Raw genomic sequence first — 56013 nt, 5'->3', positions numbered from 1 at the left:
GGCAAGGTGGTCAGCAGGAGCAGCAGTTCCACGACGAGCAGCGTGTAGACCAGCGCCGCCGCCCGCGACAGCACGCCGTGGCCGAACCGGACGGTCTCAGTCATCGGTTCGCCCCGAGGGCTGCGGGGCCGGGCGGCCCAGGCCGAGCAGGCGGTCGTCGTCCCACCAGGGCGGGGTCTCGTCGACGACCGGGGTCAGCTCGACCAGGGTCACCTCGTGCCGGGCCAGGATCAGGTCCAGCTCGACGCAACCGCCGACCCGCGGCAGGCTGCGGTGGCTACGGGCCGGTTCGGCGGCCTCGTGCAGGTCGGCGAGCTGCCGGGAGCCGGGTGAGGCCGGGCGGCCCATCTCGCACCAGGCCGCCCAGGCGTTGCCGGCCTCCTCGCTGACCGAGGAACGGCTCAGGTACACCGACGCCGTGCCGAGCCCGCCGATCGGGATCGACAGGCGCACCGTGTGGCCGTCGACGGGCGGGCCGCCGGTGACGTCGACCGGGGCCCAGGCCAGCACGGTGACCCGGCCGGTGTCGTCGCGGGTCACCAGGTGGTCGCCGCCGCGGCTGAGCACGTGCTCGCCCATCCGGGCCATGAACGCGTACAGGTGGTAGGTGGGTTTGCGGATCTGCCGATGGGTGAGCAGCCCGAAGCCGCCGTGGAACAGCGACGTCGGCACACCTGCCTCCTCGAACATGTCGGAGAACGTCCAGTAGGAGAACGAGTCGACCAGGTCGCCGCCGTTGGCCAGCACCGGCGCGAGGTACGCGGCGTGCAGGGCCGTGTCGTGCACCGGGTTGTCGGGCCGGTAGGAGGAGTTGAACTCGGTGATGTGCACCGGCAGCCCGGCCAGCCCGGTCGCGGCCAGCAGCTCGCGCGGGGTGGCGAACTGCTCCAGCAGCCGCTCCGCCGGGGCCAGGGTCTGGTGCACCCCGAACGGCACGTGCTGGGCGGGCCCCGAGGTGTACGCGTGTTTGCTGACGAAGTCGCAGGGCACCCCGCGCCCGTCGACGAACTCCGCGAACGGGATCAGCCAGTCGTCCGCCCCGGGCGAGATCGCCGGCCCGCCGACCTGCAGTGACGCGTCGACGGCCTTGACCGCGTCGGCGCTGACCTCGTACAGCCGGTGGTAGGCGTCGCGGTCGGCGCCGGCCCAGAACTCCTTGAGGTTGGGCTCGTTCCACACCTCGATCGGCCAGGTCCGCACCTGCTCGATGCCGTAGCGGTCGACCAGGTGCGACACGGTCGCCCGGACCAGGTCTGCCCACTGGTTCCAGGAGCGCGGCGGGGTCACGTTGCCGGCCCACCAGAACACGGTCTGCTCGCCCGACGCCATTGCGGCGGGCATGAAGCCCAGCTCCAGGAACGGGCGGATGCCGAGGTCCAGGTAGGCGTCGACGACCTGGTCGACGTACGTGAACGCGTAGCGGGTACGGGCCGCGCCCTGGTACTCGTACGGCCGGTACACCCCGACGCCGTCGGAGAGCAGGCCGTGGCCGCGGATGTGCCGGAAGCCGATGTCTCGCTGGATCATCGCCAACGAGTCCTGGTAGTCGCGCCGCAGCGCCAGCTCGAACCGGCCGGTGCCGACGCAGAAGCGCCAGGCGTCGGACAGCCGGCCGGAGGCGGTCTCGGGCACGTGGATGCGCATGGCGGTTCCTCCGCGTCGGTGCGAACGGCCCGGCCGCACCCCAGAGCAGGCGCGACCGGGCCGGGACTCGGGTCAGCCCCGCTGCTTGGCGAAGCGGTCGTACGCCTTGTTGACGAGCTCGATGTAGGCGTCCATGTTCTTGGCCTTCAGCTCGCCGACGTAGGCGTCCCATTCGGACAGGTCGCGCTGGCCGAGGATGAACTTCAGCGTCATCTGCGCGACGTGGTCCTTCAGCGGCGTCTCCCACAGGGTGGCCTGCTCGGCCTCGGCGTCCTCGTACGGGTGCGGCGGCGGCACCGGCAGGATCTTCCGGGCGTCCATCGCCTTCTGGTACTCCAGCTCCTCGGCCGAGAACGTCGACTGCAGCAGCGCGGTGGTGCCGCCGTAGGCGAACACGCCGTTGCCGAAGCCGAAGTCCTTCTGCAGGTGCTTGGTGGCGGTGGGGTTGAGCTTGACGTAGTCGACGTCGGGCGCGAGCGTGAACTTGCCCGAGGCGTCCTTGTTGTAGGTGGTGCCGGGCACGCCCCACTTGGCGAACTCCTGGCCCGCGTCGGAGTAGTACAACCAGTCGATGAACTGCATCATCGCGACGAAGTTCTTGCTGTCCCGGGCCTTCTTGGAGATCATGACGCCGTTCTCCAGCCGGCTGCCGGCCTTGACCTCCCCGGCCGGGCCGGTGGGCTGCGGGATCTTGACGATGGTGGCCTTGGGCTGGGTCTGGGCCATCGTCGGCCGGTACTTGTTGACCAGTTCCTGCGCGTTGGCGCTGATCACGAACGACTTGCCGGTGGCGAGCTTCTGGATGGCGGTGTCGTCGTCCTGGGTGAAGCTCTCCGGGTCGAGAAGGCCCTCCTTCACCAGCTTGTTCAGGTAGGTGACCATCTGCTTGTAGCCGTCGGTGGCGCCGGTGAAGACGAACTTCTTGGCGTTGGCGTCCCAGTAGTCGTTGCGGTAGCCCCAGCCGCCGTTGGTGCTGAACGCCTGCGACATGTAGTTGAACAGCGAGCCGCCGGGCGTGGGCTTGCTCCACCGGTCCGACATCGGGTACTGGTTCGGGTAGGCGGCCTTCATCGCCTTGAGCATCGTGTACACCTCGTCCCAGGTCTTGGGCACGGTGAGGTTGAGCTGGGCGAGGATGTCGGTGCGCACGCCGAGCGAGTAGTCGGTCCACACGTTCTCGTGCAGGCCGGGCAGCAGGTAGAACTTGCCGTCGAGCTGGCGCAGCTGGTCGATGTCAGGCTGCAGGTTCCACTTGGCGATCTTGTCCTTGAGGTTCGGCATCAGGTCGAGGTAGTCGCTGACCGGCAGGATCGCCCCCGACGCCACGAACGGCGTCTCCTGGCCCGGGTAGGTCTTCGGGATGATCAGCGGGGCGTCGCCCGCGCCGATGAGCAGGCTGCGCTTCTGCTCGTAGTCCGACAGCGGCACCGCGGTCGGGGTCAGCGTGACGCCGGTGCGCGCGGTCAGCTCGGACCAGAACAGCCACTCGTTCTTGAGCGGGTAGTTCGGGTGGTTGTTGTACAGGATCGAGAAGTTCAGCGCCTCGGTGGCCTTGAACTGCGAGTTCACGCCGTAGTCGGCCATCGCGCCGACCCGGTTGCCGGACAGGTCCTCGGAGGTGGGTTCCTCGCCGGTGCACCCGGCGAGGGACACGGCGAGCAGCGCGGCCGCGAAGGCCGCGACGCGTCTGCGGGAGCGGGTAGCCATCAGAAATCGCCTTTCCGGTCGATGAGTGGAATGTGCTACTTGCATCCGGTTCACCCCTTGACCGCCCCGAGCATCACGCCGGACACGAAATACCTCTGGACGAAGGGGTAGACCAGCAGGATCGGCACGACGGTGAGCACGATCGTCACGGCCTGGATGTTGGCCGCCACTTGCAGATCCGCGTCCGCTGCGCCGACGGAACCGGCACCGGTCGCGCCCGCGATGAGATTGCGCAGGTAGACGGTGACCGGGAACAGCTCCGACTGGTCCATGTAGAGGAAGGCCGAGAACCACGAGTTCCAGAACGCCACCGCGTAGAACAGCACCATCGTCGCGATCATCGCCTTGGACAGCGGCAGCACGATGCGCCACAGGATCCGGTAGGTGTCCAGGCCGTCGACGGCGGCGGCCTCCTCCAGCTCGGTCGGCATGGACTCGAAGAACGCCTTCATGACCAGCAGGTTGAACACGCTGATCGCGTTGGGCAGCGCGATCGCCCACACCGAGTTCTTCAGCCCGAGGCTGGTGACCAGGATGTAGTTCGGGATCAGGCCGCCGGAGAAGAACATGGTGAACACCGCGACGCCGACCAGCGCCGAGCGGCCGCGCAGCTGCTTCTTGGACAGCACGTAGGCGTAGCAGGTGGTCAGGGTGATCGCGACGGCGGTCGCCACGACCGTGTAGAAGACGGTGTTGCGGTAGTTGGCCCAGAACATCTCGTCGGCCATGACCAGCCGGTACGTGTGCAGGTTGAACCCGCGCGGCACCAGGCTGACCTGCCCGGCCCGGATGTACGCCTCCTCGCTGAGCGAACGCGCGACCACGTTGACGAACGGGTACAGCGTCACGATCACCACGAGGGTCAGCACGACCGCGTTGACGGCCTGGAACACCCGGTAGCCCCGGGTGACCCGCATCCGGCGGGGTTTGCCGGTCACCACAGGCTCGTCCCCACCGCGCGGCGGGCGATCAGGTTGGCCGTCAGCACCAGCGTCAGGCCGATGACGGCCTCGAACAGGCCGATCGCGGCGGCATAGCTGAAGCTGTTGGACAGCACCCCCATCCGGAACAGGTACGTGGAGATCACGTCGCCGGTGGGGTAGGTCAGCGGGTTGTACAGCAGCAGGATCTTCTCGAAGCCGACCGCCATGAACGTGCCGATGTTCAGGATCAGCAGCGTGATCATCGTCGGGCGGATGCCGGGCAGGGTCACGTGCCAGGTCTGCCGCCACCGGCTCGCCCCGTCGATGCGGGCCGCCTCGTACAGGTCGGAGTCGATCGTGGTCAGTGCCGCCAGGTAGAGGATGGTGCCCCAGCCGACGGTCTGCCACGCCTCCGAGGACACGTAGATGGCGCGGAACCACTCGGGCTGCTGCAGGAACGGGACCGGGTCGCCGCCGAACGCCCGTACCACCTGGTTGACCGTGCCGTCGACGGACAGCAGCTGCATCACCATCGCGGCGACGATCACGACCGACAGGAAGTGCGGCAGGTAGGACACCGACTGCACGAAACGCTTGAGCCGGCGGCTGGTCAGCTCGTTGAACAGCAGCGCCAGCACGATCGGCAGCGGGAAGCAGACGATCAGGCTCAGCACGCCCAGGATCAGGGTGTTGGTGAAGACGTTCCAGAACGTCGGGTCGTTGAGGAACATCTCGACGTAGCGCAGGCCGACCCAGTACTCCCCGAGCGGGTTGCCGCCCGGGGAGAACTTACGGAACGCGATGACGTTGCCGATCATCGGCAGGTAGCGGAACACCGCGAAGAACAGCAGCGGCAGGACCGCCAGCGAGTACAGCTGCCAGTCCCGGCGCAGCGCCCGCCGCCAGGTCAGCCGCCGGGCGCGAACGGGCGGAGCGGCGGCCGGCGGTTTGCCCGCCTGCGGCGTGGACCGCGGTGGGTCCAGCGTCCCGGGCACGCTCATCCTCAGACCTCCCCTGTTCGCGCCGAAGCATTTTTCGTACGGCCCCGGCACGGTTCCCGACCCGCAGCGGCTGCCGCACTTCGTGTTTCACCGAAAGTTTCGGAAATATTGCGTTACCTGTGCCGGGCAACTTAAGCGTCCCATCGGGGCGTGTCAAGGGCACGGAAGTGCTGACGCAAACGGTTGCAGTGCGTGACCCTCCGGTGAGGACCATCGATCTAGACGATCCCGATCGCCGAGCACTCTGGCCGAAAATGCCGATCGTGATTTAGAGTTCGGTTCCGAAACTTCCGAGGCAGCGGTGAGGCGACACATGACGAAGGCCCGTCCGAGCACCGGCCCCGGCACGGTGACCATCGCTACCATCGCCGACGAGGTCGGCGTCTCCACCGCCACCGTCTCCAAAGTGCTCAACGGCCGCCTCGACGTCTCCGCGCTGACCCGGGCCCGCGTCGAAGCCAGCCTCGAACGCCACCGCTACCGCCGCCGCGCCAAGCGCCAGCCCACCGGCGCGGGCCAGATCGACCTCGTCTTCCACGAGTACGACTCCACCTGGGCCATGGAGATCATCCGCGGCGTCGAGACGGTCACCGTGCCGGCCCGCATCGACCTCGTGCTGTCCCAACTCCAGGGCCGGCACCGCCCACCGCAGGAATGGCTCGACGGCGTCGTGGCCCGCCGCCCCCGCGGGGTGCTGTTCGTTCAGTGCCACCTCACCGAACCCCAGCGCCGCCAACTGCAACGCCGCGCGATCCCGTTCGTCGTCATCGACACCGACAGCGCCACCTCCGCCTCGGTGCCCACCGTCGGCGCGAACAACTGGAGCGGCGGCCTCATCGCCACCCGCCACCTGATCGAACTCGGCCACCGCCGGATCGCCGTCATCTCCGGACCGACCGACGTGCTGTGCAGCCGCGCCCGCACCGCCGGCTTCCGCGCCGCACACGAGGAAGCCGGCATCCCCGTCGACCCCGACCTCGTCCGGCACGGCGCCTTCTACGTCGCCACCGGCCACGAGCACGCCCTGGACCTGCTCTCCCGGCCCGACCGGCCTACCGCGATCTTCGCCCAGTCGGACATGCAGGCCATGGGCGTGCTGCGCGCCGCCCGGCAGCTCGGCCTGCACGTGCCCGACGACCTGTCCGTCATCGGTTACGACAACCTGCCCGTCGCCGCCTGGACCGACCCCGCCCTCACCACCGTCCACCAGCCGCTGCGCGACATGGCCGGCGCGGCCACCCAGATGCTGCTCGACCTCGCCGACAAGACCGAACTCCCGACCAGCCGCATCGACCTGGTCACCGAACTCGTCGTCCGCGAGACGACCGCACCGCCCGCGCACCCGAGCCCGGCCCCGCCGCCCGTCGCGGCCCCCGCGTCGCCGTCCCGCCCGACCCCTCGGTGAGGAGGATTCATGCCTTTGTTCGACCTGCCGCTCGACCGGCTCCGCGACTACAGCCCCGACGTCGCCGAACCCGGCGACTTCGACGAGTTCTGGTCCACCACGCTCAAGGAGGCCGCCGCCCACCCTCTGCTCGGCGACGTCCGGCCCGTGCACACCGACCTGCCCCTGCTCGACACCTGGGACGTCACCTTCGCGGGCTTCGGCGGCGACCCCGTGCGCGCCTGGTACACCCGCCCCGCGGGCGTCGACACCCCACTGCCCGCGGTCGTCGAGTACGTCGGCTACGGCCGCGGGCGCGGCCTGCCCCACGAGCGCCTGACCTGGCCGGCCGCCGGGTACGCGCATCTGCTGATGGACGCGCGGGGGCAGGGCGGCCAGTACGGCAGCGGCGGCGACACCCCCGATCCGCACGGCGGCGCGCTCGGCGGGCCGTGGCCGGCGACCCGGGGCATCCTGGATCCGCACGACTACTACTACCGGCGGCTGATCACCGACGCCGTCCGGGCCGTCGATGCGGCCCGCGCCCTTCCCGGCGTCGACGGCCGGGTCGTCGCCACCGGCAACAGCCAGGGCGGCGGGGTGGCACTGGCCGTGGCGGGACTCGTGCCCGACCTCACCGCGCTGATCACCACCGCGCCGCTGCTGTGCGACCTGCAGCGTGCCATCGAGATCACCGACGCGCCGCCGTACGGCGAGATCGTGAACTTCCTCGCCGTGCACCGGGAGGCCGAGGACGCCGTCCGGCGCACGCTGTCCTATGTCGATGGGGTGTCGTTCGCCCGCCGCGCCGTCGCGCCCGCGCACTTCGGCACCGGGCTGCGCGACAACGTGTGCCCACCGCGCGGGGTCTTCGCCGCCCACAACCACTACGGCGCGGCCAACGGCCGCTCGGAGCCTCCCGTGCGGGAGATCCACGCCTACCCGTTCAACCACCACGAAGGCGGCGAGGCCTACCAGGTCCAGCGGCAGCTGACCTGGCTGTCGGCGCTGCTGCGCGGCGAGACCCCGCCCCCGGGTTCACGCCCCGCGCGGTGACACAGGCCGAGACCCGCCCTGCTGCCGGGCAGCGCGGACGGAGCCTCGTACCACACGGGTTTGTCTGCGGTTTCCGGGAAACTGCAGCCATCGGCCCGGTGATTCGTGCACTTTCCCCGAAACTGCGGGCTGGAGTGGGGTCAGGCGGCGACCATGCCCAGCATCTGCTTGATCTGCTCGGTGCGGGACAGGGTGATGCGGTTGGCGAGGTCCTTGACCTGTTGGTTGGCACCGCCCTCGGTCTCCATGCGGGCCATCTCGACCGCGTTGTGCTGGTGGCCGATCAGCAGGTTCAGGAACGTCGTCTGGAACTGGCTGCCGGTGGCCTGCTTCAGCGCCGCCATCTCGTCCGCACCGGTGATCGGCAGGCCGCCGTGGGAGGCGTGCGCGTTCGGGTGGTGGTCCGCGCTGGTCGATTCGCCCCAGCCGGTCAGCCAGCCCTGCATGACCTCAAGCTCGGTAGTCTGGGTTACCTCGATCGCGCCCGCGAGCATCGCCACCTCCTCACTGGTCCCGCGCGTGCGGGCCAGCTTGACCATCTCCAGGCCCTGCTGGTGGTGGGTGACCATCATCTGCAGGAACATCACGTCGGTCGCGTTGAACGTCGTGTCCGCCTTGGGCGCGGCGGGGACCTGGTAGGCAGCGGGCTCGGGCGCGGCGGTGCCGCAGGCGGCCAGCAGGGTGAGCGCTGCGGCGGCCAGCGCGATCCGGAACTGTCTCATCGTCGGTGTCCTGTTCGGAGACGGCGGGGCACGAGGGGAGGCGAAGTGGTGACCGGCGGGCCGCACGGGGGGGGACGGCCCGCCGGAAGCTCGTCAGATCGGCAGCCAGAGCGCCAGCGTGTAGTACGAGGGCTCCCACGTGACGATCGAGGTGTGCGACTGCCGGCAGCGGTAACGCACGCCCTGGTAGGTGACCTCGTCGCCGGTCCGGTAGGTGGTGCCCGGGGCCCACTGCGCCCCGCCGGGCACGGTGCCCGTCGGGCGGGGCGACGGCGAGACCGCCGGGCTCGACGGCCGCACCGTCGGCCGGGTGCTCGGCCGCGCGGTCGGCGACGCGCTGGGCCGGGCCGTCGGCGACGGGGCGGCGGTCGGCGACGGGGCCGGCCCGCCCCCGCCGATCTGCAGGTCGATGCAGTTGTAGAAGGCCATCGGGGTGTCGCCGATGTTCCAGATCGCCAGCAGCTTCTGCCGGCCGCTGAACCCGGCCAGGCTCACCTGGTGTGAGACGGTCGCGTTGGGCTGGCGGCCGCCGTCCTCGAAGAACGCGATCCGCCTGCCCCCGATGTAGTACTCCCAGCTGCTGGTGGAATGCCGGGCGGTCAGCACCCAGTTGAAGGTCACCGAGGAACCGACCGTCGTCGCCGGCCAGTTGCGGCTGTCGTCGTTCAGCACGGCGAACTGCGCCAGGCCGCCGTGGCAGTTGCGCTGACCCTTCGGGCCCTCGACGCTCTGCGGCTCGTACTGGATCGGCCCGCAGTCGGCGACCCGGCCCGACGCGCACAGCGCCTGGCGGCTCGGCGGCGACGAGACGTACCCGTGGGCGGACGCGGGCGAGGCGATCGCCAGTGACGCGGTCACGAGACCCAGCGCCATCAGCGGGTAGGCGACCAGTCTTCGCATGGGGTGAACTCCGTTCCTGCCGGGGCGCACGCGGCCGGCGACCCGGCTCGCGGGGCGGCGGCGTGCGGCGGTGACCGCGGTGCACGGCCGATGCCCCGAACGCTACGGAGGACTCCCTTGTGGAGACCTTAAACAGCCCCCAAGATCCGCCTAAACCTCGGCGCGGCAGAGTCGTCTTCCCGACGCGGGCGGGTGACATCGGCCGGATCCGGTTTGCGGGCCACCGGAACGGGTAGGGCCACACGATGGGCCGAATGCTGGGCGCCCGGTACCGGGTCGACGAGGAGATCGGGCACGGTGGCATGGCCACCGTCTGGAGCGGTCAGGATATGCGCCTGCGCCGCCCGGTCGCGGTGAAGATCCTGGACCCGGCGCGGTTCGCCGACACCGCGACACGGCAGCGCTTCTGGCGTGAGGCGCAAGCCGTCGCCGCGCTGCCGCACCCGCACATCGTCGCGGTGTACGACGTCGCCGTCGAAGCCGCCGAGGCGTACGTGGTGATGGAGCTGGTCGACGGGCCCAGCGTGCACACCCTGCTGCAGGACGGCCCGCTGCACCGCGACCAGGCCGTCGGCATCGCCGTGCAGACCTGCGCCGCGCTGGCCGCCGCGCACTCGGCCGGCATCGTGCACCGCGACGTGACCGCCGCGAACCTGCTGGTCAACTCGTCGGGCGTGGTGAAGGTCTGCGACTTCGGCATCGCCGCCTGGCAGGAGGCGGCCTACCCGTCACTGGTCGCCGGCACTCGCGGCTACACGGCACCCGAGCAGGCCGCCGGCGGCCCCGTCGACGCCCGCACCGACGTGTTCGGGCTCGGCTGCTCGCTGTACGCGATGCTCACCGGCGCTCCCCCGCCCGCCGGGCACGACGGCGACGTCGTCCGCGACGACCTGCTGCGCGCCGGGGTGCCCGATCAGCTCGCCGAACTCACCGGGCAACTGACCGCGGCCGACCCTCGGCACCGGCCGCGCAGCGCCGAGCAGGTCGCCGCGCAGCTGCTGACGATCGGCGAGGCGATCGTGCCCGACCCGTACACGACGGCCCAGCTGTCGGACACCCTCGTCTCCGCGCCGGTGTCGCCATCCGGGAACGCCTCGCCGCGCGGCACATTGGTCGGAGTCGCGGCCGTGCCACCTCCCGCACCGGCCCGGCCCGAGCGCGTGCGGTCCGACCGCCCCGACCGGCCCGACCGCTGGCTGCGCCCGGTGCTGTGGGGCACGGCGGCCGTGGTCGCCATCGTGGCCGGTCTCATGCTGATCGTGCTCGCCTCGGCGGGTGCACCGACCGGCAACGCCGCCGAGGTGGGGCCGTCGAGCAACGTGGACCCGCCGAACGCGGCGGGTGCGACCCGCCCGGCCGCCCACAAGCCGTCGGCTGCCCGGCCCGCCGACCCGCTCGCGCAGCTGCGACAGGAGATCGACCGGCTGGCGCGGGCGGGCGGGATCGCCGGCAAGGAGGCATCTGAGCTGCGTAAGCAGGTCCAGGAGATCGAGAAGCGGCTACGCCGGGACGGGGACGGCGAGGCCGCCGGCGAGGCCCGCGAGCTGCTCGCAAAGCTGCGCGACATGCGCGGCGACGGCGACCTCTCCGACGGCGCGTACCAGGTGCTCGAGCCGATCGTCGGCCGCCTCACCGCAACCCTCGCCAACAACCCGTAACCCCGCAGCTCCCAGCGCCGCAAGCGAAGGAAGGGCACCTTCTACAACACATAGCGATAAGAAGGTGCCCTTCCTTCGGCACGGCGACTGGGGCTTCCTAGGAGGATGGGGCGGTGTCGTGGGCTCGGGTGGTGAGGGCGGCGGCGACGAGGCGGGCGGCGGGGCTGGGTTCGTGGCGGCCGCGGCGATGCATCAGGTCGAGGCGGCGGGCGCCGACGAGCGGGGTGGTGATGGCGCGTACGGCGGGGTGCTGCTCGGGCAGGGCCAGGGCGGGGACCACGGCGGCGGCCAGGCCGGCGGCGACGACGGCGAGTGCGGCGGGGAATTCGAGGCACTCGTGCCGGCGGTCCAGGGTCAGGCCGTGCTGGGCGCAGACGCGGTCGAGCACGCGGCGCACGGCGGTGTCGGGCGGGCCGTCCACCCAGGGGCGGTCGCGCAGCACGTCGAGGTCGCTGACCGGGCCCCAGCGGCGGGGCACCACGATCCGGTACGGGTCGTCGAACAGCTTCACGGTGCGCAGTCCCGCCGGGTCGCGGGCCAGGGCGGCCGCGTCGGACTCCGTGATCAGCAGGTCCAGTTCGCCGGTACGCAGCGCGGCCCGCCCCGGCTCGGGCTCGTACTGCCGGATGCGCAGTGCCACCGCGGGCGCGCTCTCCCCCAGCTCGGCGGCGACCGGCACGACCAGGTGCCGGATCGCGGTCGGGAACGCGCCGACGGTCACCGGCCCGGCCACCTGCCCGGTGAACGCGGCCAGTTCGTGCTCCGCGGCGGCGAGCACCTGCCCGAGCTTCGCGGCGTGCCCGGCCAGCATGCGCCCGGCCGGGGTGAGCCCGGCGGCGCGCCGCCCGCCGAGCTGCGAGCGGTCGAGCAGGGTCACTCCGGTCTCCGCCTCCAGCCGCGCGATGTGCTGGGACACCGCCGACGGGGTCAGGTGCAGTACGGACGCGGCGGCGAGCACCCCGCCGGCGTCGGCGACGGCGCGCAGCACAGCGAGGCGGCGCGGGTCGATCTGCATTCAGTCAGGCTACATGCCGCATGAAGAGATCGTCGCTTGTGCTGTATGCCGACATCGGCGGATCATGGAGACATGACCGAGTACCGGGCGTCCTTCGACGCGGACGTGACCTTCTCCAACGGCGGCGGCCTGCAGGTCCAGGGCTTCCGGTTGGACGTGCCCGGCCCGGACGTCACCGCCGACGACCTGGCCGGCCTGTTCGTCAGCCACCTCGGCCTGCTGATGGTGGACCAGGTGCGGCTGTCCGGCGTCGAGGTGTTCGCCGAGGCGCACAAGGGGTCGCGGGGCGGCCCGTCCGCTGAGGCTGCCGCGGGCGCGAGCACCCGGCTGGTCGACCTGAGCCACGTCATCGAGGCCGGGATGACCACCTACCCGGGGCTGCCGGGGCCGGAGATCCTGCCACACCTGACCCGCGCCGACTCGCGCGGCGTCTACGCCGAAGGCACCGAGTTCACCATCGACCGGATCAGCATGGTCAGCAACACCGGCACCTACGTGGACAGCCCGTTCCACCGGTACGAAGGCGGCGTGGACCTGGCCGGCCTGCCCCTGGAGTCGCTGGCCGACCTGCCCGTCGTCGTGGTCCGGCTGACCGGCGCGACCGAGCGGGCGATCACCGCGCAGACGCTCGCGCCGTACGACGTGGCCGGCAAGGCGGTGCTGCTGCACACCGGATGGGACCGGCACTGGCGCACCGCCGAGTACGGCGTCGCCGCGCCGTACCTGGCCGAGGAGGGCGCGAACCACCTGGTCGCCGCAGGGGCGAAGCTGGTCGGCATCGACAGCGTCAACATCGACTGCACCGACGGCAAGACCCGGCCCGCGCACTCGATCCTGCTGCACGCGGGCGTCCCGGTCCTGGAGCACCTGACCGGGCTGGGCGAGCTGCCCGTGCACGGGGCCCGGCTGCACGCGGTGCCCGCTCCGGTGCGCGACTTCGGCACGTTCCCGGTGCGGGCGTACGCGGTGGTGCCGCGATGAGCACCGGGGCCCTGCCGTGAGCGGCGAGCTGCTCGTCGAGGTGGTGGGCTGGCTGGGGGCGGCCGCGCTGCTGCTGGCGTACGGGCTGCTGTCCAGTGGGCGGATCGCCGCGGGGACGACGTACCAGCTGCTCAACCTCGCCGGGGCGGTCGCGCTCGCGGTCAACGGCGTCGTGCACCGCGCGCTGCCGTCGGTGGCCGTCAACGTGGTCTGGCTGGTCATCGGCCTGGCCGCGCTGCGCGGCCTGGCCACTCGCCGCCGACACGCCCACACCCGCGCCGAATCGCACGACGATCCTGCTCAGCCCAGCCGCTGAGATGGGAAGGGCACCTTCTACAACGCGGAGCGTTAAGAAGGTGCCCTTCCTTCGTTCCGGGTGGCGCGGGTGGTGAGGTGGCGGCGTTCGGGGAGGTTGGTGGCCAGGGCGGCGGCGGCTCGGTAGGCGGTCGCGGCGCAGGCGTGGTCGCCGGCTTGTTCGAGCAGGTGGGCTCGGGTGGCCAGGAGGCGGTGGTGGTGGGACATGCGCGGGTCGCCATCGAGGGTGGCGAGCAGGTCCAGAGCCGTGCGAGGGCCGTGGACGTGGCCCACGGCGACGGCGCGGTTGAGGGTGACAGCAGGGCTGGGGGCGACCTGTTCCAGCAGGGTGTAGAGGGCGAGGATCTGGGGCCAGTCGGTGTCGGCCATGGTGGGGGCCTCGTCGTGCACGGCGGCGATGGCGGCCTGGAGCTGGTACGGGCCGACCTGGCCGCGGGGCAGCGCCTCGCTGATCAGGGTTACGCCCTCGGCGATCCGGGCCCGGTCCCACCGGCTGCGGTCCTGCTCGGCCAGGGGGACGAGGCTGCCGTCGGGCGTGGTGCGGGCGGGGCGGCGGGCGTCGGTGAGCAGCATCAGGGCGAGCAGGCCCGCGACCTCGGCGTCGTCGGGCAGCAGGCGGCGCAGCCAGCGGGTGAGGCGGATCGCCTCGTCGGACAGCTGCGGGGCGGTGAGGTCGGGGCCGGCCGTGGCGGCGTACCCCTCATTGAAGATCAGATAGAGGACCTGCAGCACGGCCCGCAGGCGGCCGGCGCGCTCGGCGGCGTCGGGCATCGCGAACGACGCGCCCGCCGCTTTCACGCTCGCCTTGGCCCGGCTGATGCGCTGCGCCATGGTCGCCGTCGGCACCAGGAACGCCGTGGCGATCTGCTCGGTGCTCAGGCCGCCGACCGCGCGTAGGGTCAGCGCGACCTGGCTCGGCGCGGCCAGCGCCGGATGGCAGCACAGGAACAGCAGCGTCAGCGAGTCGTCGCGGTCGGGTTCGGCGTCGGCGGGCGCGCCGACCAGCGCCGACTGCGGCGTCGCCAAGGCGGTCGACTCCTCGCGGCGGCGGCGGGCCGACTCGCTGCGCACCTCGTCGAGCAGCCGGTGCGCGCCGACCGTGATCAGCCAGCCGCGCGGGTTGTCCGGCACCCCGTCGACCGGCCACTTCTGGGCGGCGACCAGCAGCGCCTCCTGCACCGCGTCCTCGCAGGCGTCGAACATGCCGTAGCGGCGCACCAGCGCGCCGAGGACCTGCGGCGCGAGTTCGCGCAGCAGCTCCTCGACGCGCCGGTCGACGATCACAGGTCGTTGCCCGGGGCCTCGTGCAGCACCGGCCACAGCTCGACGGGGTCCTTGTCGGTCCACGGCATGTCCGCCGCGATCTCCTCCGCGCGCTGCTGGCTCTCGCAGTCGAGCAGGTAGAAGCTCGCGATGTACTCCTTGGTCTCCAGGTAGGGCCCGTCGGTCACCGCGGGCTGCCCGCCGGCACGGCGGACCAGCTTGGCCATCGCCGCGTCGGCCAGCCCGTACGCGCCCAGCAGCTCGCCGGTCTCCTTGTACTTCACGTTCCAGGCGTCCTGCTTGGCGATCTCCGCCGGAAACTCCTCCGCCGGGATCGAGGCCCACTTCTCCTGGTTGCCGTAGATCAGAAGCAGGTACTTCATCGTGGTGTTCCCTCCGGTCCGGCGAGCCCCGTCGGCCCGCCCTCACCTCACGGACGGAGCCGGGACGCCGGTCTCTACATCCGCCGGAAAATTCTTCCAAGATTTTTTGGCGGGTACGCGTCGATCACGGTTTCCGCAGGTCGTAGCGCCAGTCGTTGCTGAGCATGAGGCTGCCCGGCGGGTACTCGAAGTCGTACGGCCCGACCAGCTCGAACCCCGCCTTGCGGCAGATCGCGTTCGACGGCAGGTTGTCCACCCCCGGGTACGCGTGCAGCCAGCGGTGCCGCCCGTCGGCCCGCGCCGCCTCGATCAGCGCCCGCGCCGCCGCGACGGCGATGCCCCGGCCCTGGAACTCCGGCAGCACGCTCCAGCCGGTCTCGTACACCTGCTCGCCCTGCCACTGCCGGTCCCAGTGCCCGATGGTGCCGACCGGCTCGCCCGTCGCCGCCAGCGCCACCCGGAACATGCGCCCGTGCGGCAGCGCCAGGTAGCGCTGGTGCCGCGCCAGCACCTTCTCCTCGGTCTCCGGACCGCCGAGGTGCTTCTTCATCTCCGGAGTGTTGACCCTTCGCAGCAGGTCGAGATCGTCGTCGGACCACGGGACGAGGCGCACCGGTTGCTCAGTCACACCACCCACCCTGCCCCAACCCTGCGACATCCGGCTACAGCGCCCCGGCGCCGGCCTTGACCAGCGCCGCCGCCGAGCTGACCACCAGCGCGCCCAGCACCATCCGACGGAACGTCGCGGCGTCGAACCGGGCGAACACCCGGTTGCCCACCCAGCCGCCCAGCGCCGCCGCGGGCAGGCCGACCGCCGCGACCAGCACCGCGCGGATGCCGAGCAGGCCCGCCAGCGCGAACCCGACGACCGCGACCGGCGACACCGCGGCGAACAGCAGCGCCAGCGTGGCCCGGAACGCCCGCGGCTCCAGCCGCATCGCCTGCAGCGCCGCCACCAGCGGCGGGCCGTTCGTGGCGGTGGCCGTGGTCAGCACCCCGGACAGCAGGCCCGCGCCGCGCAGGCTCCAGCCGTTCGGCGCGATCCGCCAGCCCCGCCAGACGATCACCGTGCAGCCCAGCGTGACCAGCGCGATCGTGGCGATCAGCGCGCCCGACGGCAGCAGCCGCAGCGCCAGCACACCCAGCGGCAGCCCCGCCAGCACCCACAGCAGCAGCCGCCGCGACGCGCGGATGTCGATGTGGCTGCGGTGACCGTACGCGTTGCCGGCGTTGAGGCAGCAGCTCACGATCGTGGCGGCCACCACCGCGGGCTGCGGGTCGACGATCATCGCCAGCAGCGGCACGGCGACCAGGGAGAAGCCGAAGCCCGAGATGGCCTGGGCGAAGGCCGCCACGGTGATCACCAGGAAGGCGAGCAGGTACAGGGTCACGGGCGGCACCGTACCCGCAGCGTGAGGCCGCCCGCGCTGCCCGTGAACAGAATGTGAACCAGTCCCCACCCGCGGCCTGAAACTCGGAGGACTTAGATCAAGATCACTGCTACCGTCGCCGCATGACAACGCTGGTTCAGGTCGACCTGAGATCCGGAAACCGGATGCTGACGTGCTGGGTGGAGCCCAAGGTCAGAGTCGGTGACCGGATCACGCTGAAGAGCTCCGAGGAGCCGAGCCGCCACTGGGACGTGCTCCGCGTCGGAGCGCCGCACGCCGCCGCCGACATCAAGCGCGGCTGGAACGGCGACCTCAAGCGCGGCTGGCGCGAAGCCCGCTGACTCCGCCTGCTTGACCCGGCCGCCGGTCCCGTTCCCGGCTGATGATCGCTGTTTGGGGTCATGATCTGCGGTTCGACCGCAGATCATGACCCCAAACGACGATCTTCACGCCTCGCAGGCCGGCTCAAGGGCGCTTGGCGGGCAGGGTGTCGGCGGCGTTCGGCGAGTCGGCGGGGTTGGCGCGCTGGTTGCGGGCCCGCTTGCGGCGGGACTTGTTCGAGCCGTTGTGGAACCGCTCCACCGGCTCCTCGATCACCGGGTACTCGTCCTCCAGCACCTCGGGCACAGCGTGCGCCTCGACCCCCGGCTCGTCTCGCTGCGCGGCGACCTCGACGGGTCCGGCAGCCACGGCTGTGGCGTCCGCCGCCACGGCCTTGCCGCGAGCGTCACCCACCGTGGCCGACCCGGCGGCCCGACCGTTCGCCTTGGCCGGGCCGGCCGCACGGGCGTCCACCCGGGCGGGGAGCGGCTCTACGTCGCGCTCGGCTTCGAGATCTGGGGCGAACTCCAGATCCGACCCGGCTTCGGCCGCCTCCGGCTCGCCGATGTTCTTGCGGGCGGCCTCGCCCACCGGCAGGCGCTTCTTCGCCGTGTGCTTCTCCGCCTCGTCCACCGGCAGGCGCTTCTTCGCGGACGCCACCGCGAAAAGCTCCCGCATCCCCACAGTCTCGCGCGGCTCGGGCTCGGGCTCCGGCTCGGCACTCGGGGCGGCCTCGGCCAGGGCCGTGGCGGCAAGCTCGTCCTTGTCGTGCTTGCGGCGGTGCGCCAGCGCCAGCTCGTAGTCGCGCTTGGCCTGGTACGCGTCGTCCTCGGTCTTCTGCCGGACCTCGCGCGCCTCCTCGTAGGCCTTGCGCAGCACCTCGAACGCGGTCCGGCGCAGCGTCTCGGCCTCCCGTTCGGCCATCCGCAGGATCGCCTGCACCCGGGGGCCGACGCCGGCCAGCGGCCGCGCCTCGGCGAGTTCGGAGGTCAGTTTGGAGATCTCGATCCGGGCGGCGCCTAGCTGGTTCTCCGCGATGGACAGCCGCTGGATCTCGGCGGCGAGCCGGCGCATGCGCCTCGCGGTGTCCTCGACGTAGGCGTCCACCTCGTCCATGGAGTATCCCCACAGCGCGGTCGTGAACAAGTCCTCACTGCGCACCTGGTCAGCGGCGGTACGAGCCATGCCGTAAGCCTAGGCAACGACCCCCGCTCCACCGTGCCGAATCGAGCGATTCGCGCATTCCGGTCAGGACCAGACCGCTCTCCCCACCGGACCCCCCGAAGATCGCCCGACTTGCCAGGCACCTGTGCGAAAGCGCGTTCAAGATACGCACGCTTGCCAGGCAACTCGAACGATCTTGGCGCTCACACCGATCACGCCACGCCGGTGCGGAGCTCGCCGGCCGGGCGTGCCGGGCCTCAGGCGGCGCGCCATTGGCGGCGGAGCATCTCCACGGCGGCGGTGAACTCCGCCCGGTCCAGGACCGCGCCGCGAAACGCGCCGGTGGTCACGGGTTCGTCGAAGAACCTGGCGGGCAGGGTCCCGGCGGGCACGCCCAGCCGGTCGTTGATCTCCTGCTGGGCGCGCAGCCGGTCCCGCCCGAGGGCGAACACCTGCTCCGGGGCGATCGCCCGACCCGAGGTGGCCCGGACCAGCTCGCAGACCCGGTCCAGGCTGAGCGGCCGGGTCGGGGTGCTCGCGAACGGGCAGATCAGCAGCGCGTCCAGGCCGCTCCACAGGTCGGCCAGGCGCAGCGTGCGGGCGACGTCCAGCGTGGACGCGGACGCGGGCACGGACAGCCCGAGGCGTTCGGCCTCGTCGTAGCAGTGCGGCAGCCCGTGCACCGGGTCGAAGTCGAGGTCGTGCTCGACGGCGTCGTAGCGCGGGCCGAAGGGCGCGGCCGCGTACATCAGGCCCAGGCCGGGCTGCACTCGTGGGTCGAACGGCGGCAGCTCGACGTTCCCGCTGATCATGGCCAGCTCGGGCAAGCCGATCCGGGCGGCGAGCCGCGCCGCGCCCTCCCCCAGCGGATGCCCCGGCCGGGCGGCGCGTTCGACCAGCTCGACCAGCACCGCGGCCGCCCCGAACCCGGCTCCCGACGGCAGTTCGGCGGCCGGCCAGGGCGGCAGCACGCCGCGCTCGGCGGCCTCGAACACGCAGGCCAGGGTGCCGCCCAGGGACACCGGGTCGAGGCCGAGCTGCTGGCAGCGGGCGTTGGCGGCGAGGATCACGCCGAGGTTCCCGATGCCGAGGTTCGGGCCGAGCATCGCCAGGGCTTCCTGGTGCAGGCCCGCGCCCGCGTACCCCTTGACGCAGTCGTTGGGGCAGCCAGGGCAGCCACCATCCGACCAGGACAGAAAGCCGGCGTAGCGGTCGGGGTGCAGGTCCGGCCAGGACGCGGGGGCGGTGGCGGTGTCGGCGAAGTTGCGCACCGCGGCCGTGCCCGGTTCGGTCGAGGTGCCCGGCCAGGCCCCGAAACCCGGGGCCGCGAGCTGCCAGCCGGCCAGCGGGTGGTCCGGCATCTCCCGGCGGTACGTGGTGAACAGCGCCTGCGCCGCGAGCACGTCGTGCGGCCACAGGGCGGAGCCGGACGGCACGCAGACCACGGCCTTGATCCGGCGGGCGCCGAGCACCGCCCCGAAACCGAGCCGGGGCAGCGGAAACGAGCCGCAGGTGAGCACATTGGCGTAGCGCGTCCCGGCCTCGCCCGCGGGCCCGATCACAGCGACGGCGGCGTCGCTCCCGTGCCGGGCCAGCAGCGCTTCGGTCGCCTGCCCGGTCTCCATGCCCCACAGGTCGCCCGCCGGGAGCACGGTGGCCCGTCCGGCTTCGACGACGACGTAGGACGGCTGATCCGCGGCCCCGGTCAGGCTGATGCCGGTGACCCCGGCGGCGCGCATACCCGCCGCATAGGGGCCTTCCGCACGGGTCTCGGCGACCCCGCCGGACAGCGGCGAGACGCCGACGGCCGCGACTCGGGCCGTGCCGACCGCGCCCAATCCGCCGACGGTGCTGGTGACCAGCGCGACGGGCAGCCTGGCGGCGGCCGGATCGACCGGCCCGTCCAGGGCTTTGTGCAGGATGGACAGTGCGTGCAGCGGCCCGCCCCAGCCGAGTTCCGGGTCGGTGTGCTGGCCGCCGCTGTCGAGGTCGAGGTGCAGGTACGTCATGCGGGAAGCGGGGCGTCGGGGCGCAGCAGGCCCTCGGCGACCAGCTCGGACCACAATGACGCGGGCGGCGTGGGCAGGGCGAACCACTCGGCGCTGCGGTGCACGTGCTCGGGTTTGCCCGCGCCGACCACGACCGAGGCGACGGCCGGGTGTGCGGCGGCGAACGCGAGCGCGGCCTGCGGCAGGGTCACGCCGTGGCGGCGGCAGGCGGTGGCGATGCCCTGGGCACGGGCGAGGATGTCGGCGGGGGCGGTGCCGTACTCGTACGGCCGGGTCTCGTCGGGCCATTCCACGGCCAGCAGGCCGCTGTTGAACACGCCGACGTTGAGCACCGAGATGCCGCGTGCCGTGCAGGCGGGCAGGATGTCGTCGAGCGCGGGCTGCTCCAGCAGCGTGTACCGGCCGGCGACCATGAGCGCGTCCACGTCGGTCTCGACGGCGAAGCGGGCCAGGGTCGCCGGGTCCTTGGAACCGACGCCGATCGCGCCGACGACCCCCTCCCGGCGCAGCCCGTCCAGCACGGGGTATGCCTCCCGCAGGGCCCGCTCGGGCTCCGGGCTCTCCTCCGGGTCGTGCATCAGCACGATGTCGAGGCGGTCCAGGCCCAGCCGGGCCAGGCTCTCCTCGATACTGCGGCGCACCCCGACGGCGCTGTAGTCCCACACCCGCCGCCGGGTCGCGGGCACCGCGAAGCCGTTGGCCATGTCGTCGCCCTCGCCATCCGGATCGTCGACGAGGATGCGGCCGACCTTGCTGGAGATGGCGTACTCCTCGCGCGGGCGAGTGGCCAGGAAGCGGCCGAGGCGCTGCTCGGACAGGCCGAGCCCGTAGTGCGGGGCGGTGTCGAAGTAGCGGACGCCCGTCTGCCAGGCCGCCTCGACGGTGGCCGCGGCCTGCTCCGGCGACACGGCCCGGTAGAGGTTGCCGATGGACGCCGCGCCGAAGCCCAGCGCGCTGACCGCGACGGAGGAGCCGCCGAGCGGATTGCTCATGAGAGGTTGCCTTTCCGGGTTCAGTGGACGCGGACGATGTCGAGGCGGCGCGGCCCGTGCACGCCCTCAACCCGGTTGAGTTCGATGTCGCTGGTCGCCGACGGTCCGGAGATCATCGTCAGGGGACGCGTCGGATCGGGCAGCGCGGCGATCATGTCGGGCACGTCGGCGACGATCTGCGCGTCGCGTACCACGCAGACGTGGTGGTCCGGGACCAGCGTCAGCAGCCGCCGCCCCTGGCCCGGCCCGGCGTCGAGCACGATGGTGCCGGTCTCCGCGATCGCCACCACGCACCCGGTCAGCACGGACAGGCCGGGCTCGTCCAGGTCGGCAGCGGTCAGCAGGCCCTCGCCGACCGCATCGGCCGTTCCCGCCGAACCGTTCGGACTCCGCGCGGCGCGCTCCTCGGCCGGATCGCCGGGAACGTGCCCGACAGCGGGACCGTCGCGGAGGGCGGGCGCGGACAGCGCCGCCGTCCAGGCCGCGGGTAGTCCCGGCGGCAGGACCACCTTGGACGCTCCGGCCAGCAGCCGGGCGAGCAGCTCGGGCAGCTCGTCCTCGGTGCAGTGGTGCATCCCGGCGCGGTAGTCTCCCGCGCGCTCGGCGAACAGTTCGGCAAGGCTCATGCCCACGCCCCGACCGTTACGTCATGCCTGCTCATGGGTGCGCCTCCACCAGTCTCGGAAGGACTCCGCCGCGGGCAGCGGCGCGTCGCGGTACGCGGTCCAGGCCGACAGCGGCCACGGCGCGCGCCGCAGTGTGCCGCCCCGGCGGCGGGTCAGGGCGCGCAGCGGCGCGGCCCCGGTGCGGGCGGCCCGCAGCGCGGCGCGCCAGCGCCGACGGTCGCGCATCACCCAGCTCAGGGTCGACATCGCGGCCCGCTCGGCGGCCGGCTTCGGCCCGGTCTGGCGCAGGTGCACCAGGATCTCCGGGATGTTGATCTTCACGGGGCAGACGTCGTAGCAGGCCCCGCACAGCGTCGAGGCGTACGGCAGCGTCTTGTTGAACCCCGCGTCCTGCCCGGTGAGCTGCGGGGACAGGATCGCCCCGATCGGTCCGGGGTAGACGGAGCCGTACGCGTGGCCGCCCGCGCGCTCGTACACCGGGCACACGTTGAGGCAGGCCGAGCAGCGGATGCAGCGCAGCGCGGCGCGCCCGACCGGGTCCTGCGCGACCTGGGTGCGGCCGTTGTCCAGCAGCACGATGTGCAGCCGCCGCGGCCCGTCGCCCGGCGTCACCCCCGTGAAGATCGAGGTGTACGGGTTCATCCGCTCCCCCGTCGACGAACGCGGCAGCAACCGCAGGAAGTCGCCGAGGTCGGCGAAGCGGGGCAGCAGCTTCTCCACGCCGACGACCGCGATCAGCGTCTCCGGCAGCGTCAGGCACATCCGCCCGTTGCCCTCCGACTCGACGATCACCAGCGACCCGGTCTCCGCGATCGCGAAGTTCGCGCCGCACACCGCGACCTGCGCCGCCAGGAAGGTGCGCCGCAGATACTCCCGCGCCGCCCCCGCCAGCACCGCCGGCTCGTCCGACGTCGCGGTGAACCCCGGCATGCGCCGCGCGAACAGGTCCCGGATCTGGCTGCGGTTGTAGTGGATCGCCGGAACCAGGATGTGCGACGGCGTGTCGTCGGCGAGCTGCACGATGAGCTCGGCGAGATCCGTCTCGACCGGCGTGATCCCGGCGGCCTCCAGGGCCTCGTTGAGTCCGATCTCCTGCGTCGCCATCGACTTGATCTTCACAACCTGCTCGGCCCGCTGCGCCTTGACCAGCTCGGTCACGATCGCGTTCGCGTGCGCAGCGTCGGTTGCGTGATGCACCGTCGCCCCGGCCGCCACCGCCGCCGCCTCGAACCGCCCGAGCAGCTCACCCAGGTTGTCCAGCACCTCGTCCTTGACGGCAGCGGCCCGCTGCCGCATCGGCTCCCAGTCGGCGACCTCGGCCACCACCCGCGCCCGCTTGTCCCGAATGGTCCGCGTGGCCCGTCCCAGATTCGCCCGCAACTGCCCGTCGGCAAGCTCCCGCTCCGCCGCGACAGGGAACGGCGTAATCGCCACGATCGGCAGATCCCTACTCACCAGACCCCTCCTCGCCACCCCGCGCCCCGCCCTCCATGATCAAGACAATCTTGCGTGACCTGTTGCCCATACGTCCGAACAGTGCGTGCCATGCCCGCGGTTCACGCACGATCGTCGCCGTGGAGTGGGGCGGGAGCGGGGTCATGAGGGGGCTCCGGTGGTGGCGAGGATTTCGGCGTAGTGGATGGGTGTGGGGGCGGTGGGGTGGCGGGCGAGGCCGCCGCCGATGTGGGCCAGGCAGGAGTTGTCGGCGGCGGCCAGGTATTCGGCGCCGGTGAGGGCGGCGTTGGTGCATTTGTCGGCGAGCATGGCGCCGGAGACGGCCGCGTTCTTGAGGGCGAAGGTGCCGCCGAAGCCGCAGCACTGTTCGGGTTCGGGCAGGTCCACGAGTTCCAGGCCCTTGACTGCGCGGAGCAGCGTCGTGGGGCGGTCGCCCAGGCGCAGGGATCGCAGGCCGTGGCAGGTCGGGTGGTAGGTGACGCGGTGGGGGAAGGTCGCGCCCACGTCGGTGACGCCCAGGACGTCGATGAGCAGTTCGGACAGTTCGTAGACGGGCAGGGTGGTGTGGGCGCGCAGGTGGGCGACGCAGGAGCCGGAGGGGGAGACGATGACGTCGTGGCCGGCGAAGGCGGTCTCGGTGAGGCGTTCGAGTTGCCGCGCGGGCGCGGCGTAGCCGGTGTTGGCGTGCATCTGGCCACAACACGACTGAGCGGCGGGGAAGGCGACCGTGTGGCCGAGCCGCTCCAGCACCGTCACCGTCGCTATCCCGGCCTGCGGGAACAGTGCGTCATTGAGACAGGTGACGAACAGCGCGATCTTCACCGCGTGGGCACTCCTCCCCGGCCGGCATCTTGCTCTTGAGGCTAGATCCTATAGGATCCAGGATGTAGCCGGAAGGAGCCAAGCACATGCCGACTTACCACAGCCCACCCCGGGGCGGGGCGCGATGAAGGTCATTGATCTGCGCGTACGCGACATCCGCTTCCCCACCTCCCGCCACCTCGACGGCTCCGACGCGATGAACCCGGACCCCGACTACTCGGCCGCCTACGTCGAACTGCTCACCGACGGCGGCACCGACGGGCACGGCTTCACCTTCACCATCGGGCGGGGCAACGACGTCTGCGCCGCGGCGATCGAAGCGCTTCGACCGTACGTGGTCGGCCAGGATCTGGACACCTTGGACCTCGGCGAGTTCGGCCGCCGCCTCACCCACGACTCCCAGCTGCGCTGGCTCGGCCCGGAGAAGGGCGTCATGCACCTGGCCTCCGGCGCGGTCCTCAACGCCGCCTGGGACCTGGCCGCGCGCCGGGCGGGACTCCCGCTGTGGCGCTACCTGACCAGCCTGTCCCCCGACACCATCGTGGACTGCGTGGACTGGCGCTACCTCACCGACGCGCTGACCCCCGAAGCCGCCCGCGACCTGCTCACTGAACGTGCGCCGGGGCGCGCCGAGCGGGCCGCGCAGCTCGCCGCCACCGGCTTCCCGGCGTACACCACCTCGGCGGGCTGGCTCGGCTACGACGACGCGAAGGTGACCCGGCGGGCGCTGCGTGCGGTGGCCGACGGGTTCTCCATGGTGAAACTCAAGGTCGGCGCGGACCTCAACGACGACCTGCGCCGGTTCACCGCGGCCCGCGAGGCGCTGGGGCCGGACTTCCCGATCGGCATCGACGCCAACCAGCGGTGGGGCGTCGGCGAGGCGATCGGCTGGGTGAGCGCCCTGGGACATCTGAACCCGTACTGGATCGAGGAGCCCACCAGCCCCGACGAGATCCTCGGCCACGCCGCGATCCGCGCCGGACTGGCCCAGGCCGGGCCCGGCGGCACGCCGATCCGGGTGGCCACCGGCGAGCACGTGCACAACCGCGTCATGTTCAAGCAGCTGCTGCAGGCCGACGCGATCGACGTGGTGCAGATCGACTCCGCCCGGGTCGGCGGCGTCAACGAGAACCTGGCGATCCTGCTGCTCGCGGCGGCGTACGGCAAGCCGGTCTGCCCGCACGCGGGCGGGGTGGGCCTGTGCGAGCTGGTGCAGCACCTGTCGTTCTTCGACTACACGTCGGTGGCCGCCTCCCTGGACGGCCGGATGATCGAATACGTGGACCACCTGCACGAGCACTTCGCCGACCCGGTCCGCATCGTGAACGGCCGGTACGCCGCTCCCGAAGCACCCGGGTTCTCAGCCAGGATGCATGAGGAGTCCCTGCTCCGCTACAGCTTCCCCGACGGCCCGGAGTGGAAAGATGACTGAGTTCGCAGGCCTGGTGGCCGCGGTGACCGGTGGCGCGTCCGGCATCGGCGCGGCCGTGGCCGACCTGCTCGCCGACCGGGGCGCGGCAGTCGCCGTGCTCGACCGCACCCCCGCCGAGGGCGGCCGGCACCTGGCCGTCACCGCCGACGTCACCGCGCCGATGGACGAGGCGATGGCCCGGGTCGTGGGCGGCCTGGGCAGCCTCGACATCCTCGTCAACTGCGCCGGGATCAGCGCCGTCGGCACGGTCGAGGACGCCGACGACGACGAATGGCAACGTTGCCTCGACGTCAACGTCGTCGGCATCGCCCGCGCCAGCCGCGCCGCGCTGCCGTTCCTGCGCGGATCGAAGAGCGGCGTGATCGTCAACATCTCCTCGATCGCCGCCACCGCCGGCCTGGTCAACCGGGCCGTCTACTCGGCGACCAAGGGCGCGGTGCACGCGCTGACCCTGGCCATGGCCGCCGATCTGGTCGGCGAGGGCATCCGGGTGGTCAGCGTCGCGCCCGGCACCGTCGACACGCCCTGGGTGGCCCGGCTGCTGGCCGGAACCGACGACCCGGCCGAGGAGAAGCGCAAGCTCGCCGCCCGCCAGCCCACCGGCCGCCTGGTCACGGCCGACCAGGTTGCCGAGGCCGTGGCCTACCTGGCCTCACCGCGCTCCGGCGCGACCACCGGCACCTCGCTCGCCGTCGACGGCGGCATGAGCGGCCTGCGCCTGGTCCGCTGACCGGCGGGTCCGCAAACAGCGGCGGCGCGGTCCCACATCGGGGACCGCGCCGCTTTCGTTCAGCCGTGCGTCAGGACGTGCCCAGGCGCTGCAGGACGACGTCGGTCGGCGTCTGGACGTAGTGCGCCGAGATCAGCTCGTCGTACTGCTGCCCGCCGGGCACACCCTCGAACGCGTAGATGGTGCCGTTCTGGGGCAGCGTGCCGCCGGACGCGCCGGGCAGCCCGACGACCAGGTCGAACTGGGCGTTGTTGTGCCAGCGGTCGAGCACGGCCAGCCACAGGCCGAACTCGCCGTTGGGCTGCGAGCCCATGTTGATCGAGGACAGGCTGATCTGCGTGGCGCCCACCCCGAGGGTGGCCAGACCCGGCACGATCGCGATGACACCGGCGTCGGGCTGGGCCGCGATGTCCTCGCCCGGTGCGCCGATCGCGAGGTCGACCGGTGCGGTGCCGGTGAGCTCACCGGCCGCGACGTACGCCCCGAAGCGGTCGCCCGCGGTCGGGGTGCCCGGGATGCCGGCCGTGCTGCCCTGGACGAGCAGCTGCTTGCCCGTCGCCTGGACGCCGCCGGCCCTGCCCTCCAGCACGACGACCGCACCGGCCCCGGCCTTGCCCTTGACGTCGCTGTCCGGCGTGCCCGCGACGATGTCGCCGAAGCCGTCGCCGGTGACGTCGGCGACCAGCAGCCGGGTGCCGAAGCCGTGAACGGTCACGTTCGCCGTGGACACCTCCGCGCCGGTGAAGGCGTCGACGTCGGTCGTGGTGATCCCGGTGTCCGCACCCTTCAGCAGCATGACGTTGCCGCCGCCGACCGCGGAGCCGACCACGAGGTCGCCGTTGCCGTCATTGGTGACGTCGCCGATCGCCAGCGCCCGGCCGAAGTTCTCGCCGGGACCGGCGGGCGTGCCCGGCACCGTGGACAGGCTGGTGTGGAAGCGCTGCGAGCCGGTGGCGGTCAGGCCGGTGGCGGAGCCGTAGAGCACGGTCACCGCGCCCTCGCCCGCGTACGTGCTCACCTGCTCGCCCGGCGCGCCGACCGCGAGATCGGCGTACCCGTCGTCGTTGATGTCGCCGAGCGCCAGCGCCGAGCCGAAGCCGTCACCCGCGTTGCGCTGACCCGGGACACCGGCGGTGTCCTGGTCCCAGTACTCCGAGGAGGAGATGCCGAAGCCCGACGGGTGGCCGGGCACGACCCAGACGCCGCCGGCGCCCGCGGTCTGGCCCGCCAGGCCGAACGCCAGGTCGTCGAAGCCGTCGTGGTCGATGTCGCCCGCCGTCATGGAGACGATGGAGTCGAGCCCGGCCGCCGGCCCGTAGAACACGCACCGCAGCCCGGTGAGCTGGACGACCACCACCCGGTTGCCCGTGGTCTGGTTGACCCCGAAGGTGACGATGTCCTCGGAGTAGTCGCCGTCGAAGTCGGACTTCGTGTGCCCGCGCCCGCCCGTGCCGAAGACATGCGACGGTCCGTCGCAGGCCATCCGCAGCTCCCGGGTCAGGTCGCTGGAGTAGATCGAGGCGTAACCGATGGCCGCAGCCGCCGGTGACACCATGCCGAGCTGCGCCGCGACCAGCGCCGCGATGGTGGTCGCCGCGCCCGCGGCGATGCTGAACCGTCTCATGTGGCCCCCGCTCTCTGTGAACAGCCGATCGCCAGAGGTTACGCAACGAGCACAAGTCCTGCTGTCCCGCAAACTGTCGTGCAGTACACACAAGAACGGGGGCGGTGCGGGACGCCGCCGCCCGCACCGCCCCGGGTCACCGCCTCGTCAGGCCTGGCCCATGACGGCGCGCTGGCGGCCCAGGCCGTCGATCTCGACCTCGACCACGTCGCCCGCGGTCAGGTACGGGAACCGGCCGGACAGCGCCACACCCTGCGGGGTGCCGGTGTTCACCACGTCGCCCGGGTCCAGCACCGTGTACTGCGACAGGTGCCAGACCAGGTACGCCACGTCGAAGATCATGTCTTTGGTGTTCGAGTCCTGCCGGGCCTCGCCGTTGACCCACGAACGCAGCCCGAGGCCCTGCACGTCGGCGATCTCGTCGGGGGTGACCAGCCACGGGCCCAGCGGCTGGAACGTCTCGCAGGACTTGCCCTTGGACCACTGCCCACCGGACTGGTGCAGCTGGAAGTCGCGCTCGGACACGTCGTTGGACAGCACGAAGCCGGCGACGTGGTCGAGGGCCTGCGCGGGCGACTCCAGGTAGCGGGCCCGCCGCCCGATCACCACGGCGAGTTCCACCTCCCAGTCCGTGGTGGTCGAGCCGCGCGGGATCAGCACCTCGTCGTACGGGCCGACGACGCTGTTCGGGGCCTTGTAGAAGACGATCGGGGTGGTCGGCGGCGTCGCGCCGGACTCGGCCGCGTGCGCCGCGTAGTTCTGCCCCACGCACAGCACCACGCCCGGCCGGGCCACCGGCGCGCCGACCCGCAGGCCGGTCACGTCGATCTCGGGCAGCTCCGCCACGGCCGCCCGGACCCGGTCGACGCCGTCCCCGGCCAGGAACGCGCCGTCGATGTCGCCGGTGATCCCGGACAGGTCGTAGTGCCGGCCGCCGGACAGCAGCACCGGCTTCTCCGCGCCCGGGGCGCCGACCCGCATGAACTTCATTGATTGATCTCCAGACCGTAGGTGCGAATCGCGGTGCCGCCCGCCACGGCGGCCCGCTCCGAGGGCGACAGCCCCGACAGGCAGGAACCGACCGCGGCCAGCGCGTCGGCGTACGAGGCGACCAGCTCGCAGACCGGCCAGTCCGAGCCGATCAGCAGCCGGTCGGGGCCGAACAGCTCCAGCGCAGTCTCCACGAACGGCGCGATCGCCTCGACCGTCCAGCCCGGACCGGCCTCGGTGAGCAGCCCCGACAGTTTGGCCGCCGCGTTGTCGCACGCCGCGAGCGGCTCGACCGCGTCCCGCCATTCGCGCAGCCCGTCCGGCGTGATGCGCGGTTTGCCCAGGTGGTCGAGCACGAACATGGTGTTCGGCACCGCCGCGACGGCCGCGGCGCAGGCGGGCAGCTGGTCTTCGCGCACTACGAGGTCGAAGGTGAGCCCGGCGGAGCCGATCGCGCGCAGGGCGCCGCGTACGTCCGGGCGGGCCAGGTAGCCGGGGTCGGTCACGCCCTGGACCTGGTCGCGCAGGCCGACGAGTAGGTCGCCGCCGGCCCCGTCGAGCAGCGCGGCGATGGTGCCGGGCAGGTCCGGATCGGTCAGCGAGGCCCAGCCGACCACGCCCGCGATCTCGGGGGTGTCTGCGGCCAGCGCCAGGAAACCCACGGTCTCGTCGAGCCGGCATCGCCCGGCCTCCACCAGCACCGTGGCGTCGACCTTGCCGGTGGGCAGCTCGCGGCGCAGGTCCTCGACCGTGTAGTCGCGGCGCAGCGGCTCCAGGCCGGGTTCGGCCAGCCAGGCGTAGTCGGCGGTCCACAGGTGGTGGTGCGCGTCGATCCGCACGTTTCTGCCCCCTGTCACGTCCATAAGAATCATAGATCCTATATCATTGCCGTATCGGTAAGGTGTACTCGCTCACGACGGTGACAGTCAAGGGGTGTCCGATGGCCACTACGCCCATCTCCGGCCGGATCCGGCCCGCGCAGCGGCTCACGCTGACCGATGACGTCTACGAGTCGCTCAAGACCCTCATCATGGAGCATGCGATCGCTCCCGGCGAGCGGGTGAGCATCGACGGTCTTGCCCGTACCCTCGAAGTCTCCCCCACCCCCGTCCGGGAGGCGCTCGCCCGCCTGGAGTCCGACGGGCTGGTGCGCAAGCGGGCGATGTCCGGCTACACCACGACGCCGCTGCTCACCCGCACCGAATTCGACGAGCTGTTCGAGATGCGGCTGCTGCTGGAACCCGCCGCCGCGCGCCGCGCCGCCACCTACGCCGACGCCGAGCAGCGCCGCCGGGTCCGCGAGGAGGCCGCCGCGACCGCCGCCGTCGAGGCCGGCGACGGCTACCGCAACCACGCCGCGTTCACCGCGCTCGACGCCCGCTTCCACGACCTCGTCGCCGAGGTCTCCGGCAGCGGCCTGCTCCGCGAGTCCATCATCCGGCTGCACTCCCACCTGCACCTGCACCGGATCTACTTCCCGTCTGCGGGCACCGGCGACACCGTCGGCGAGCACAAGCGCATCGCCACCGCCATCGCCAAGGGCGACGCCGACGCCGCCGCCGACGCCATGCGCCGACACCTCATCTCCGCCCGCGACCGCCACCTCCCCGCCTTCCCGTCCTGACCCGCTCCAGGGTGGAGGGTCGGGGTCAGGGGGTGACGAGGTGGAGGCTGTCGAGGCGGGTGAGGCCCTCGTCGGCGAGCAGGGCGGCGAGGTCGATGCCGAAGTCGCCGTTGGCCAGCAGGTCCGGGCGGTCCAGGCCGTCGATTCCGGCGGCGACGATCCGGTCGGGCAGGAACTCGCGCAGGCGGTGCCGCAGGTCGCGCGGCCAGTCCATGACCGCGCTGTACAGGTGGTCGGGGCTGCGCCCCCAGTCCTCGGCGACGTCGGCCTCGTCCACGCCGAAGATCACCACGTGGTCGCGCTCCACCGGGCTGCCGAGCAGCGGCACGCCGCCGGTGTGGCAGTCCACGGCGGGCAGCACGATCCGGTCCGGGTCGATCGGCTCGTACCAGAGCAGCAGCGGTTTCGCCCGTAGCGCGTCGCGGTTGTCGAAGCAGCACAGCGCGATGGTGTGGCGGGGGAAGGCCAGCGCGTAGAACTCGAACAGTTCCGGGCTCACCGGCGGTCGCCGGTGGCGTGGGACGCGCTCCAGCGCCGCGTACACGGCCATCGGGTCGTCGGCCAGCACCACCGTGTAGACGTCGTGGTCGAAGACGTGGGCCCGCGGGACGGGGCCGTCCATCCACGCCATGCCGTCGGCGGCCACCGCGCCGCCCTCGACCGCGTCGAGCATCCGGTCCAGCACGTCGCGGTGGCGTCCGACGTCGATGAAGCTGTCCGGGGTGAGGTCGCGTCCGGGCAGGTGCAGGAGCATCGCGTTCGGGCCGGATGCCAGGTTCACCGCGGTGTTCTGGTAGCCGAACACCTCGATCCGCCCGTGCACCGGGTGGTTGCGGCGGCCCGCGTAGACGGTCGTGCCGCGGAAGTCCGCCAGATCAGCCGAGACGCACATCGCGCGAGGATACGTCGTCCGGCGCGTACCCCGCAGCGTGGTGCCTCAGCCGGACGCGAGCTGCTCGCGTGCCTCCATCAGCGCGAACCCGAGCAGGTTCAGGCCGCGCCAGCGCTGTGGGTGCCACGCGTCGCCGTCGCGGGCCGACAGGCCGATGCCCCAGATCGCGTCGACCGGGCTGGCCTCGACCAGCACCCGCTCGCCCGTGGACAGCAGGTAGGACCGCAGCGCCTCGTCCTGGCCGAACTTCGCAACGCTGCCCGCCACCACGATCGCGTACCGCTCCCGTTCCCAGACGGCCTGGCTGAACCCGCGGACCTCGCGCCCGACGCCCTTTGCCTGCTGCGGGTGGCCGGCCGCGAGCACCCGCCGGGCGGCGTCGGCGTCGCCGAACAGGGTCGCCTTGCGCCACATCATGTAGTGCTCGGCGGTCGCGAAACTCAGCCCGTCGACCGTGAACGGGGCCTCCCACCACTGGCTCAGGCAGCTCGGGCCGATGCTCCCGTCGGTGTTCGGCTGGTGCCCCCAGAACATCAGATACTTCACCCGCCGCCCGCGCTCGGCGAGGGTGACGAGGTCGGTGACGCTGCGAGGTGACATGCCCGCCAGTGTCGCCCAGCGCGGGCCCGCCGCGCGTCACGATTTCGGTCGACCGGTGTCGCACCCCGGCGGCATGATGCCCACCGTGACCACGCTGATGATCGTCAAGGGCGACGCGACCAGCCCGCAGGCCAAAGGCCCGAAGGTGATCGCGCACGTGTGCAACGACATCGGCGGCTGGGGCAAGGGCTTCGTGCTGGCGATCTCCCGGCGGTGGCCGGAACCGGAACGCGACTTCCGCCGCTGGCACCGCGAGCGGGCCCGCAACGACTTCGGCCTCGGCGCGGTGCGCCTGGTGCAGGTGCTGCCGGACACCTGGGTCGCGAACATGGTCGCCCAGCGCGGCATCAAGACCGGCAGCTCCGGGCCGCCGATCCGGTACGAGGCCGTCGAGTCCTGCCTGCGTACCCTCGCCGGACACGCGTCCCGGCTCGGCGCGTCCGTGCACATGCCGCGCATCGGCTGCGGCCTGGCCGGCGGCCGCTGGGAGCGCATCGAGCCGCTCGTGCGGGAGACGCTGCTCGCCGCAGGAGTGCCGACGACGGTGTACGACTTCTAGAGTCCGCTCCCGCCAACGGCGTCGCCGTAGGCGGAGTTCTCCAGCATCGCGCCGCTGTGGCGGCCGCCGCGAACGGATCTAGATGATTTGTTGTCGCTCCAGCGACCACAAATCATCTAGATCCGCAGCTCATAGGGTTGCTCGTCGGGCAGCAGAAGGGTGGCTTGGGGCAGGTTTCGTGACTGGACCAGGGCGTGGATCTCGCGGGCCAGCGGGGTCACGTCGGTGATGGCGACGGTCCAGTCATCGACGTAGCCGTCGACCGCCGTGCCGGACAGGCCGATCTGGATCGCGCGGTACGTCAGCGGGCGCAGGTGCAGGTCGCGCTCGGGGTCCCACTGCACACGCACCGGGGAGCGTTTCAAGGCCCGCTGCCAGGTCGCCTGGTCGGGGTACACGTCGCGGTCGTGATGGCTCGGCACGGCCTGTCGTACGGCGGCGTCGAAGCCGGCGCGGCGCAGACGAATGGCGAGCACCCGCTCCTGGCCCTCCTTGGTGGCCCAGCCGCAGCGATACATCATCCACAGGAAGGACGGCTTGATCCAGGTCATCCGGTCGCGGCGGTACCAGTCCGGGAAGCGCCCCAGCCCGGCTGCGGCATCACCGATCTCCGGCCGGTACGCCTGGTAGACGGTGACGGTCTCGTCGTCGTGCAGCGCCCGGATCTGCCTTGTCGGCACTGTCATGGCCTGGATGATCCAGCACCGCCCCGTCTCCGTCGACCGGGTTTGCGCCGCACCACCTGTGTATCGGACGACTGGCGGCGGGAGCCCTAGGCGCGCACCTTCGGGGTCAGCGCGGCGGCGAAGGCGGCGACGACGCCGTCGAGCAGAGTGCGGGCCGGTTCGGCGATGACGACGTCGCCGTCGGGGCCGTCGCTGATCAGCTGGTCGTGCACGAAGTAGCCGGGCAGCACGTGGGTCGCGCCCATGGTGGTCAGCACGGGCCGCAGCGCGTAGTCGATGGCCAGCACGTGTGCCACGGTGCCGCCGGTGGCCAGGGGCAGCACCGTCTTGCCCGCGAGGGCGTACTGCGGCAGCAGGTCGAGCAGCGCTTTGAGGATGCCGCTGTAGGCGGCCTTGTACACCGGCGTCGCGACGATTACGCCGTCGGCCGCGGCCAGGCGCTCGGCGATGTCGAGGATCACGGGGTGCGACGGGTCGCAGCCGAGCAGGACCTCGGCGGGCAGGTCGCGTACGGCGATGGTGTCGATCTCGGCGTCGAGCGCGCCCGCCACGTTGGCCAGCACCCGCGCGGTCCGCGAGGTCGGTGACGGCGAGCCGCTGATCGCGACCACGACGGCCACGTCCACCTCCCCTGTCTCACGGATCCCGCAGCCACCGTATCGCGCCGCGGCCCGCCCGCGCAGGCGCGGCCGCGCCCACCTGGCCAAGATCGTCCGACTTGCCGGGCACATGGCGGTATGCGGCTTCAAGATACGCACACCTGCCTGGCAACTCAGATGATCAGCGGACATGCAGAATTATGTTTGCAAAGAAATTTCTGCATTGGTACCGTGCGGGGCATGAGTCAGAGTGACGGCGTGCGCCGGGTCGGCGAGGTCGAGGAGTTCAAGGCGCTCGCGCATCCGCTGCGCGCGCGACTGCTGGGGGCGCTGCGCGAGCACGGGCCCGCGACCGCCACCGAGCTGGCGCACCGGTTCGCCACCGATACCGGGTCCACCAGCTACCACCTGCGCAAACTCGCGCAGTACGGGTTCATCGCCGAGGCCGGCGACCCGGGCCACCCGCGAGCGCGCCGCTGGCAGGCCGTGCACCGGGTCAACGAGTGGAGCGCCACGGCCATGGCCGCCACCGCCGAGGGCCGCGAGGCGTCCGCCGTGATGCGCCGCCAGCAGGTCGACATCCTGATCAGGGACGTCGAGGGATACGAGGCCGCGCTCGGCTCGCTGCCCGCGGCGTGGGTCGAGGCCGCCGGCATCGGCGACCTGCTGGTGCGGCTCACTCCCGAATCGGTGAACACCCTCTGGGACCGGTTCTACGCGCACGTCGACGAACTCGTCGCGCAGGACGCCGCCGACCCGGCCGCGCGCCCGGTCAGCATCGTCGTGTCCGGGCTGCCGAGGGACGCCGCGTGATCACCGCAGCAGCGGCACGGCGCCGCTACGTGGCGATCACCTTCCTGACCTGGCTGCCCGCCGGGCTCTACACCGCTCCCCTGGTGCTGCTGCTGCTCGATCGCGGCCTCAGCCTGGGCGCGATCGCGGCGATCGGCGCGGTGTACTCGGTCGCCGTGGTGGTGCTGGAGCTGCCCACCGGCGGGCTGTCCGATGTGCTCGGCCGACGGCCCGTGTTAGCCGCCTCCGCGATAGCCGGGCTGGCCGGGCTGGCCCTGCTCGGGCTGACCGGGGCGGTGTGGCTGCTGGTCGTCTCCGCGGTGCTGCGCGGGGTGGCCCGCGCACTGTCCTCCGGCCCGGCCGAGGCCTGGTATGTCGACGCGGTCCACGCGGTCGAGGGACGTGGCGCCGACCTCGGGCCGGGGCTGGCCCGCGGCGGCATGGCCGCGTCGGCCGCGCTCGGACTGGGGGTGCTCGGCGGCGGCCTGATCCCGTTCCTGTGGCCCGGCACCGCATCGGACGGTTCGGCCACGGGCCTGCTCGGCGGATGGCCGGCCGGCGCGCTGACCGGCCTGGCTGTGCCGGTGCTGCTGGCGGCGGTGTGCGAGCTGGTGCTGCTGCTCGTGGTGCTGCTCGCGATGACCGAGGTGCGGGGGCCGCGGCCCGGGTTCGCGGCGGTGCTGCGCGGGGTCCCGGCGACCGTGGCCACCGGGCTGCGGCTGGCCGGGCGTGATCACGTGCTGGTGCGGGTGCTGCTGGTGGCCGCCGCGACGGGGACCGGGCTCGCGGTGATCGAGCTGCTGACCCCGGCGTGGATGGCGGTGCTGTCGGGCGGGGCGAGCCGCGGCGTGCTGGCGTACGCGCTCGTCGCGGCGGTCGGCTTCGCGGCGGACGCGGCCGGCAGCGCACTCGGGGTGCCGCTGACCAGGTGGCTCGGCTCGCCGGGGCGGGCCGCGTGTGCGGGCACGGTGCTGGCCGCGCTGGCGCTGGGCGGGCTCGCCGGCACGGCCGCGCTGGACGGGTGGATCGGCGTCGTGGCGGCCGGTGCCGCGTACCTGCTGATGTTCCTGGGGTTGGGGGCGGCGGTGGCGCCGATCGGGCGGCTGCTGCACGACCGGGTCGAGGCGGCGGAGCGGGCCACGGTGCTGTCGGTGCAGTCGCTGCTGCTGCAACTCGGCGCGGCAGCGGGGTCGGTCGCGCTGGGGGCGCTGGCCGCCGCGTACGGGCCGGGCCCGGCGTTCGCGGGGGCGGGGCTGCTGCTCGCGGCGGCCGCGCTGACGCTGTGGGGGCTGCCGCGCCGTCGGAGCGTCCGGGCGCGGGCTCTACTGTTACGCCATGTCGGACCGCGTATACCCGCCCGTGATCGCCCTCGCGAAGACCGCATTTCGCGTTCTTGACCTGCGTATCGACGTGCAGGGAGCCGAGCACGTGCCCACCACCGGGGGCGCGGTCATCGCCTGCAACCACATCAGCTACCTGGACTTCATCCTGTGCGGGTTCGCCGCGCAGCCGTCGAAGCGGCTGGTCCGGTTCATGGCGAAACAGGAGATCTTCGCCAACCGGATCGCCGGTCCGCTGATGCGTGGGATGCATCACATTCCGGTGGACCGCGAGGCGGGGCTGTCGTCGTACAAGGCGGCGCTGGAGGCGCTGAAGGAGGGCGAGGTCATCGGCGTCTTCCCCGAGGCGACGATCAGCCAGTCCTTCACGGTCAAGGAGCTCAAGGGCGGTTCGGGGCGGATGGCCGCGGCCGCCGGGGTGCCGCTGATCCCGATGGCGTTGTGGGGCCCGCAGCGCCTGTGGACGAAGGGGCGGCCGCGCAAGCTCTACCAGCGCCACGTGGCGGTGAAGATCCTGGTCGGCGAGCCGATGTATCCCAGCAAGCGGGACAAGTCCGACATCGTCACAGCCGAGCTGCACCGGCGGATGCAGGAGCTGTTGGACCGGGCACAGCAGGAGTATCCGGACAAACCTCATGGCTCCGAGGACTCCTGGTGGCTGCCCGCCCACCTCGGCGGCACCGCCCCCGCCCCCGAGCAGGCAAAAGACTCCGAGGACGAGGACTAGTTACGGTGCCGTAGGTTACGGTACCGTAGTTACCAGCCCATCTCAGGAGGACTGCGTTGACGACCGAAACCACCGACACCCTGGTACTGCTGCGCGAACTTGAGCCGGTGGTGGAGACCAACCTCAACCGCCACCTGGCCACCGCGAAGGAGTGGTTCCCGCACGAGTTCGTGCCGTGGAGCCAGGGCAGCGACTTCGACGGCCCGCTCGGCGGCCAGGCCTGGGACCCGAGCCAGTCGAAGCTGTCGGAGGTCGCCCGCACCTCGCTGATCGTCAACCTGCTCACCGAGGACAACCTGCCCAGCTACCACCACGAGATCGCGACGCTGTACGGCCGCGACGGCGCGTGGGGCACCTGGGTGCACCGCTGGACGGCCGAGGAGGGCCGGCACGGCACCGCGATCCGCGACTACCTGCTGACCACGCGCGCCGTCGACCCGATCGCGCTGGAGCGGGCCCGCATGACGCACATGGAGACCGGCTTCACCGCCGACCACCCCGACGTGCTCGGCTCCCTGTCGTACGTCTCCTTCCAGGAGCTCGCCACCCGCGTCGCGCACCGCAACACCGGGCGCGTCAGCGGCGACCCGATCTGCGACGCGCTGCTGGCCAAGGTCGCCAACGACGAGAACCTGCACATGCTCTTCTACCGCAACCTGCTGATGGCCGCGTTCGACCTGGTCCCCAACGCGACCATGGAGGCGATCCTGCGGGTGGTCAAGTCGTTCCAGATGCCCGGCCACACCATCGAGAACTTCGGCCGCAAGTCGGTGCAGATCGCCATGGCCGGCATCTACGACCTGCGCATCCACCACGACGAGGTGGTCATGCCCGTGCTGCGCCAGCTCAAGGTCCTGGAGCGCACCGGCCTGTCCGCCGAGGGCGAGCGCATCCGCGAGGAACTCGTCGAGGTCCTCGCCAAACTCAACACCGCCGCCTCCCGCTTCGAGGACAAGCGCGCCGCCCACCAGGCCCGCGCCGCCGCCCGCACCGCCTGACCCCTACCCCTTCGACGCGTCGATCATGAACTTATGGACGTGTTCGACGGCGTGTCGGTGCCCTGACTCCGTGATCGATCAGGCTTCTCATCCAGCGCGGGTGAGGAGCCTGATCGATCATGAAGTTAAGGGTGGCGACACGCCGTTCAGCACGTCCATAAGTTCATGATCAACGCGACAGGGCGGGGTGGCGGATGGCTGGGACGCTGCGGTCGGGGGCGGGCTTCGGGGCGGCCTTGCGGGTGGAGAGCCAGGAGCCGAGGAGGATGAGGGCGAAGCCGAGGACCGTGGCGGGGGTGAGGGGTTCGGCGAGCATGAGTACGCCGAGGCCGACCGCGACGGCGGGGCTGGTGTAGGAGACCAGGGCGGCGGAGCCGGCTCCGGCCAGGGCGATGAGCTTGTAGTAGACGAGGAACGCCAGGGCGGTGCTGAGCAGGCCGAGGGCGAGCACGGCGGCCGAGGCCTCCAGGCCGGGCAGGGTCGCGGGGGCCGACAGCAGGCCCGCGGGCAGGAGCAGGACGCTGGCGATGCCGGTGGTGCCGACGACCACACCCAGCGGCGGCACGTCCGACAGCTTCTTCTTCACCAGCGTGGTGGCCCCCGCGTAGGACACCCCGGCGAGCAGGACCAGGCCCGCGCCGAGCAGTTCCAGGCCGTCGCCGCCGCCGAGGTCGAAGCCGACCACCGCGGCCACGCCGACGAGGCCGACGAGCAGCCCCAGCAGCTTACGGGCGCCGGCCCGCTCGGAGGCGTCGAAGCGCAAGGCCAGCACGGCGATGACCAGTGGTTGCGAGGCCAGCAGGAGCGCGGTCAGCGACGAGCTGATGTGGACCTCGCCGTACGTGATGAGCAGTTGCGGCGCGACGACGTGCAGCAGCGACAGCGCCCCGATCGCGGCCCACCGCCCGCGCAGCGCGGCCAGCGCGCCCCGCCGGTACGCCAGCGGCAGCAGCACCGCCACGGCGATGAGCGTACGTCCGAGTACGACGACCGGCGGCGACAGCTCCGTCAGCGCGATCTTGATGAACAGGTACGGGATGCCCCAGAGCACCGACATCGCGGCCAGCAGGACCCAGGCTTGACGCTTCATGTCTTCAGCCTCGCGCGCTAGAGTTGTTAGCGGTAGTGATGACTTCCTTACGCGGCTTACAGAGGTTCTAATGATCGACGTACAGCGGCTGCGCATCCTGCGCGAGGTGGCCGAACACGGCAGTTTCAGCGGCGCGGCGGCGGCGCTCCTTCTCACGCCGTCGGCGGTGTCCCAGCAGATCGCCGCCCTGGAACGCAGCCTCGGCACGCCGGTAGTGGAGCGCACCACTCGGGGCACCACCCTCACCGACCCGGGCCGAGTGCTGGTCGAGTCCGCCGACGTGGTGCTCGCCGAGCTGGTCCACGCGCAGGAGCGCATCACTCGGCTGGCGCAGGGCCGGGCCGAGCGGCTGGCGGTCGCCACCTTCATCAGCGGAGGGCAGCTGCTGCTCCCGCCGGCGTTGACCGGGTTCGCCGCCGCGCACCCGCGGGCCGAGCTGACGGTGCTGGAGAGCGAGACCGAGGAGAGCCTGGCCCTGGTCCGCGAGGGCCGGGCCGAGCTGGCGCTGGTGTACCACTTCGACGGCCCTCCCCCGGTGCGGCCGGGTGACCGGTCCGGGCTGGCCTGGACACCGCTGCTCGACGATCCGATGCGGATCGTGGTGCCCGCCGGGCACCGGCTGGCCGGGTTCGGCGAGGTCGACCTCGCCGAGCTGTCCGGCGAGCGGTGGGTGCAGGGCTGCGTCAGCGTCGGCGAACTGCTCGACGGATACGCTGCGATCGCCGGTTTCGAGGTCAACGTCTCGTGCCGCACCACCGACTACGGGTTCGCGGTGTCGCTGATCGCGGCCGGGGTCGGCATCGGCCTGATCCCATCGGTCGCGCTGGCCGGGCCGCCGTCCGGGGTGTCGGTGCTGACCCTGCGCGCCCCCGCCCCGACCCGCTACATCGGCCTGATCACCCGCCGCGGCAAGCAGTCTCCCCTGGTCGAGGAGCTGACCCGCAACCTGCTCGCCGCCCCGGAGTTCCTCGGCCTCCGGTGACGCCGCGCGCTGTCGGGATCGCCCGAGGCACGCCCGGCCCGAGCGCGGCGCACCAAGATCGCTCGACTTGCCAGGCAGGTGGGGGTAAGCGGGCGCAAGATACGCACAGATGCCGGGCAGGTTGAGCGATCTTGTGCAGGTACGGCGGCCGGCAGAGGATCGTCGAGGACACGGCTACATCTATTTTGATGTGCTCACATCAAAATAGATGTAGCCGCAACGCGAGGTAGGCACCCGCCAAGGCCGAGGCGCGGAGGCGGCCGACCGGGCGCACGGTCATGGCGGGCGTCGTGTCCTGTCGCGCAGGACGCCGAGGCGCCGCCGGCCCGCGGGCCGGCGACGCTTCGAGCAGGGTTCACTTCGAGATCGCGACCAGGGAGATGTCGTCGTTGAGGTCGGCGCCGACGTACTTGTGGTCGCCGGCGACGTACAGGCGGCACGGGTTGATGTCGGCCTCGCCCTTGGCGCTGTCGTGGCGGCACACCACGGCCTCGTGGTCGGCCGCCACCTTCAGCGAGCTGATCTTGTCGTTGCCGACCGGGCCGATCTCCGCCGACTCGTAGATGCCGATGCCGTACTTGTTGTAGACGCCCTTGAAGTCGCGGTCGCGGTAGACCGTCATGCGCGCGCCGTTGCTCGGCCCGGCCAGCACCGCCATCAGGGAGATCTTGTTGTCGAGCGTGCTGCCCTGCAGCGTGTGGTCGCCCGCGCCGAACGTGCGGCAGGGGCCGAGGTCGCCCTTATTGGAGAAGTTCTTGCCGTCGTTGCTGCACGCCACGAACCGGTAGCCCGGCTCCACCCGGAACGAAGTGATCGCGTCGTTGCCGACGACGTTCAGGTTGCCCTGCCATGCCTGGTGGATGCCGGGCGTGAACTGCTGGGACACGCCGGTCAGCGCGGCCCCCTCGTACACGGTCACGGCCGGGCCGCCGACCGCGATCAGGTGCACGTTGTCCTCGAAGTTGTCGCCGATCGCCGCGTGGTCGCCGGCGGTGAAGTAGCGGCACGGGCCGACCTGGCCGCTGTTGACGCCCGCGTCGCGGTCGTGCTGGCAGACCAGCGCCTCGTGCCCGGTGGCCACCTTCATCGAGCTGGTATCGGTGTCGACCTGGTTCAGCTCGCCGACGCTGGCCTCGAAGCCGCCGACGCCGAGTCCCTGGGAGTCGCCGGAGAAGTTCGTCCCGGTGTACGCCGTGACGCCCTTGCCCTTGGCCGGGCCGCCCAGGACGGCGATCAGCGACGCCTTGTCGTTGAGGTCCGTGCCGACGAACTCGTGCTGGCCGGGGCCGTAGTAGCGGCACGCGCCGAGGTTCAGGGCGTTGGTGCGGCCCTGGGAGGTGTCGTCCTGGCAGACCACGACGCGGTAGCCAGGGCCGACCTTGAGCGAGCTCATCTTGTCGTTGCCGACCGAGCCCAGCTCACCGGCGGCGTTGTCGTGCACGCCCGCGCCGAGCGCCTGGAAGGAGCCCTTGAAGTCGCGGTCGCCGTAGATCATGACCGGGGACGCTGCCTGCTGCGGCGCGTAGCGCACCCGGTAGATCTTCGCGCCGGCCTTCGTCGGGTCGCCGCTGTCGGGGTACAGGCCGGTGAAGTAGAGGCCGTCCTGGCCGACGGCGAGGCCGGCGACCGTGGTCTTGCCACCGCCGTTGTACTCGACCAGCGTCTTCGGGGCCGAGACCGACCCGTCGCCGTTGAACGAGAACTCGACGATGCGCTTGCCCTTCTCCTGCGGGCCGGTGGCGTACGTCGGGCCGCTCTCGGAGACGAACGCGTGGCCCCACTTGTCCTCGGGGAAGCCGCCCGCGTGGTGGTCGCTCTGCTCGGTGAACGTGATGTTCACCGGCGCGTGCGTGCGCTCCCAGTAGTAGAGCGCGTTCTTCTTCATGTCGTTGACGCTGCCGCCCCAGCCGTAGTCGGTGCCCTTGGTGATGCGGGCAAGGCGGTCGTTGGCACCGGGGCCGTTCTCGACGGAGTAGTGCTGGCCGTCGCTGGCCCGCCAGCCGCCGCCGAACGGGTTGCGCAGGCCGTACGCGAAGATCATGTCGCGGGCGCTGATGCCGTCGTCGTCGTTGTAGAACGGGTTGTCGCTGGGCACCGACCCGTCCAGGTTCAGCCGCAGCACCTTGCCCCGGGCCGAGTCCTTGTCCTGCGCGGTGTCGGGCTCGAAGCCGTCGCCGAGGTGCACGTAGAGCTTGCCGTCCGGGCCGATGCTCAGGTTGGAGATCTGGTGTGAGGCGCTCTGCGGCTCGTCGTCGAGGTCGAGGATCGTCTTCTTCGACGCGGCCGTCTTGCCGCCGTCGGTGCTGTGGAAGCGGACGACCTTCGGGTAGTAGTTGCTGCCGTCCTTGTAGACCATGGACGCGAACAGGTCGCCCGACGCCGGGTCCATCACGAGACCGGCCAGGCCCATCTCGCCGCTGCCCGGGAAGACCTTGGACGGGTCGTAGTTGAGCAGGTCGTCGGCGTAGGTGGACACCGAGTAGTCGGCCTTGACCACCTTGATCTTGCCGTACAGCTCGGTCACGTAGAACATCGGCTTGCTCGGGTCGGCGACGTGGCCGGGCACCATGGCGATGTTGACCGGCAGCGAGAAGCCCCCGGCCACCTCCTCGACCTTGTAGCCGTCCTGCTTGACCACCCACTCCGGCGCGTCGGGCCGCGGCTTGAGCTCCTTGGCGGTGCGGAACGGCCGCTCGGTCCAGGCGCTCCACTCGGTGCCCGGGTCGCCGCTGCTGTCCTTGAACCGGACCCGCAGCTCGTAGTCCTTGTCGGGGATCAGGTCACCGCGGCCGGCGTGGGAGTTCTCGAACACGCCGTCGCCCATGTGGATGTGGTTGCGCAGCACGCCGCCGGTGCAGCCGCTGGCCCAGATCCGCTCGCCGCCGGTGAGGATCTCCCACTCGCTGCACAGGTGCGCGTCGCCGTCCGGGTCGCTGAACGGCGCGGCCTCCATGTGCACGTCCGCCGCGCTGACCAGCGTGTTGTCCGCGCCGGGCTCGGTGATGGTGGGCGCGGTCGGCGGCGAGGCGGCGTGCGCGGCCGGGCCGGGCATGGCGATCGACAGGATTCCTGACATCAGCGCCGCACCGACGGGCAGCGATCTCCGATGACCCATAGCGTGAAAGCCTCCTGCTCGTGTGGTGTCCGCTGACAGTGCGACAGGCTAACGAGCGGAATGCATATTTCAGGCTCTTACACGCGGGTGTTTCCAAATAAGCCCTAATTTCCCCAATACGCGTGGAGAAAGGCTATGTCGGGAACTAAACAGTTGAGCCCGCCCCGCGGACACGGGACGGGCTCAGCTGTTCGCAAAGCGAGCGTCAGCTACGCGTGCAGGTCAGCGTGGGCACCGCGTTGACCGAGTTGTTCCAGGTTCCGTTGAACCCGAACGACGTGGACGCGTTAGGGCCCAGGTTGCCGTTGTAGCTCATGTTGCGCGCCGTGTGGCTCGCGCCGCTGGCGGTGTCCACCGCGCTCCAGATCTGCGTGATGGTCTGTCCGTTGGCGAACGTCCAGGTCACGGCCCAGCTGGTGCTGGCGGTGGCGCCGTTGGTCACGGTGACGTTAGCCCCGAAGCCGCCGGGCCACTGGTTGGTGATCGTGTACGTGGCCGTGCAGCCGCCCGTGCCGCCGCCGGTCTGCGTGGTCACGCTCACCGTGGACGAGCGGGACGAGCGGTTGCCCGCGGCGTCCTTGGCGTACACGGCCAGGGTGTACTGGGTGCCGGCGGACAGCCCGGTCAGCGATGCCGAGTTCGTGCTCGGCGAGGCCAGCACGGTCTCGGTCGAACCGGACACCCGCACCACGTCGTAGCCGGTCACGCCCACGTTGTCGGTCGACGCGGACCACGACAGCGACAGCGAGGACGAGGTCACGTTCGACGCCGCCGGGGTGCCCGGCGTCGTCGGGGCCTGCGTGTCGCCGCCGGTGCCCGAGGTGGTCACGGTCACCGTGTTCGAGCGGGTCGAGCGGTTGCCCGCGGCGTCCTTGGCGTACACGGCCAGGGTGTACTGCGTACCGGCGGACAGCCCGGTCAACGACGCGGAGTTGGCGCTCGGCGAGGCCAGCACCGTCTCCGTCGAACCCGACACCCGCACCACGTCGTAGCCGGTCACGCCCACGTTGTCGGTCGAGGCCGACCACGACAGCGACAGCGAGGACGAGGTCACGTTCGACGCCGTCGGGGTGCCCGGCGTCGTCGGAGCCTGCGTGTCGCCGCCGGTGTTGTAGATGGTCGCCTGCGTCGAGGTGGTGGACAGGCCGTTGCTGCCGGTGATGTAGCGGTTGCCCCAGTTGCTGCGCTGGGCCGGGTTGAAGCTCGTCACCATGTCCAGGTACTCGACGCCGCCGCCGTTGCCGCTCCACGACCAGCCCATGTTGCCGATCCCGGCGGACTGGGTCTTGGCCATGATGGTGTCCTCGTCGGGGTTGCCGTCGGAGTGGTTGTCACCGAACTCGCACACGCACAGCGCCAGGTTGCGGCTGGTGAACGAGTCGACGTACGCGGTCACCTCGGCGGCCGTGTCGAACACGCCGTACATGTGCACGCTGAAGATGGTGTTGCCGGTGGTGTCGGCGGCCAGCACGCTCGGCGCGTTGTCGCGCATCGTGAACGACCAGTCCTGACCCCAGTTCGGCGCGTCCACCATGATGGTGTGCTGGAACCCGGCGTTGCGCAGTCGCTGGATGGCGCTCTTGGTGGCATCGGTCCAGTTGGGGGTGACCGCGTTGTTGCCGATCGGCTCGTTGCCGATGTTGAGGATGACGTAGTTCTCCTGGCCGGTCAGCGCGCTCTGGATGCTGATCCAGTAGTTCACGGCGGTGTCCAGGCTGACCGCGCCGCTCTGCTCGCCGAAGCCGGTGGTGTCGTGGTTCTCCAGTACGCAGATCAGCTTGTTGGTCTTGCACAGCGAGATGACGTTGGCGACGTCGGAGGCGGTGTTGGTGGTCCATCGCCCGCCGGACAGCACCACGCGCACGGAGTTGGCCCCGGCCGCCTTGATGTTGGCGAAGGAGCTGGTCTGGGTGGCGTACCAGGCGTGCGGGTGGTTGATGCCGCGCAGTTTGAGGGCGGTGCCGTTGGCCTCGACGAGCTTGCCGTTGGACACGCGGATGCCGGTGGCGGCCTGCGCGGGCTGGCTGAACGCCACCACGGCGGCGGCCAGCGCCAGCAGGGACGCGGCGGCCAGCGCGATCTTTCTCTTCATGTTCACCTCGGAGGGAGCAGCCCCGCCGGCACGGCCGACGCGGGGGACGGACACGAGGAATCGGTATGACGCAGCCCGACGGCTCCCTACAAGCGTCGGCATCAGCATAGGTTGATGCACCGATGGACGCAACCGGTTAAGGTGCCTCCTTCGGCCCGCACATCCCGAGCCGCGAACATTCGGCTGAACCGGTTCATGCCGATGCTCCACGACACGGCAGGTCGGCCGATGGGACGAGTGCCGCCACCGACCGGCCATAGCCTGACCGACGGGTCAGCGAACGTGAAACGCTCTGCGTATCCTGCGGCGGCACGATCATCGTCACGGGAGGACGCAACACCCCATGAGACTGCCCATCCCCCGCCGGCTGCTGGCCGTCGGCGCGGCCGCCGTGGCCGCCATCGCGCTGGCCCCCGCGCCCGCCCACGCCGCCGGCTACTTCGGCGCCCAGTTCGACGACCTGACCATGGGCGCCGGCGGCGCACCGGGCAAGGTCTACCCGCTGTACGTCTTCGGCGAGGACGTCACCGACGGCAAGGTCGTCCTCGACCTGACCGCGCTCGACGGCATCGCCAAGGTCTCCTTCCCCGGCCCCGACGGCGAGAAGTGCAAGGTGGCCGACAAGACCGCCACCTGCGCCTTCGCCGACGGCGGCGTCGACAGCATCATCTCCGTGCTGCTGCAGCCGCTGGCCGGCGCGACCGAGGGCGCCACCGCCGAGGTCCCGGTGACCACGTCGTCGGCCGACAACGAGCCGTACACGGTCAACACCAAGGTCACCGTCAAGAGCGGCGCCGACCTGATCGTCCTGGACCAGGGCAAGTACGACCAGGACGCGAAGATCGGCGACGACGTGTCCATGCCCATGGTCGTCGGCAACGTCGGTGACAAGGCCGCGCCGTCGCTGAGCTTCACCTTCAGCTTCACCCACGGCATCACGCCCGTCGAGTACGAGGAGTGCGAGTACGCCGTCTGGGACGAGGCCCAGGGCACGCACGTCTACTGCACCCTGCCCATCGAGGGCGGGCTCGGCCCCAACGAAGCCGTCGAGATCGAGGGCGGGTTCCAGGGCCGCATCGCCGCCGACACCTCGACGTTCGAGCGGGGCACCTCCATCGTGGACGTCGGCGACGACCTCCCCGCCCAGGCGCGCACCCGGATGGGCTTCGCCGAGCGCGGCTCCGGCAAGCACCTGAAGCTGGTCCCGGCCACCCTGCCCAGCCAGCGCACCGCCCGCGTCGTCGAGATCGACACCCGCGACAACTGGGCCGACTCCAGCTGGAACATCAAGACCCCGTTCGACCTCGCCGCGATCGGCGCGGACCTGGCCGGCGGCGTCGGCGACACCGTCACGGCGAAGCTCGGCGTGAAGAACACCGGTCCCAGCTCGTCGAACTCGGTCAGCTCCGGCGAGCCGATCCTGATGTTCGGCATCACCGTGCCGGAGTGGGCCAAGCTGGTCGGCGTGCCCAAGCAGTGCGAGGCGATCGAGAAGGTCGGCGACGGCTACGAGGGCCGGGGCTCCAAGCCCGGGTACACGTACTACCACTGCTGGAACCAGAGCTACTTCTTCGGCGCCGGTGAGACGTACACGCTGGACTTCAAGTTCGAGATCACCGGCGACAGCGGCGCGGACGGCGTGTCCACGCTGACCCCGATCGGCCGCTGGGAGCCGTGGAGCGACGCGAACAACGCCAACAACGAGGCGAAGATCGCGCACGCGGGCGGCGGCCTGCCGGTCACCGGTGTCCAGGTCGGCCTGATCGCCGGCGTGGGCGGCGCGCTCGTGGCGCTCGGCGTCGTCGTGTTCACGATGGCCCGCCGCCGGCGGATGCCGGTCGAGCTGAGCTGATCCGCAGTACGTGACAGTGGCCGCCGGGCATCAGCCCGGCGGCCACTGTCCGTTTCCGGCCTCGGCGGGCCGTGCGGTCGTGCTCAGACCTGCTCGACCTTGATCCGCAACCCGGCCTCGACCAGTCGTGCGGCAAGCGCGTCACCCATCGCCACGGCCGTGGTGACCTGCCCTGACGTCGGCGGCAGCGCGTCGAAGGCCAGGCACAGCGCCGACTCGGCGAGCATCTTGGCGGTCTCGCCGTAACCCGGGTCGCCGCCCGACACCTCGGTGACCACCCGGCGGCCCCCGCCCTCGCCGACGAACCTGGCGCTGAACCAGTTCCTCGCCCGCTGCTCCGGGCTGGGCCCCTGCCCGCTCGGCAGCCGCCGCATCAGCCACCGCCGCACCGGCCCGAGCTGGGCCAGCACGAACAGCACCGCCGCGCCCGCGATCCCGGCCAGCGCGACCGGCAGGCGGCGCACCGCCGCGCTGTGGGTGTAGGCGAAGTCCGGCCCGTACCGCTCCAGCGCCGCCGCTGACCGGCCCACGATCTGCGGATCGACCGTCGGCAGCGGCACCGACCAGCCCTGGAGCCCGCTGTCCGGGTGCACCCGGCGCAGCCCGCCCAGTGGCGTGCGGATCCGCCTGCCCGCCGGCCGGGGATCGAGCGCGCGTCGCTCCCGGCCCGCCCGCGCGGTCTCCCGTCGCCGGGAGAACGCCAGCAGCGCCGAGGCCAGCGTGCCGCCGGAGACCGTGCCACCGGCCCGCACGTGGCCGTCGACCCGGATCGGGCCGTCGGCCGGCAGCCGCCCGACGGTGAGGTACACGCCGAGATCGTGCGGCACCGAGTCGAACCCGCACGCGTGCACCAGCCGCGCCCCGGACGCGACGGCGGTGGCATGGTGGCGCACGTACATGTCGTCGATGAACTCCGGCTCCCCGGTCAGGTCCACGTAGTCGGTCCCGGCCGCCGCGCACGCGGCCACCAGCGGCTGGCCGTGCAGTACGTACGGGCCGACGGTGCTGATCACCACGCGGGCCGAGGCGGCCAGCGCGGCCAGCGACTCAGGGTCGCCGCTGTCGGCGTGCAGCAGCGGCAGCTCGGCACAGCCTGGCACGGCGGCGGCCAGCCGGTCCCGCACCGCCGCCAGCCGGTCCGGGTCACGCCCGGCCAGCGCCCACCGGCACCCCTCCGGCGCGTGGTGCGCGAGATATTCGGCGGTCAGCCCGCCGGTGAACCCGGTCGCCCCGAACAGCACGACGTCGTACGGCCGATCCGCCCCGCGGCCGGGTCGCGACTCACCCGCGACCGCGTTCACCGCGTCGCTCGCACGGTGCCCGAAGTCGAGCACCGTGGCGCCGTCCAGTTCCAGCGGACGCCACGACGCCGCGCCGTTGCGGCCGTGCTTGGGGTCGATGCCGATGAGCACCCGGCCGCCCGCGCGCACCCGCACGTGCCGGGCCTCCCAGTCGACGGTCGCCCGCTGCCGGATCTTCCCCGTGCAGCGCCAGCTCCGGTCCCGGAACCCGACGACCTGTGAGTGGCCGTGGATCTGCCCGAACGGCACGAAGCCGCCGGTGGTGTGGAAGCCGAGCCATTCGCCGTACAGCTCGGAACCCGCCTCGGCCCACAGCGGCCCGGACTTGCCGTCGGTGCCGGTGTAGAAGCCGCGCCACAGCATCGGCTCGGGCCGCTCGTCGAGCAGTCGGGCCGCGGCCGCCGCGGTGGCCGGCTCGCCCAGCTCCTGCCAGCACGCGACCGTCAGGCCGGCGTGACTGAGCAGGTAGTCGTCGCCGTCGGCGGTGCGCACCGCCGCCGCCACGCGCAGCCTGCCGTCCTCCCACCAGTCGCGCAGAAGGCGGGCGTCGTTCTTGGACAGCCGCTCGGGGAAGAAGTGGTCGCCGCCGGGAAGGTACTGCGACTCGTGGTTGCCCAGCAGCTGGATCCACTGGTCCGGCTGGTCGTCGAGGCGGTCGGCGACGATGCGCAGCACGCCGGAGCTGTCCGGCCCGCGGTCGACCAGGTCACCGACCTGGATGACGGTCAGGTCGGCGGGCAGCCGCAGGTCCTTCTTCCGCGCCCCGGCCGCGACCAGAGCCGCTCGCAGCTGATCGGGGAAACCGCCGACGTCCCCGATGACGATGACCCGGCCCATCCGCGCCTCCTCTTTCCCTGCGCCGCAACACTACCCACGGCTCGCGCGGTCGACTGTCCCGACAAGCCCGGGCCACCGCTGTCGTGATCACAGCACGGGACGACTTGGCGTCGATGCCCGACAGCGGCGAAGATACGGTCGTGCAGACAGACCGCGGGTTCGTCGGGCGCAACGAGACTCTGCAACGCTTCCTCCACGCTGTGGCCGATCCACCCGCAGTGCTGTTCGTCGCGGGCGAAGCCGGCAGCGGCAAGACCCGGCTGATCAACGAGTGGCGCCGGCAGGCCGCCGGCACGGTGCTGGCTGCCGCGTGCCCGCCGATCCGGCCGCCGCTGCCGCTGGCCGCGGTGACGGGGCTGCTGCTGAGCGCCGAGCCGCACCTGCCCCCGGCATCCGCCTTGAACCCGCTGCTGGGCGCGCTGCGCCCACTGCTGCCCGAACTCGCCGATCGCATGCCGCCGGATCTGCCGGGGCTGGCCGACCCCGCCGAGGAGCGCCACCGGATGCTGCGGGCGATCCGCGTGCTGCTGGGCTCGCTGGGCCGGGTCACCCTCGTCGTCGAGGACCTGCAGTGGATCGACCCGGACTCGCGCGACCTGCTGTCGCTGCTGATGTCCGCGCCGCTGCCCGAGGTGTGCCTGGTGCTGTCCTACCGGCCCGAGGAGCTGGCGGTGCCGGGACTGCCGCTCGGCGTCGCCGCGGCGTACGCCCCGCAGATGCGCTCGGCCACCGTGCGGGTCCAGCCGCTGCAGGCCGAGGAGGTGCGCCAGCTCGTACGCCAGGTGCGGCGGCAGACCGGAGCCAACCCGGACGTGCCGGCCGACTTCACCGCCCGGCTCGCCACGGCGACGGGCGGGGTGCCCCGCGTCATCGAGGACGTGCTGGAGCAGCTGCGCCTGCCCGGCGAGGACCCCGACGGCACCGGCTTCGGCCGGTTCGCCCCGCCCGCCCGGCTGCGCGAGCTGACCAACGCCCGCGTCGCCGCGCTGTCCACGGCCGGGCGGCGCATCGCCGAAGCCGCCGCCGTGCTCGACGAACCCGTCGCCGAGGAACTGCTCGCCGAAGTGTCCGGGATGGACGCCGGGCAGGGCCGCGACGCGCTCGTCGAGGTGCTGGCCGGGGCCGTGCTCGCCGAGGCCGAGGACGGCCGCTACGGCTACCGCATCCCGCTGGCCGCCCGCGCCGTGTACGAGGTGATGCCCGGACCGTGGCGGCGCGAGCTGCACAGCCGTGCCGCGGCCGCGCTCGCCCACGGCAACGCGGCCCCGCAGCTGGCCCGGCTGGCCCACCACCACCGCCGCTCCGGCCAGCACAAGGCCTGGATGCGCCACGCCGAGGCGGCCGCCGAGCGCTACATCGCCGACGGCGACAACGAGGCCGCGATCGCCACCCTGGAGGAGGTGCTCGCCGACCAGACCGTGCCCCGCAACGTGCGCACCCGGCTGACGATCCGGCTGGCGCAGACCGCCGAGGTCGGCCGCCGCTCCGACCAGACCGTCGCGCTGCTGCGCCGCATCATCGCCGACGACCGGCTGCCCGTCGCCGCCCGCGGCGAGCTGCGGCTCAAGCTGGGACTGGTGCTGATGAACCAGGCCGGGGAGTACGCCGAGGGCGCGGCCGAAGTGGAACAGGCCGTCGACGAGCTGCACGAACGCCCGGCGCTGGCCGCCCGGGCGATGGCCGTGCTGTCCTGGCCGGTGCTGCATTTCTCCTCGTTCAGCCACGACCTGGGCTGGCTGGAACGCGCCGAGGAGGCCGCCGCGGCCTGCGACGACGACGCCATCAAGATGGCCGTGCTCGCCAACCGGGCCACCCTGCTGATGAACTGCGGCGACCCCGCGGCGTGGACGGTGGCGCAGCGGCTGACCACCGAGGGCGGCCCGAACCTGGCCGTACGCCAGCAGGTCGCGCGGGGCCTGCAGAACCTCGCCGACGCGACGATCCTGCTGGGCCGCCACCGCGCCGCCGAGGACTTCCTGCGCCAGGCCACCGACCTCGCCGCGCAGGTCGGCGCGTCGGTCACCTCCACCACGGCGCGCTGCACCATGCTGCGCCTGGACTGGTCGATGGGCCGCTGGACCGGGCTGGCCGACCGGGCCACCGAGTTCATCGGGCCGGACGGTCCCACCACGCAGGTCGAGGGCCACCTGGTGACCGGGCTGCTGGCGATGGCGCGCGGCGACTGGGACACCGCCGAGTCCTCCCTGGCGGCGGCGGGCGTCGCCGCGCCGCACACCAGCACGGTGCCCGTGGTGGCCGCGGCATCCGGGGCGTACATCCGGGTGCTGGCGGCCCGGGGGCAGCTCGACGAGGCCGTCGCCGAGACCCGCCGCGCCGTGGCCCGGGTGCGGGCCAAGGCCATCTGGAACTGGGCCGCCGAACTGGCCCCGTACGCGGTGCACGTGCTGGGCCAGGCGGGCCTGACCGCCGAGGCGCGCGGGCTGACCGAGGAGTTCGCCGCAGGCATGCGCGGGCGGGAGTCGCCGCTGGCGGAGGCCTCGCTGGAGCTGTGCCGCGGGCACCTGCTGGCCGCCGAGGACCGCCATGCCGAGGCGGTGGAGCATTTCGCCGGTGCGGCGAAGGGCTTCGCGGCGCAGCCGCGCCCGTACGAGGCGGCCCAGGCCGAGGAGGGCCGGGCCCGCAGCGAACTGGCGTCACGGCCCGGCGACGCCGACGCGCTGGCGGTGCTGGCCGCGGCCGGAGCCGTGTTCACCGGGCTGGGCGCGGGCTGGGACGCCGCTCGCTGCCAGCACACGCTGCGCGAACACGGGGTGGTGGCGCGGGGCGGGCGGCCCGGCTACGGCGGCGGCCTCACCCCACGGGAACGAGAGGTGGCCCGGCTGGCCGCGCAGGGGCGCACCAACCGCGAGATCGCCCAGATGCTGTTCCTGTCGCCGCGCACCGTCGAACAGCACGTCGCGCGCTCGCTGCACAAGCTGGGTGTCCACTCCCGAGCCGAACTGGCCGGAGTGGAGCTGGACCTGCCGGGTTGAGCCCATGAGCGAGCGTCAGCGAGCGAATCATGAGCACGGCGACTCATGCTGGAGCCGAGCGCAGCGAGGCGGAAGCATGAGCGGCCCCCGGAGCCGTTGCCGGCGCCGGAGGCCACCTCCTCCCCAGGCCCCGTCGCGGCCCTGGCACAGACCGTGCGACGGTGGATCGAGCCTGTCGTTCGTGCTGGTGGTGGAGGAGCGACGATCGGCCGCTCCCCCACCTCAGGGTCGTACGCCGCCAGCTCTGGATGACGACGCATCTCCCTGCCACACCGCTCAGCGAGAGCACTGGTTCCGGCCGGCGGTGACCGGCCGTTACCTTCAAACCGTTCGGGTCCCTCCGACGGGGTGCGAATCCACCCAGCGACACGGAGACGAAGTCACGTGCCGCTGGGGAGTCGCTCGGCGGTTCCCAGGTGGTCCACCCATGCCTTCAACGATCGCCGAGCGCGGCTGTGGCGACAATCCGTAGAGCGCTACGTAGCCATACGCAAGTAACCGCGGCTGCCTACGGATGGGCGTGGACCATGCAAATTGCAGGTCAGCCCCAGGGTGCGCTGACCGCGAAGGCACACTCGCGGTCGAAGCGGTCGTCCCGGTCCCGCCACCGGTCGATCCACAGCTCCTCGCCGCGCAGGTGGACGTAGTAGCCACGGTAGTTGTACGACTCCAGGTACACCGCGCCCGCGACCTTGCCCGGCCGGACGCAGAACGTCGCGTCGGCCCGGAACAGCGGCGACCCGTCGCTGCGCTCGTGGCGGATCCGCCAGTCGCGGTGCCGCAGGTAGCCGCCGTCGACCCCGACGAAGGAGAAGCAGTTCTTGTCGGCCAGCCCCGCCGCGACGGTGAAGGTGGCCGCCTGCCGCACCCCGCCGGGGCTGGCCAGAGTGACGCTGACCAGCGAGGCGAGGCCACCGCTCTGCCGGACGAACCGGTCCGGGCGGTCGGCCGCGCGCAGCGACCGCTGACTGCCCGCCAGCAGCGCCGACGGGGCCAGCGACTGGCCCGGCACGGGCGCTGCGGACGACGGCGCGGGCGCTGACGGGCGGGCCGCCGGGCTGCCCGGAAACTCCCGCACCGGTGGCTCCGCCGACTCGCTGACCGCGCCGAACCCGTCGACATATCCGCGCGAGCCCGCGGTGGGCAGCGCCGCGGGCTGCGGGATCACCTGGTCGGAGGGCCGGGTCAGCGCCCAACCGGCCGTCGCGGTGGCGAGCACCGTGGTGACGGCGACGACGATCACGACCGGACGCCGGGAGCGCCTCGGCTCCGGCGCCCGCTCCTGCGCCGCGAGTTCCTCGACTGTCGCCGGCAGGCTCAGCCTGGGCAGGATCGTCGTCGCGTCGTCCTCGTTCGCCCGATGCTTGGTCACGCCAGGACGCTACCGACGGGCCCCGGTGCTCGCGATCGGCTGTCCGACCGAAGTCACGCCTCCGCCGGGCGCACGGCCGCGGCCCGGACCGGATGGCCGCGGCGCAGCAGCGCGTTCTCGGCGACCGTCCACGCCGTCGAGGTGACCAGGTAGAGCAGCGCGGCCAGCGGCAACACCACGGCACTGAGCAGGATCGTGTACGGCAGCACCCGCGGCAGCGCCGCCAGCAGGCCCGTCGGCGGTTCTGCCTGCAGCGCCGCCAGGCGTGCCGCCCGCTGTGACGAGGCCCACGCCAGCGCCGTCAGCACCGCCACCACGCCGCCGAACACGGCCAGGTGCGGCAGCCACGCCGCCGCCGGGGCGAGCAGGTGCGCGCTCAGCGGCACCCCGGACAGCGTGCTGTCCAGCAGCACGTTGGCCTGCCCGGCGACCGTGGTGCTGGCGAACAGCTGGTACAGGACGATGAAGACGGGCGCCTGGAGCAGCATCGGCAGGAACCCGGCCAGCGGCGACACGCCGGCCTCGCGGTGCAGGTCCGTCATGGCCTGGGCGAGAGCGGCGGTGTCCTTGCCGTGCTTCTTGCGCAAGGCGGCCAGCTGCGGCGCGAGCGCGGCGCGGGCCCGCTCACCGCGTACGGCAGCCCTGGTCAGGGGGTGGAGCAGCAGCCGGACCAGCATCGTCACGGCGACGACCGCCGCGGCGACGCCGCCGACGGGGGCGAGCAGGGTGGACAGGTGGACGACCGCGGTGTGCGCGGCATGGAACAGCGAAGCGAACACGGAAGACAGACCCCTCTGCGGGTACGGCTGCCCGGCCGGGACGTCGGTCGACCGGCGGGGCGTGGACTCGGACCGTGTGGGCCGCGCCCGGATGACGCCGGGTCAGCAGGCCAGAGGGGTGGAGCCGGGTGCTCGGGGGCGGGGGCGGCCCGCCGCGTCGGGGTCGCGCTGGCGCAGCACGCCGGTGTGCTTGGACAGCTGGCGCAGCGCGAGGTCGATCGCGGCCCGGCTCGACGGGCGGCCCGCGATGCCGTGGGCGGCTACCGCCAGGGCGGTGACGAGCAGCAGGGCCGCCGCACCGGCGAGCATCGTGCCGAGGCTCGGCTGGTCCGCCGCCGCACCGGCGCACAGCACGGCCAGCCACAGGGTCAGAGCCCAGCGGGAGGCGGCGGCGATCGGCACGCGGCAACCGTACCCGCCTTGCGCAAGCTGTCGTGCGGTCCGGCGTCGGTCAGGTCCTTCGCCCCACGACCACGACCGCGCCGCGTTCGTCGCAGTGGGCCAGTCGCGGGGTCAGTCCTGTCGCGGCGAACAGGGCGCAGGCCGTGTCCGCCTGCTCGTCGCTGGTCTCCAGGAGCAGGTGGCTGTGCGCGGCGAGCCAGTCCCCCGCGCCGGCCAGCACCCGGCGGGCGATGTCGAGTCCGTCGGGGCCGCCGTCGAGGGCGACCGTCGGTTCGTGCAGCCGCGCCTCCGGCGGCATCAGCGCGATCGCGTCCGTCGGCACGTACGGCACGTTCACCACCAGCACGTCCACCCGGCCGCGCAGCGAGTCCGGCAGCGGCTCGTAGAGGTCGCCCTCGTACACGTGGCCGCCGAGGGGTTCGACGTTGCGCCGGGCGCAGGCCACGGCGGCGGGTTCGATGTCGGTGGCGTGCACCTCGATGCCGCCCTGCGCGGCCAGCACGGTCGCGGCCGCGCCCGACCCGCAGCACATGTCCAGCACCACGGACCCCGGCCGCAGGAGGCGCGCGGCCTCCTCGACCAGCAGCTCGGTGCGCCGGCGCGGCACGAACACGCCCGGGTCCACGGCGATGCGCCGACCGCAGAACTCGGCGAAGCCGACGATGTGCTCCAGCGGCAGCCCCGCGACCCGGCGCGCGACCATCTCCTCCAGCTCGGCCGGCCCGGCCGCCGCCGAGATCAGCAGCTCGGCCTCGTCCTCGGCGAACACGCAGCCCGCCGCCCGCAACGTGGTGATCACATCCGCCCGCACCGGCACCCCTCCCCCGACCCGGGCCAGGCTACGCCGACAGACCCGGCCGCGACTCGAACGGGTCCTCCGCCGGCATCGGCCCGGTCGGCCGGGCGTGGCGGCGGCCGACTGACAGCGGTCCCGGCACGGCCACATCTATTTTGATGTGGCCACATCAAAATAGATGTGAACCGCGGCTGCGATATGTACTGCGGCACGGGCTGGATGCCACCACGACGGCCCGGAGGACGGCCCCCTGCCGGGAGTCGTACGTGGCTAAGATCCCCGCCCATGCGGACGTTCGTGGCCGGGGTGCTGCTGGTCGACGCCGATGGGGCGCTGTTGCTGCAGGAGCGCGACGAGCACGCGCCGACGTTCCCGAACCAGTGGGCGTTCCCCGCCGGGGTCGCCGAGCCCGGCGAGCGGCCGCTGGAGGTCGCCCACCGCGAACTGTACGAGGAGACCGGCCTGCGCGTCGCCGAGCTGGCCCTGTTCTGGGAGGGCCCGATGCCGCAGAGCCCGCTGTACGGCTACCTCTTCCACGGCCGCACCACCGCCCGCCAGTCCGACGTCGTGCTCGGCGAAGGCCGCGCCATGCTATTCGTGCCCCCGGCCGAGATCCTGTCGCTCGACCTGGCCCCCTACGCCCGCCCCGCCCTCACCTCCTTCCTGTCCTCACCCGACTACCGGAGCCGCCTGCACCCACCCACCGCGCGGTGATCATGAAGTTATGGCAGTGACACGCCGTCGAACACTGCCTTAAGTTCATGATCAACCAAGAACAGCGGCGGCGGCGAGGGCCTCGTCGCGGATCGCTGGGGAGGTGGTGGTGGTCTGGACGTGGTCCAGGGCGAGGCGGTAGGCGGTGGGGAAGGCCTGGTCGGCGGGGACGGCGATGTCGGGTACGACGCCGGTGCCCTCCCAGTTGGTGCCGGTGATCGGGTTGATGGAGCGGGCCACCGGGACGGTGATCTCCAGGGTCGGGGTGATGGGGAAGCGGTCGGTGGGGTGCGCGCCGCCGCGGGTGGTCTCGCCGATCAGCGTCGCCCGGCCGTGGGACTGCAGGTTGTAGCTGAGTTCCTC

Annotated in this window: 52 protein-coding genes and 1 pseudogene (2 of these 53 only partly in view); 18 read left to right on the top strand and 35 right to left on the bottom strand. The window is 72.1% G+C overall.

Annotated elements, in window-relative coordinates:
• The 5 genes from AB0B66_RS14975 to AB0B66_RS14955 all read right to left on the bottom strand — a co-directional run.
• Positions 1 to 104 carry the beginning of a hypothetical protein gene (locus AB0B66_RS14975; protein WP_360528741.1) on the bottom strand. The gene continues 574 nt to the left of window position 1, outside the view, so 104 of the gene's 678 nt are visible here — the first part of the coding sequence; its start codon is at positions 102 to 104; its stop codon lies beyond the left edge, outside the window.
• Positions 97 to 1644 carry a xylan 1,4-beta-xylosidase gene (locus AB0B66_RS14970; RefSeq protein ID WP_360528738.1) on the bottom strand — a complete coding sequence of 516 codons (1548 nt, stop codon included), beginning with the start codon at positions 1642 to 1644 and terminating at the stop codon, positions 97 to 99. Before AB0B66_RS14970 ends, AB0B66_RS14975 begins: the two co-directional genes overlap by 8 nt.
• Positions 1645 to 1716: 72 nt before the next feature.
• Positions 1717 to 3351, bottom strand: a complete 1635-nt coding sequence (locus tag AB0B66_RS14965; protein ID WP_360528735.1) for an extracellular solute-binding protein — start codon at positions 3349 to 3351, stop codon at positions 1717 to 1719.
• Positions 3352 to 3401: 50 nt separating this feature from the next.
• The gene (locus AB0B66_RS14960) at positions 3402 to 4289 is read right to left on the bottom strand and encodes a carbohydrate ABC transporter permease (RefSeq protein ID WP_360528732.1); all 888 of its coding nucleotides are present in this window, start codon (positions 4287 to 4289) and stop codon (positions 3402 to 3404) included.
• The gene (locus AB0B66_RS14955) at positions 4286 to 5275 is read right to left on the bottom strand and encodes an ABC transporter permease subunit (protein ID WP_360528729.1); all 990 of its coding nucleotides are present in this window, start codon (positions 5273 to 5275) and stop codon (positions 4286 to 4288) included. The genes AB0B66_RS14960 and AB0B66_RS14955 overlap by 4 nt, the downstream gene beginning before the upstream one ends.
• A 313-nt stretch (positions 5276 to 5588) precedes the next feature.
• On the opposite strand from AB0B66_RS14955, the gene AB0B66_RS14950 reads away from it, so the two are divergent.
• Together AB0B66_RS14950 and AB0B66_RS14945 are read left to right on the top strand one after the other, a co-directional pair.
• Positions 5589 to 6680 carry a LacI family DNA-binding transcriptional regulator gene (locus AB0B66_RS14950; RefSeq protein ID WP_360528726.1) on the top strand — a complete coding sequence of 364 codons (1092 nt, stop codon included), beginning with the start codon at positions 5589 to 5591 and terminating at the stop codon, positions 6678 to 6680.
• Positions 6681 to 6689: 9 nt separating this feature from the next.
• Positions 6690 to 7715, top strand: coding sequence for an acetylxylan esterase (locus tag AB0B66_RS14945; RefSeq protein ID WP_360528723.1), 1026 nt, complete (start codon positions 6690 to 6692; stop codon positions 7713 to 7715).
• Positions 7716 to 7855: 140 nt separating this feature from the next.
• On the opposite strand, the gene AB0B66_RS14940 is transcribed toward AB0B66_RS14945, so the two are convergent.
• Together AB0B66_RS14940 and AB0B66_RS14935 are read right to left on the bottom strand one after the other, a co-directional pair.
• Positions 7856 to 8437 (bottom strand): DUF305 domain-containing protein, encoded by a 582-nt coding sequence (locus AB0B66_RS14940; protein ID WP_360528720.1) that lies wholly within the window; start codon positions 8435 to 8437, stop codon positions 7856 to 7858.
• Positions 8438 to 8530: 93 nt separating this feature from the next.
• Entirely contained in the window at positions 8531 to 9337 is an 807-nt protein-coding gene (locus AB0B66_RS14935; RefSeq protein WP_360528717.1) for a lytic polysaccharide monooxygenase, read from the bottom strand.
• 254 nt (positions 9338 to 9591) lie between these two features.
• Between AB0B66_RS14935 and AB0B66_RS14930 the strand changes: the two genes are divergently transcribed.
• On the top strand, positions 9592 to 10995 hold the full coding sequence (locus tag AB0B66_RS14930) for a serine/threonine-protein kinase (protein ID WP_360528714.1): 1404 nt from the start codon (positions 9592 to 9594) through the stop codon (positions 10993 to 10995).
• A 97-nt stretch (positions 10996 to 11092) separates the two neighbouring features.
• On the opposite strand, the gene AB0B66_RS14925 is transcribed toward AB0B66_RS14930, so the two are convergent.
• Positions 11093 to 12010 (bottom strand): LysR family transcriptional regulator, encoded by a 918-nt coding sequence (locus AB0B66_RS14925; RefSeq protein ID WP_360528711.1) that lies wholly within the window; start codon positions 12008 to 12010, stop codon positions 11093 to 11095.
• A 72-nt stretch (positions 12011 to 12082) separates the two neighbouring features.
• Between AB0B66_RS14925 and AB0B66_RS14920 the strand changes: the two genes are divergently transcribed.
• Positions 12083 to 12991 carry a cyclase family protein gene (locus AB0B66_RS14920; RefSeq protein ID WP_360528708.1) on the top strand — a complete coding sequence of 303 codons (909 nt, stop codon included), beginning with the start codon at positions 12083 to 12085 and terminating at the stop codon, positions 12989 to 12991.
• A gap of 16 nt (positions 12992 to 13007) precedes the next feature.
• Positions 13008 to 13307, top strand: a complete 300-nt coding sequence (locus AB0B66_RS14915) for a hypothetical protein (RefSeq protein ID WP_360528705.1) — start codon at positions 13008 to 13010, stop codon at positions 13305 to 13307.
• A gap of 32 nt (positions 13308 to 13339) precedes the next feature.
• Here AB0B66_RS14915 and AB0B66_RS14910 read toward each other — a convergent pair whose 3' ends face one another.
• From AB0B66_RS14910 to AB0B66_RS14895, 4 genes are all read right to left on the bottom strand, one after another.
• Entirely contained in the window at positions 13340 to 14590 is a 1251-nt protein-coding gene (locus tag AB0B66_RS14910; protein ID WP_360528702.1) for a DUF6596 domain-containing protein, read from the bottom strand.
• Positions 14587 to 14952, bottom strand: coding sequence for a YciI family protein (locus AB0B66_RS14905; protein WP_360528699.1), 366 nt, complete (start codon positions 14950 to 14952; stop codon positions 14587 to 14589). Before AB0B66_RS14905 ends, AB0B66_RS14910 begins: the two co-directional genes overlap by 4 nt.
• A 124-nt stretch (positions 14953 to 15076) precedes the next feature.
• Positions 15077 to 15580 carry a GNAT family N-acetyltransferase gene (locus AB0B66_RS14900; RefSeq protein WP_360528696.1) on the bottom strand — a complete coding sequence of 168 codons (504 nt, stop codon included), beginning with the start codon at positions 15578 to 15580 and terminating at the stop codon, positions 15077 to 15079.
• A 34-nt stretch (positions 15581 to 15614) separates the two neighbouring features.
• Positions 15615 to 16343, bottom strand: coding sequence for a sulfite exporter TauE/SafE family protein (locus AB0B66_RS14895; RefSeq protein ID WP_360528693.1), 729 nt, complete (start codon positions 16341 to 16343; stop codon positions 15615 to 15617).
• Positions 16344 to 16465: 122 nt separating this feature from the next.
• Here AB0B66_RS14895 and AB0B66_RS14890 point away from each other — a divergent pair, with 122 nt between their 5' ends.
• The gene (locus tag AB0B66_RS14890) at positions 16466 to 16684 is read left to right on the top strand and encodes a hypothetical protein (RefSeq protein WP_360528690.1); all 219 of its coding nucleotides are present in this window, start codon (positions 16466 to 16468) and stop codon (positions 16682 to 16684) included.
• Between the two features lie 124 nt (positions 16685 to 16808).
• Here the strand turns inward: AB0B66_RS14890 and AB0B66_RS14885 are convergent, their stop codons facing one another.
• The 6 genes from AB0B66_RS14885 to AB0B66_RS14860 form a co-directional block, all read right to left on the bottom strand.
• Entirely contained in the window at positions 16809 to 17849 is a 1041-nt protein-coding gene (locus AB0B66_RS14885; RefSeq protein WP_360528687.1) for a hypothetical protein, read from the bottom strand.
• 236 nt (positions 17850 to 18085) lie between these two features.
• On the bottom strand, positions 18086 to 19837 hold the full coding sequence (locus AB0B66_RS14880; protein WP_360528684.1) for an aldehyde ferredoxin oxidoreductase C-terminal domain-containing protein: 1752 nt from the start codon (positions 19835 to 19837) through the stop codon (positions 18086 to 18088).
• Complete coding sequence (locus AB0B66_RS14875) at positions 19834 to 20829, bottom strand: aldo/keto reductase (RefSeq protein WP_360528681.1); 996 nt, start codon at positions 20827 to 20829, stop codon at positions 19834 to 19836. The genes AB0B66_RS14880 and AB0B66_RS14875 overlap by 4 nt, the downstream gene beginning before the upstream one ends.
• A 20-nt stretch (positions 20830 to 20849) precedes the next feature.
• The gene (locus tag AB0B66_RS14870) at positions 20850 to 21455 is read right to left on the bottom strand and encodes an LUD domain-containing protein (RefSeq protein WP_360528678.1); all 606 of its coding nucleotides are present in this window, start codon (positions 21453 to 21455) and stop codon (positions 20850 to 20852) included.
• Between the two features lie 21 nt (positions 21456 to 21476).
• Complete coding sequence (locus AB0B66_RS14865) at positions 21477 to 22910, bottom strand: lactate utilization protein B (protein WP_360528675.1); 1434 nt, start codon at positions 22908 to 22910, stop codon at positions 21477 to 21479.
• Positions 22911 to 23051: 141 nt separating this feature from the next.
• A complete protein-coding gene (locus AB0B66_RS14860; RefSeq protein ID WP_360528672.1) occupies positions 23052 to 23732 on the bottom strand; it encodes a (Fe-S)-binding protein in 681 nt (226 codons plus the stop codon).
• A 124-nt stretch (positions 23733 to 23856) separates the two neighbouring features.
• On the opposite strand from AB0B66_RS14860, the gene AB0B66_RS14855 reads away from it, so the two are divergent.
• Together AB0B66_RS14855 and AB0B66_RS14850 are read left to right on the top strand one after the other, a co-directional pair.
• Positions 23857 to 25164, top strand: a complete 1308-nt coding sequence (locus AB0B66_RS14855; protein WP_360528669.1) for an enolase C-terminal domain-like protein — start codon at positions 23857 to 23859, stop codon at positions 25162 to 25164.
• Complete coding sequence (locus AB0B66_RS14850) at positions 25157 to 25894, top strand: SDR family oxidoreductase (RefSeq protein WP_360528666.1); 738 nt, start codon at positions 25157 to 25159, stop codon at positions 25892 to 25894. Before AB0B66_RS14855 ends, AB0B66_RS14850 begins: the two co-directional genes overlap by 8 nt.
• Positions 25895 to 25964: 70 nt before the next feature.
• Here the strand turns inward: AB0B66_RS14850 and AB0B66_RS14845 are convergent, their stop codons facing one another.
• The 3 genes from AB0B66_RS14845 to AB0B66_RS14835 all read right to left on the bottom strand — a co-directional run bounded on the left by AB0B66_RS14845 (position 25965) and on the right by AB0B66_RS14835 (position 29365).
• On the bottom strand, positions 25965 to 27518 hold the full coding sequence (locus AB0B66_RS14845) for a hypothetical protein (RefSeq protein ID WP_360528663.1): 1554 nt from the start codon (positions 27516 to 27518) through the stop codon (positions 25965 to 25967).
• 147 nt (positions 27519 to 27665) lie between these two features.
• Entirely contained in the window at positions 27666 to 28508 is an 843-nt protein-coding gene (locus tag AB0B66_RS14840) for a fumarylacetoacetate hydrolase family protein (RefSeq protein WP_360528660.1), read from the bottom strand.
• Complete coding sequence (locus AB0B66_RS14835; protein ID WP_360528657.1) at positions 28505 to 29365, bottom strand: amidohydrolase family protein; 861 nt, start codon at positions 29363 to 29365, stop codon at positions 28505 to 28507. Before AB0B66_RS14835 ends, AB0B66_RS14840 begins: the two co-directional genes overlap by 4 nt.
• Positions 29366 to 29448: 83 nt before the next feature.
• Between AB0B66_RS14835 and AB0B66_RS14830 the strand changes: the two genes are divergently transcribed.
• Complete coding sequence (locus AB0B66_RS14830) at positions 29449 to 30132, top strand: GntR family transcriptional regulator (protein ID WP_360528654.1); 684 nt, start codon at positions 29449 to 29451, stop codon at positions 30130 to 30132.
• A gap of 25 nt (positions 30133 to 30157) precedes the next feature.
• On the opposite strand, the gene AB0B66_RS14825 is transcribed toward AB0B66_RS14830, so the two are convergent.
• Together AB0B66_RS14825 and AB0B66_RS14820 are read right to left on the bottom strand one after the other, a co-directional pair.
• The gene (locus AB0B66_RS14825; RefSeq protein ID WP_360528651.1) at positions 30158 to 31024 is read right to left on the bottom strand and encodes a hypothetical protein; all 867 of its coding nucleotides are present in this window, start codon (positions 31022 to 31024) and stop codon (positions 30158 to 30160) included.
• 45 nt (positions 31025 to 31069) lie between these two features.
• A complete protein-coding gene (locus AB0B66_RS14820; RefSeq protein ID WP_360528648.1) occupies positions 31070 to 31624 on the bottom strand; it encodes an NADAR family protein in 555 nt (184 codons plus the stop codon).
• A 76-nt stretch (positions 31625 to 31700) separates the two neighbouring features.
• Here AB0B66_RS14820 and AB0B66_RS14815 point away from each other — a divergent pair, with 76 nt between their 5' ends.
• Positions 31701 to 32183 (top strand): macro domain-containing protein, encoded by a 483-nt coding sequence (locus tag AB0B66_RS14815; RefSeq protein ID WP_360528984.1) that lies wholly within the window; start codon positions 31701 to 31703, stop codon positions 32181 to 32183.
• Between the two features lie 116 nt (positions 32184 to 32299).
• Here AB0B66_RS14815 and AB0B66_RS14810 read toward each other — a convergent pair whose 3' ends face one another.
• Positions 32300 to 32869, bottom strand: coding sequence for a DUF4291 domain-containing protein (locus AB0B66_RS14810; protein ID WP_360528645.1), 570 nt, complete (start codon positions 32867 to 32869; stop codon positions 32300 to 32302).
• 86 nt (positions 32870 to 32955) lie between these two features.
• On the bottom strand, positions 32956 to 33489 hold the full coding sequence (ssuE, locus tag AB0B66_RS14805) for an NADPH-dependent FMN reductase (RefSeq protein ID WP_360528642.1): 534 nt from the start codon (positions 33487 to 33489) through the stop codon (positions 32956 to 32958).
• A gap of 219 nt (positions 33490 to 33708) precedes the next feature.
• On the opposite strand from ssuE, the gene AB0B66_RS14800 reads away from it, so the two are divergent.
• Genes AB0B66_RS14800 through AB0B66_RS14785 form a run of 4 tightly spaced genes read left to right on the top strand, consistent with a single transcriptional unit; the run spans position 33709 to position 37325 of the window.
• Entirely contained in the window at positions 33709 to 34281 is a 573-nt protein-coding gene (locus tag AB0B66_RS14800) for a helix-turn-helix domain-containing protein (protein ID WP_360528639.1), read from the top strand.
• Positions 34278 to 35657, top strand: coding sequence for an MFS transporter (locus tag AB0B66_RS14795; protein WP_360528636.1), 1380 nt, complete (start codon positions 34278 to 34280; stop codon positions 35655 to 35657). The genes AB0B66_RS14800 and AB0B66_RS14795 overlap by 4 nt, the downstream gene beginning before the upstream one ends.
• A complete protein-coding gene (locus AB0B66_RS14790) occupies positions 35596 to 36327 on the top strand; it encodes a lysophospholipid acyltransferase family protein (protein ID WP_360528633.1) in 732 nt (243 codons plus the stop codon). Before AB0B66_RS14795 ends, AB0B66_RS14790 begins: the two co-directional genes overlap by 62 nt.
• 56 nt (positions 36328 to 36383) lie before the next feature.
• Positions 36384 to 37325 carry an acyl-ACP desaturase gene (locus tag AB0B66_RS14785; RefSeq protein ID WP_360528630.1) on the top strand — a complete coding sequence of 314 codons (942 nt, stop codon included), beginning with the start codon at positions 36384 to 36386 and terminating at the stop codon, positions 37323 to 37325.
• A gap of 169 nt (positions 37326 to 37494) precedes the next feature.
• On the opposite strand, the gene AB0B66_RS14780 is transcribed toward AB0B66_RS14785, so the two are convergent.
• Positions 37495 to 38415, bottom strand: a complete 921-nt coding sequence (locus tag AB0B66_RS14780; RefSeq protein ID WP_360528627.1) for a DMT family transporter — start codon at positions 38413 to 38415, stop codon at positions 37495 to 37497.
• Positions 38416 to 38485: 70 nt separating this feature from the next.
• Here AB0B66_RS14780 and AB0B66_RS14775 point away from each other — a divergent pair, with 70 nt between their 5' ends.
• On the top strand, positions 38486 to 39397 hold the full coding sequence (locus AB0B66_RS14775; protein WP_360528624.1) for a LysR family transcriptional regulator: 912 nt from the start codon (positions 38486 to 38488) through the stop codon (positions 39395 to 39397).
• Between the two features lie 355 nt (positions 39398 to 39752).
• Here AB0B66_RS14775 and AB0B66_RS14770 read toward each other — a convergent pair whose 3' ends face one another.
• Together AB0B66_RS14770 and AB0B66_RS14765 are read right to left on the bottom strand one after the other, a co-directional pair.
• Positions 39753 to 42512: a PQQ-dependent sugar dehydrogenase gene (locus AB0B66_RS14770; RefSeq protein WP_360528621.1), complete on the bottom strand. Its 2760-nt coding sequence runs from the start codon at positions 42510 to 42512 to the stop codon at positions 39753 to 39755.
• Between the two features lie 205 nt (positions 42513 to 42717).
• On the bottom strand, positions 42718 to 44604 hold the full coding sequence (locus AB0B66_RS14765) for a cellulase family glycosylhydrolase (protein WP_360528618.1): 1887 nt from the start codon (positions 44602 to 44604) through the stop codon (positions 42718 to 42720).
• A gap of 343 nt (positions 44605 to 44947) precedes the next feature.
• Between AB0B66_RS14765 and AB0B66_RS14760 the strand changes: the two genes are divergently transcribed.
• Positions 44948 to 46456 (top strand): hypothetical protein, encoded by a 1509-nt coding sequence (locus AB0B66_RS14760; protein ID WP_360528615.1) that lies wholly within the window; start codon positions 44948 to 44950, stop codon positions 46454 to 46456.
• Positions 46457 to 46539: 83 nt separating this feature from the next.
• On the opposite strand, the gene AB0B66_RS14755 is transcribed toward AB0B66_RS14760, so the two are convergent.
• Both AB0B66_RS14755 and AB0B66_RS14750 read right to left on the bottom strand, forming a co-directional pair.
• The gene (locus AB0B66_RS14755) at positions 46540 to 47757 is read right to left on the bottom strand and encodes a saccharopine dehydrogenase NADP-binding domain-containing protein (protein WP_360528981.1); all 1218 of its coding nucleotides are present in this window, start codon (positions 47755 to 47757) and stop codon (positions 46540 to 46542) included.
• Positions 47758 to 48207: 450 nt separating this feature from the next.
• Positions 48208 to 48594 (bottom strand): annotated as a pseudogene (locus AB0B66_RS14750) (metallophosphoesterase); the annotation flags it as partial.
• Positions 48595 to 48734: 140 nt separating this feature from the next.
• On the opposite strand from AB0B66_RS14750, the gene AB0B66_RS14745 reads away from it, so the two are divergent.
• Positions 48735 to 51587: an AAA family ATPase gene (locus tag AB0B66_RS14745; RefSeq protein ID WP_360528612.1), complete on the top strand. Its 2853-nt coding sequence runs from the start codon at positions 48735 to 48737 to the stop codon at positions 51585 to 51587.
• A 541-nt stretch (positions 51588 to 52128) separates the two neighbouring features.
• Here AB0B66_RS14745 and AB0B66_RS14740 read toward each other — a convergent pair.
• The 4 genes from AB0B66_RS14740 to AB0B66_RS14725 form a co-directional block, all read right to left on the bottom strand.
• Entirely contained in the window at positions 52129 to 52959 is an 831-nt protein-coding gene (locus tag AB0B66_RS14740; protein ID WP_360528609.1) for an AbfB domain-containing protein, read from the bottom strand.
• Between the two features lie 53 nt (positions 52960 to 53012).
• Positions 53013 to 53738 carry a membrane protein insertase YidC gene (gene yidC / locus AB0B66_RS14735; RefSeq protein ID WP_360528606.1) on the bottom strand — a complete coding sequence of 242 codons (726 nt, stop codon included), beginning with the start codon at positions 53736 to 53738 and terminating at the stop codon, positions 53013 to 53015.
• Positions 53739 to 53840: 102 nt separating this feature from the next.
• Complete coding sequence (locus AB0B66_RS14730) at positions 53841 to 54140, bottom strand: DUF6412 domain-containing protein (protein ID WP_360528603.1); 300 nt, start codon at positions 54138 to 54140, stop codon at positions 53841 to 53843.
• Between the two features lie 49 nt (positions 54141 to 54189).
• Entirely contained in the window at positions 54190 to 54951 is a 762-nt protein-coding gene (locus AB0B66_RS14725; RefSeq protein ID WP_360528600.1) for a putative protein N(5)-glutamine methyltransferase, read from the bottom strand.
• A 270-nt stretch (positions 54952 to 55221) separates the two neighbouring features.
• On the opposite strand from AB0B66_RS14725, the gene AB0B66_RS14720 reads away from it, so the two are divergent.
• Positions 55222 to 55650 carry an NUDIX hydrolase gene (locus tag AB0B66_RS14720; RefSeq protein ID WP_360528597.1) on the top strand — a complete coding sequence of 143 codons (429 nt, stop codon included), beginning with the start codon at positions 55222 to 55224 and terminating at the stop codon, positions 55648 to 55650.
• A gap of 51 nt (positions 55651 to 55701) precedes the next feature.
• On the opposite strand, the gene AB0B66_RS14715 is transcribed toward AB0B66_RS14720, so the two are convergent.
• On the bottom strand, positions 55702 to 56013 hold the 3' portion of the coding sequence (locus tag AB0B66_RS14715; protein WP_360528594.1) for a S41 family peptidase. Its footprint extends 630 nt past the window's final position; the window shows 312 of its 942 coding nt (coding positions 631-942); the start codon falls outside the window, past its right edge — the gene reads right to left on this strand; it ends in the stop codon at positions 55702 to 55704.

The sequence above is a fragment of the Catellatospora sp. NPDC049111 genome (assembly GCF_040648615.1).
Classification (GTDB): Bacteria; Actinomycetota; Actinomycetes; order Mycobacteriales; family Micromonosporaceae; genus Catellatospora; species Catellatospora aurea.
This window is presented reverse-complemented; position numbering and strand designations above follow the sequence as displayed.

Excerpts from the sequence above, each read along its gene's own strand:
- AB0B66_RS14970 (WP_360528738.1), bottom strand. The coding sequence starts at position 1,644 with ATGCGCATCCACGTGCCCGAGACCGCCTCCGGCCGGCTGTCCGACGCC.
- AB0B66_RS14965 (WP_360528735.1), bottom strand. The coding sequence starts at position 3,351 with ATGGCTACCCGCTCCCGCAGACGCGTCGCGGCCTTCGCGGCCGCGCTG.
- AB0B66_RS14955 (WP_360528729.1), bottom strand. The coding sequence starts at position 5,275 with ATGAGCGTGCCCGGGACGCTGGACCCACCGCGGTCCACGCCGCAGGCG.
- AB0B66_RS14950 (WP_360528726.1), top strand. The coding sequence starts at position 5,589 with ATGACGAAGGCCCGTCCGAGCACCGGCCCCGGCACGGTGACCATCGCT.
- AB0B66_RS14945 (WP_360528723.1), top strand. The coding sequence starts at position 6,690 with ATGCCTTTGTTCGACCTGCCGCTCGACCGGCTCCGCGACTACAGCCCC.
- AB0B66_RS14940 (WP_360528720.1), bottom strand. The coding sequence starts at position 8,437 with ATGAGACAGTTCCGGATCGCGCTGGCCGCCGCAGCGCTCACCCTGCTG.
- AB0B66_RS14935 (WP_360528717.1), bottom strand. The coding sequence starts at position 9,337 with ATGCGAAGACTGGTCGCCTACCCGCTGATGGCGCTGGGTCTCGTGACC.
- AB0B66_RS14930 (WP_360528714.1), top strand. The coding sequence starts at position 9,592 with ATGCTGGGCGCCCGGTACCGGGTCGACGAGGAGATCGGGCACGGTGGC.
- AB0B66_RS14925 (WP_360528711.1), bottom strand. The coding sequence starts at position 12,010 with ATGCAGATCGACCCGCGCCGCCTCGCTGTGCTGCGCGCCGTCGCCGAC.
- AB0B66_RS14920 (WP_360528708.1), top strand. The coding sequence starts at position 12,083 with ATGACCGAGTACCGGGCGTCCTTCGACGCGGACGTGACCTTCTCCAAC.
- AB0B66_RS14905 (WP_360528699.1), bottom strand. The coding sequence starts at position 14,952 with ATGAAGTACCTGCTTCTGATCTACGGCAACCAGGAGAAGTGGGCCTCG.
- AB0B66_RS14890 (WP_360528690.1), top strand. The coding sequence starts at position 16,466 with ATGACAACGCTGGTTCAGGTCGACCTGAGATCCGGAAACCGGATGCTG.
- AB0B66_RS14885 (WP_360528687.1), bottom strand. The coding sequence starts at position 17,849 with ATGGCTCGTACCGCCGCTGACCAGGTGCGCAGTGAGGACTTGTTCACG.
- AB0B66_RS14880 (WP_360528684.1), bottom strand. The coding sequence starts at position 19,837 with ATGACGTACCTGCACCTCGACCTCGACAGCGGCGGCCAGCACACCGAC.
- AB0B66_RS14875 (WP_360528681.1), bottom strand. The coding sequence starts at position 20,829 with ATGAGCAATCCGCTCGGCGGCTCCTCCGTCGCGGTCAGCGCGCTGGGC.
- AB0B66_RS14870 (WP_360528678.1), bottom strand. The coding sequence starts at position 21,455 with ATGAGCCTTGCCGAACTGTTCGCCGAGCGCGCGGGAGACTACCGCGCC.
- AB0B66_RS14855 (WP_360528669.1), top strand. The coding sequence starts at position 23,857 with ATGAAGGTCATTGATCTGCGCGTACGCGACATCCGCTTCCCCACCTCC.
- AB0B66_RS14850 (WP_360528666.1), top strand. The coding sequence starts at position 25,157 with ATGACTGAGTTCGCAGGCCTGGTGGCCGCGGTGACCGGTGGCGCGTCC.
- AB0B66_RS14845 (WP_360528663.1), bottom strand. The coding sequence starts at position 27,518 with ATGAGACGGTTCAGCATCGCCGCGGGCGCGGCGACCACCATCGCGGCG.
- AB0B66_RS14840 (WP_360528660.1), bottom strand. The coding sequence starts at position 28,508 with ATGAAGTTCATGCGGGTCGGCGCCCCGGGCGCGGAGAAGCCGGTGCTG.
- AB0B66_RS14830 (WP_360528654.1), top strand. The coding sequence starts at position 29,449 with ATGGCCACTACGCCCATCTCCGGCCGGATCCGGCCCGCGCAGCGGCTC.
- AB0B66_RS14825 (WP_360528651.1), bottom strand. The coding sequence starts at position 31,024 with ATGTGCGTCTCGGCTGATCTGGCGGACTTCCGCGGCACGACCGTCTAC.
- AB0B66_RS14820 (WP_360528648.1), bottom strand. The coding sequence starts at position 31,624 with ATGTCACCTCGCAGCGTCACCGACCTCGTCACCCTCGCCGAGCGCGGG.
- AB0B66_RS14815 (WP_360528984.1), top strand. The coding sequence starts at position 31,701 with ATGCCCACCGTGACCACGCTGATGATCGTCAAGGGCGACGCGACCAGC.
- AB0B66_RS14810 (WP_360528645.1), bottom strand. The coding sequence starts at position 32,869 with ATGACAGTGCCGACAAGGCAGATCCGGGCGCTGCACGACGACGAGACC.
- AB0B66_RS14800 (WP_360528639.1), top strand. The coding sequence starts at position 33,709 with ATGAGTCAGAGTGACGGCGTGCGCCGGGTCGGCGAGGTCGAGGAGTTC.
- AB0B66_RS14790 (WP_360528633.1), top strand. The coding sequence starts at position 35,596 with ATGTCGGACCGCGTATACCCGCCCGTGATCGCCCTCGCGAAGACCGCA.
- AB0B66_RS14780 (WP_360528627.1), bottom strand. The coding sequence starts at position 38,415 with ATGAAGCGTCAAGCCTGGGTCCTGCTGGCCGCGATGTCGGTGCTCTGG.
- AB0B66_RS14775 (WP_360528624.1), top strand. The coding sequence starts at position 38,486 with ATGATCGACGTACAGCGGCTGCGCATCCTGCGCGAGGTGGCCGAACAC.
- AB0B66_RS14770 (WP_360528621.1), bottom strand. The coding sequence starts at position 42,512 with ATGGGTCATCGGAGATCGCTGCCCGTCGGTGCGGCGCTGATGTCAGGA.
- AB0B66_RS14765 (WP_360528618.1), bottom strand. The coding sequence starts at position 44,604 with ATGAAGAGAAAGATCGCGCTGGCCGCCGCGTCCCTGCTGGCGCTGGCC.
- AB0B66_RS14760 (WP_360528615.1), top strand. The coding sequence starts at position 44,948 with ATGAGACTGCCCATCCCCCGCCGGCTGCTGGCCGTCGGCGCGGCCGCC.
- AB0B66_RS14720 (WP_360528597.1), top strand. The coding sequence starts at position 55,222 with ATGCGGACGTTCGTGGCCGGGGTGCTGCTGGTCGACGCCGATGGGGCG.